This window comes from Stutzerimonas stutzeri, from assembly GCF_013522825.1.
Lineage (GTDB): Bacteria > Pseudomonadota > Gammaproteobacteria > Pseudomonadales > Pseudomonadaceae > Stutzerimonas > Stutzerimonas stutzeri_AK.
This window is the reverse complement of sequence record NZ_JAAMQZ010000020.1, coordinates 1-57,671: the sequence shown is the minus strand read 5'-3', so window position 1 is coordinate 57,671 and position 57,671 is coordinate 1. Positions and strand designations below refer to the sequence as shown.

The following is a 57,671-nucleotide window of genomic DNA, read 5'->3' as shown; positions in this document are numbered from 1 at the left end:
GGCTTCATTGCGTGTCCCGTTGTAGACCGGCTGTTTGTGTGCGCCACGCAGCACGCCCGCGTCGCTGCCCAGGTTGAGCTGACAGGGCGCGTCGTAACAGGCATGGCAGGCTACGCACTTGGCCGTGAAGATCGGCTGTACGTCGCGCTGATAGGACAGCGGCTCGGCACGGGCAAAACCACAGGCAACCAGCAACAGCCCGGCAAAAATGGCGCGACGCTTCATGGACAGCTCCTTGATGACAGGCGGCATGGTAGCCAAACCTGTCGCGTTCAGGCTAACGGCGCAAAGGCTTCATCGTAGGGCCGAACTTGTTCGGCCACGGGCCAGCAAGATGGCCGAACACGTTCGGCCCTACGAAGCGAATTCGCCCGCGAGCTTTTTAGCTTGGTCAATATGAATTCTGCTCATGCTAAATCGCGAGCGATCAAAAAACATGCAGCCTTGCTATCATTCGCACCCCTTCGTATTCCGCTTTTTCAGGTAGTCCCATGTCCAATCGCAACGACCGTCTCCAGGCCCTCCAGCAAGCGCTCAGGGAGCGCATCCTGATTCTCGACGGCGGCATGGGCACCATGATCCAGAGCTACAGGCTGCAGGAAGCCGATTATCGCGGCGAGCGCTTCGCCGACTGGCCGCAGGATGTGAAGGGCAACAACGACCTGCTGATCCTCAGCCGCCCGGACGTCATTGGCAATATCGAGAAGGCTTACCTGGATGCCGGCGCGGACATTCTCGAAACCAACACCTTCAACGCCACTCGTATTTCCCAAGCCGACTACGGCATGGAAGCGCTGGCCTACGAGCTGAACGTCGAGGGCGCGCGCCTGGCCCGCCAGGTCTGCGACGCCAAGACCGCCGAGACCCCGGACCGACCGCGCTTCGTCGCCGGCGTGCTCGGCCCGACCAGCCGGACCTGCTCGCTGTCGCCGGACGTCAACGATCCGGGCTTTCGCAACGTTACCTTCGACGAACTGGTGGACAACTACAGCGAAGCCACACGCGGCCTGATCGAGGGCGGCGCCGACCTGATCCTGATCGAGACCATCTTCGATACCCTCAATGCCAAGGCGGCGATCTTCGCCGTGCAGGGCGTGTTCGAGGAAACCGGCATCGAATTGCCGATCATGATCTCCGGCACCATCACCGACGCCTCGGGCCGCACCCTGTCGGGCCAGACCACCGAAGCCTTCTGGAACTCGGTACGCCACGCCAAACCCATCTCGGTCGGTTTGAACTGCGCGCTGGGCGCCAAGGAGCTGCGGCCTTATCTGGAAGAACTGTCCGCCAAGGCCGAGACTCACGTTTCCGCCCACCCCAATGCCGGCTTGCCGAATGCCTTCGGTGAATACGATGAAAGCCCGGCAGAAATGGCAGTCGTGGTCGAAGAATTCGCCGCCAGCGGTTTCCTCAACATCATCGGCGGTTGCTGCGGCACCACCCCGGCGCATATCCAGGCCATCGCCGAAGCTGTGGCCAAGTACCCGCCGCGTACTATCCCGGACATCCCCAAGGCCTGCCGGCTGTCGGGCCTGGAGCCCTTCACCATCGACCGCAGCTCGCTGTTCGTCAACGTCGGCGAGCGCACCAATATCACCGGCTCGGCGCGCTTCGCCCGGCTGATCCGTGAGGAAAACTACACTGAGGCGCTGGAAGTCGCCCTGCAGCAGGTAGAAGCCGGCGCACAGGTGATCGACATCAACATGGACGAGGGCATGCTCGACTCCAAGGCGGCGATGGTGCGCTTCCTCAACCTGATCGCCGGCGAGCCGGACATCTCCCGCGTACCGATCATGATCGACTCCTCCAAGTGGGAGGTGATCGAAGCCGGCCTGAAATGCATCCAGGGCAAGGGCATCGTCAACTCCATCTCCATGAAGGAAGGCGTCGAGCAGTTCAAGCAGCAGGCCCGCCTGTGCAAGCGCTACGGCGCCGCCGTGGTGGTGATGGCCTTCGATGAAGCCGGCCAGGCCGACACCGCCGCGCGCAAGAAGGAAATCTGCCAGCGCAGCTACGACATTCTGGTCAATGAAGTGGGCTTCCCGCCGGAAGACATCATCTTCGACCCGAACATCTTCGCCATCGCCACCGGCATCGAGGAACACAACAACTACGCGGTGGACTTCATCGAGGCCTGCGCCTATATCCGCGACGAGCTGCCCCATGCGCTTACGTCCGGCGGCGTGTCCAACGTGTCCTTCTCGTTTCGCGGCAACAACCCGGTGCGCGAGGCGATCCACTCGGTGTTCCTGCTCCACGCGATCCGCAACGGCCTGAGCATGGGCATCGTCAACGCCGGCCAGCTGGAAATCTACGACGAGATTCCCAAGGAGCTGCGCGAGGCGGTCGAGGACGTGGTGCTCAACCGCAACGCCAATGGCACCGAAGCCCTGCTGGCCATCGCCGACAACTACCGCGGCGACGGCAGCGTCAAGGAGGCTGAAACCGAGGAATGGCGCAGCCTGGACGTGGTCGAACGGCTCAAGCATGCGCTGGTCAAGGGCATCACCTCGCACATCGTCGAAGACACCGAGGAATGCCGCCAGCAGTGCGCGCGCCCCATCGAGGTCATCGAAGGCCCGCTGATGGCCGGCATGAACGTGGTCGGCGACCTGTTCGGCTCGGGCAAGATGTTCCTGCCGCAAGTGGTCAAATCCGCGCGCGTGATGAAGCAGGCGGTGGCACACCTGATCCCCTTCATCGAGGCAGAAAAAGGCGACAAGCCGGAAGCCAAGGGCAAGATCCTCATGGCCACGGTCAAGGGCGACGTGCATGACATCGGCAAGAACATCGTCGGCGTGGTGCTCGGCTGCAACGGCTACGACATCGTCGATCTGGGCGTGATGGTGCCGGCGGACAAGATCCTCAAGACCGCCATCGAGGAGAAGTGCGACATCATCGGCCTCTCCGGCCTGATCACCCCGTCGCTGGATGAAATGGTCCACGTCGCCCGCGAAATGCAGCGCCAGGGTTTCAGCCTGCCGCTGATGATCGGCGGCGCCACCACCTCCAAGGCGCACACGGCGGTGAAGATCGACCCGCACTACAAGAACGACGCTGTGGTGTACGTCACCGACGCCTCGCGCGCCGTGGGCGTGGCCACCACCCTGCTGTCCAAGGAAATGAAGCCGGATTACGCGATCAAGACTCGCGAAGAGTACGCGATGATCCGCGAACGCACCGCCAACCGCGCCGCCCGCACCGAGCGCCTGAGCTACGAACAGGCCATCGCTGCCAAGCCGCAGTTCGACTGGTCCGAATATGCCCCGGTGAAACCGACCTTCACCGGCTGCAAGGTGCTGGAAGATATCGACCTGCGCACGCTGGTGGACTTCATCGACTGGACGCCGTTCTTCATCTCCTGGGACCTGGCAGGCAAGTATCCGCGCATCCTTCAGGACGAAGTGGTGGGCGAAGCCGCTACCTCGCTGTTTAGCGACGCCCAGGCGATCCTGAACAAGCTGATCGATGAAAAACTGATCAGGGCGCGCGCCGTGTTCGGCTTCTGGCCCGCCAACCAGGTGGCCCATGACGATCTGGAAGTCTATGGCGACAACGGCGAACAGCTCGCCACCCTGCATCACCTGCGCCAGCAGACGGTGAAGACCGACGGCAAGCCGAATTTCAGCCTGGCCGATTTTGTTGCACCCAAGGACAGCGGCATCACTGACTATGTGGGCGGCTTTATCTGTACCGCCGGCATCGGTGCCGAGGAAGTGGCCAAGTCCTATCAGGACGCCGGCGACGACTACAACTCGATCATGGTCAAGGCCCTGGCCGACCGCCTGGCCGAAGCCTGCGCCGAGTGGCTGCACCAGCGTGTGCGCACCGAATACTGGGGCTACGACAAGGATGAGCAACTGAGCAACGAGGACCTGATCCGCGAGCAGTACAAGGGCATCCGGCCTGCGCCCGGCTATCCGGCCTGCCCGGATCACACCGAGAAGGCCACCCTGTTCCGCCTGCTCGATCCGCAAGCGGAGTTCAACAAGGCCGGTCGGAGCGGCGTGTTCCTCACCGAGCACTTCGCCATGTTTCCCACCGCCGCCGTCAGCGGCTGGTATTTCGCCCATCCCAGGGCGCAATATTTTGCGGTCGGCAAGGTCGACAAGGACCAGATCGAAAGCTACTCGCAGCGCAAGGGCCAGGACGTCGAAACCAGCGAGCGCTGGCTGATGCCGTACCTGGGGTACGACGTATGAGCGAAGCCATGACGCCCTGCCTGCTCGACCAGCTCGAAGCCGCCGACATGCTGCTGATCGATGACCTGCACGTATTCGACTTCAGCCTCGACGACGCCCTGCTCGATCAGGCCGACGCCGTCGCTGAAGCAGGCGAGCCGTTTGCAAGCGAGGAAATCGTCGTGACGATAGAAGCGCTCGACGGGCGCCAGCGCAAGCGCTGGCAGTTCAGCTACAACAGCGTAATGGAAGCCGAATACCAGGCCGGGGACGACAGCTGGCAACTCGGCCCGCATCGCCTGAAATGCCTCGCCGCCACCCGTGCCAGCAGCGAAGACGAATAACCACCAACTTTCCACTTTTGCAGGGTCGAACTCGTTCGGCCATTTGCGAGGCTCGTTGGCCGAACAAGTTCGGCCCTACGGGCAAACCGTTGGATTCGAAGGTGTAATCCGACGATCCCGGCCACAAACCTCATCTCTCGCGCCGCAGCAGCAAACCGATGGCCAGCACGACCAGCAGGCTGCCCGGCATCCACTGCCAGCCCATGCGCCCGGGCTGGTCGAAGAACAGCAGCAACATCGAGACGAAGGGCACCAGATAGCTGTAGGCGGTGACGGCGCCCGGCGTGAGCACTGCCGTCGCGCGCTGTTGCAGGAAAAAGGTCATGGCACTGGAGAAGACACCCAGGTAAATCACCAGCAGCAGGTCGAGCAGGTTCATTCTCAGCAACGTTTGTGGTGCTTCCCACATCATTCCCATCAGGCCGATCAGGACAGCGCCGCAGACCAGGCTCCAGAAGGTGCGCAGCCCGGCTTGCCTGGGCAGCACACCGCGCGCCAGCCCCCATTTGCTGAGGACTGGATACAACGCCGAGGCCACGCAGCCTAGAAAAAACCCAAGCTCTCCCAACCCCAGCTGCATGCCGGCGAAACTTCCGCCATTCTCTGCCCAGGCCAGCCCCAGCGCACCGCTGGCCCCAAGCGCAAGAATGGCCAGCAGCAGCCCTGCCGGCTGCTCGACGCCCAGCCCTCTTCCAAGGCAGTAGGCCAATAGCGGCACGCTGACGAACAGGGTCGCCATCGACAATGCACTGACCCGGTGGGCAGCCCAGAACATGGTGCCGAAGAAGCCCGCCAGGCACAGCCCCATCAGCGCATAGAGCAGCAAGGTCGCCAGCCCCGGCCTGCCTTCACTCTGCCGCCAGGCCAGCGGCGCCAGCACCAGCGCCGCGATGCCAAAGCGCATGGCCGTCAGCAGCAGCGGCGGCAGGCCTTCACTGAGCAAGCCAACCGCCGGAAACGACAGGCCGACGAACAGCGCCCACAGCAGCATGCCGAGGTGGGCCAGCGTGGTGCGCGATTTCTGCTCAGGCATTGTCCTGCTCGGAGGTTGGGCGTAGGGCTATTTCAATTGCGAGGGTGAGTTGCGCACGATCCTGATGCTATGGGTGAGCGCAGGCTTGCGGGTCACGCTGATCGCCCGGCGCGTCACGGTGTCGATGGTGATGTTCCAGAAGCCGGTGCTGGGGACTTTGATCTTCGCCGGGAACTTGTCGAATGCCCCGCCGTGGTAGGCGTGACGTCCGCCATTTCTGAAGCTGCGAAAATTCTTGTCGTTCATCAGGCGGATATTGCAGGGCTGCGAGCACTCGATGATCACGAAGTCATCTTCGTTGAGGTGTTCGCGTTGGTGAATGAACTTCATGTACCGCTCCGGGCCGCATTGCTGGTCAAGGCGGAAGGTTAACATGCGCCGGGGATGGCTCGGCGGCTTGCCATTCTGTGACCCGTGATGAAACGGCGGGTTGCATCGGTTCTTTGCGATAATGCCCCCCGCTCACTTCTTCGAGGTCACCCATGCCTGCGGCACCCTGCTCCGTCGATGCGGCATCGCCTGTAGCCCGCCGCGCCGCCCGTGCCGGCTTTTTCATGGCCGGTTTCGGGCTGTCCATATGGGCGCCGCTGGTGCCTTATGTGCGTGGGCGCATCGAAATGAGTGATGCCCTCTTCGGCTCGCTGTTGCTGTGCATCGGCGTCGGTTCGCTGACTTGGATGCCGCTCTCCGGCATGCTGGTGAATCGTCGCGGGATACGCCCTGTGGTGCTCGCCAGCGTACTGCTGCTGGCGCTGGCACTCGCAGGGGTGGCACTGACGGATTCGCTCTGGGTCCTGGCCCTGGCGCTGTTCTGTTTCGGCGGCAGCCTGGGCGTCATCGACGTGGTGCTCAATATCCAGGGCGTGCTGATCGAGCGCGAGACCGGCAGGCGTCACATGTCGAATTTTCACGGCATGTTCAGCCTCGGTTCGATCTGTGGCGCACTGGCGCTGACCCTCGCCCTGACACTGGGGCTGGCACCAGAGACCGCAACGCTGCTGATGATTACCCTGATCGTGCTGGCGAACCTGCTGGTCGCTCCCGGTTTTCTGCGCGACCGGGGGCCGGCGGGTGGCATGGCCTTCGTCCGCCCCACGGGCATGGTGCTGCTGGTCGGCATCATGTGTTTCGTGGTCTATCTGGCCGAAGGTGCAGTGCTGGACTGGAGCGCGCTTTACCTCACCGAGCGCAAGGCGCTGGATACGACGATGGGCGGCCTGGGCTACGCAAGCTTTGCGCTGATGGTGACCATTGGTCGTTTCGCCGGTGCTCCGCTGGTCAATGCCCTGGGCACGGCGCGTGTGATCGGCTTCGGCGGCTTGCTGGCAGCCCTCGGCATCGCCATCGGCCTTGTCACCGAGCACTGGGTATTTGCGCTGCTGGGTTATGGCCTGTGCGGGCTGGGCTGCGCCAATGTCTCGCCGGTACTGATTTCCTCACTGAGCCGGCAACAGGTCGTACCGGTGCATCAGGCCGTGACCGCCGCAACCACCATCGGTTTTGCCGGTGTGCTGGCCGGCCCGGCACTGATGGGGGTGATCGCTCATTACGCATCGCTGACCTTTGCCTTCGGCCTGGTCGCTTTGATGTTAGCCGGGCTGGTACTGGGCAGCCGTCGCTTCTAGTCATGATCTATGGCGGCGCGCCTGTTGCCCGCATAAAATGCGCGCCCTATGCGTATTTCAGATGTTCAACAGCAGCTTGCCGACATCGGCGCCAAGCCCGTGCACATCGGTCGGATGACCCGGGCCTGGCTCAAGGGCCAGCCGCTGGATGCCGGTATTCGCCATCAGAAAAGTGAAGATTTTCTGCCTCTGGCGGTACGCAACGGTCTGCCTGCCATCAACAAGATCGTCGAGAATCTGGCCAGCCTGAGCGCCGAGCACCCGGCAGCCGATGGTTCCGCCCGTCTGCTGGTGGCGCTGGCCGATGGTCAACTGGTGGAGAGCGTGCTGCTCCCTCGCGGAGGCCTGTGCGTTTCCAGCCAGATTGGCTGTGCGGTGGGCTGTGTGTTCTGCATGACCGGCAAGAGCGGCCTGCTGCGCCAGCTCGGCAGCGCCGAAATCGTGGCCCAGGTCGCCCTCGCCCGGCGCTTTCGCCCGGTGAAGAAAGTGGTGTTCATGGGCATGGGCGAGCCGGCGCACAACCTCGATAACGTGCTCGAAGCCATCGACCTGCTGGGCACCGAGGGTGGTATCGCTCACAAGAATCTGGTGTTCTCCAGCGTCGGCGATCCGAGGATTTTCGCGCGCCTGCCGCAGCAGAAGGTCAAACCTGCTCTGGCACTTTCGCTGCATAGCACCGATGCGGCGCTGCGGCAGGCATTGTTGCCTCGTGCGCCGCAGTTCGATCCCGCCGAGCTGGTCGAGCTGGGTGAAACCTATGCACGATTGGTGGACTATCCGATCCAGTACCAGTGGACGCTGCTCGAAGGCATCAACGACAGCCAGGCGGAGATGGACGGCATCATTCGTCTGCTCAAGGGCAAGTTCGCCATCATGAACGTCATTCCCTACAACAGCCTGGACGATGACGCCTTCCGCCGCCCCGCCGCCGAGCGCATCCACCAGATCATGCGTTACCTGCACGAAAACGGCGTGCTGACCAAGGTGCGCAATTCCGCCGGCCAGGACATCGACGGCGGTTGCGGCCAGCTGCGTGCTCGCGCCGAGCGCGCACTCAAGGCACCGAGAAAAATCGCTGTTGGCTAAGAACCTGTTCAAAGTCTCGCGAGCTAAGCAATGCAAGGCAAAACAGGTTCTAAGGCACGACCTGCGCAGTTGCAGGTCATAGAACGCGCAGCAAACAGCGGCAGGACCAGGACAGATATGCATACATTGGAGCGCCTCAGACGCGGCGAACTGGCAGGCATCACCCGGCTCGATCTTTCGGAAGACCTGACGGAGTTCCCGCAGGAAATCTTCACCCTGGCCGACAGCCTGGAAGTGCTCAACCTCTCCGGTAATCGGCTCTCCGGCCTGCCGGACGACCTGCCACGGTTGCGCAAGCTGCGCATCCTGTTCTGCTCGGACAATGCTTTTACTGAAGTGCCAGCCGTTCTGGGCCAGTGCCCGGTGCTGGAAATGGTGGGTTTCAAGGCCAATCGCATCCGCCGCCTGCCCGCCGCAGCCCTGCCGCCGAAACTGCGCTGGCTGATCCTCACCGACAACCAACTCGAAGAATTGCCTGCAGAAATCGGTCGTTGCGAGCAGTTGCAGAAGCTGATGCTGGCCGGCAACCGTCTGCAATCATTGCCCGTATCGCTCGCCAACTGTCATCGGCTGGAATTACTGCGCATTGCCGCCAACCAGTTGCCCGATCTGCCTGCCTGGCTGCTGACAATGCCGCGCCTGAGCTGGCTAGCCTTTGCCGGCAACCCGTTCAGCGATGCCATCGAGGCCGAAGTGCTGACGCAACATCCGTTGCCGCCGATCACGCGCGAGCACCTGGTTCTGGGTGAAGTCCTCGGCCAGGGTGCTTCCGGTGTCATCCATCGTGTCGACTGGCAGCCACCGGCACAAATTGCCAGGCCCATGGCCGTCAAGCTGTTCAAGGGCAGCCTGACCAGCGATGGCCTGCCGCACAGCGAAATGGCCGCATGCATCGCAGCGGGTGAGCATCCGAATCTTATTCGTGTTGCCGGGCCGCTGGTCGATCATGTCAACGCCCTGCCAGGCTTGCTGATGGAGCTGATCGATCCGTCCTTCAAGGTATTGGCGAGCCCGCCATCGCTCGCCAGCTGCACACGCGACTGTTACCCAGCGCAGCAACGCTTTTGCGCCGAACAGGTGCTGCGTATCGCCGCAAGCGTGGCCAGCGCCATCGGGCATCTGCACGAGCGCGGCATTCTTCATGGCGACCTCTACGGCCACAACCTGCTGGTCGACCCAGCCGGTAAAAGCCTGCTGAGCGACTTCGGCGCGGCCTCCTTCCATGATCCGCTCAGTGATGAGGGCCGAATGCTGCAACGGCTCGAAGCCAGGGCGTTCGGCTATCTGCTGGAAGAGTTGCTGGAGCGTTGTGATGACAGCGCACACGACCCGCGCCTGCAGCAAATGGCCAGCCTCAAGCGGCAATGCCTGGACAGCCCGCAGCAACGCCCCGATTTCACGACCCTGGTCCAAGAGCTGCCGGCTATTGACTAGGTTCTGTACGAAAAGTGTCTGCGCTCGGTGATGCTTCGTTAAAAATCGGTTCGGAATGCTCATTTACAGCTCGTAAACTCCGCTTCCTCACCGATTTTTGCCTCGCCTGACCTTCGCTCGACGACTTTTCGTACAGAACCTAGCATTCAAGGTGGCTGGAAGGGCCGATCACGAGCCCGGAGCCTCCACCTGGCAGTCTCATCTCAGCAGGCTGGCTGACCTGCCGTGTATTTGTCCGCAGGATCGATCGCGGCGCCCAGATCGCGAATGGTTTTAGCGCCAATCAGAAGTGGATAGCTGAAATGCCTGCGATCAGTAAGGTTCACCTCGGCCTCGTGTAGCTCGCTGCCGATACACAGTTGCATGCCGATGACCGGGCGCTCGACCCGTGGCGGCTCGTCATCGAGGTCAATTTCATCCACCTCTTCGGCGCGCGACTTGATCTGGCTGATACCGACCAGAGGCCTCTCATAAAGAGTGTCGTCGGCGCCTTTGACGGCCAGACGGAAGCGAATCCAGTCTTCACCGTCGCGCTGGAACCGTTCGATATCGCGCGCTGACAGCGATGCGGTCATGGCACCGGTGTCCATCTTGGCGGGCAGAATCTTGCCGATTTCTTCGATCTTGATATGTTCGTAACGACCATAGAGGACGGGGTCGGTCGCAAACGCTGGAAGCGCCAACAGCCCCGTAAGGAAAAGAACGCGAGACAAAACAAGCTCCTGTGTTTTGATAGTGGAAAACTATCGATGGCCTCCCAGCCACAGCGTTCCATCCGGCCCCTTTACAAAACGTTTCGCCCATTGGGTGCACAGCACGTGATTTATGACGTAACGGGGCCAAACACATGGCATGCACGGCTATCATTCATCCATTCTTCACCACCGGCCCCACCATGCCCGCATCCGATTCGACTCACAGCGCCACGCCTCTGGAACATGACCCCTTCGTCATCGGGTTGAAGCAGCGGCTCCCCGAAGAGTTGCGTGAAAGCTTCTCCGATGAACAATTGCAAGGCTTGCGCAGCGCACTCGCCACTCGCTCATGGGCGCGCCACAAGCTGGATCTGCGCGGGACCTTCAACATCTGGCGCACCCAGTACTATTTCGTGATCGTCGCAGGGCGCAACAAACGTGGTCTGTCACGCGCGCAGCAGAAGCTGTCGCTGGCGGCCAAGGCCGGTGCGATCACCTTGTTCCTGTTCTTCTCGGCGCTGCTGGGGCTCGTCATGCTCTATGTGCTGAAGTCCGCGCTCGGCATCGACCTGCTGCCCAATTACTCCCTTGGATTATGGGATTGGTTCAAGGGCAACCGTTGAGCGGAGCCATCAGCCTGCTCCAAGCCTCAGCAGTGTGTGGCCCAGGCCGATATCGTCGACCTGCTCGTCAATGACGAAACCCGCTTCCTCGACAATGGCCAGGAAGTCATCACTGCAATAGAAGCGGCTGTTGCCATTGGCCAGGCAGGTGAAATACAGCGAAGTGGCGTTGAGGCTGTAGGCCGCCGCCTCGAACTGCTGGCGATCCCAGAACAGCTCCAGAATGTAGACGCTGGCATCCGGCTGCATGGCGGCGCGAACCCGGCGCTGGATGTGCAGGATCTCCATGGGCGAGAAGCAGTCCAGGAACTGGCTCATCCACCAGACATCCGCCTGTTGGGGCAACGGCTGGCTTTCGTCGAGAATATTCATCGGATGCCCGTGAATCCTCTCGGCGAACCCGCGTTCGCGGGCGTTTTCCATCGCCAGGGCCAGCTGACGCGGCAGGTCGACGATGGTGACTTCAACCTCGCTATCGTGGGCGCAGCACTGCAGCGACCAGCGACCGGTATTGCCGCCGATATCGACGATCCGCCTCGGTCTGTGGGCGAACACGTGCTTGAGCAGCTCGGGAAAGGCCCGGTCGCTGTAATAATGATCGAAGGCGAACCAGCTTTGCCGCGCCGGCTCGGGCAGTTGCGCCAGGCCTTCGTAGATGGTGGGCCAGTCGCCCAGCTCTTTCAGCCCTTCGGGACGGCCATTGCGAATCGCCGCGCTCAGGTGCGACATGGCCCGATAGCAGACGTCCGCGGTGAAATCCATGTTGATGCGCGTCATCGCATCGTGCAGCAGGAAATGCCCGACGCGCGCGAGCCGGTAGGTGCCGGCCTGGAAAGTGACGATCAGCGCGCTCAGGCCCATGTCCAGCAGCACCTTGACGCCGTATTCGGACACCCCGCTCTGTTCGGCGATCTCCGTGACCCCGAGGCCGGCAGGCCCGGCCTCGTCCAGAATCGCCAGGATGCCCAGTTCCTGAAGGCTGCGTGCCGCCTGGAAGGCCACCGGTGCAAAGGCCAGTTTCTGCGCCTGCTCCTTGGCTTGCAGGGCTGTCAGGGGGTCCAGATCGTAATGACTCAAATCGCATCTCCTTGCCTGAATGAAAGCCTGCGCATAAGCGACCGCAGAACGCGCGCATGCCATGCCCGGCGGTTGCTGAAAAAAATGATCGCCGGCAGCCGCCGGGCATGATGCCGCATTCCACGACTAGACTTCCTGCAAACTGCACATAATGCTTGCGAGGTTGACCATGGCTGACAAGCAGGAACGCAAGACGCTCACCTTGAGGCAGATGCTGCAAAGCGTCCTGGCGGGTGCACTGGGCGTGCAGAGTGGCAAGAATCGCGCGCGCGACTTCGGCCAGGGCAAGCCCAGTCATTTCATTCTGCTGGGGGTGGGCTTTACCCTGCTTTTCATTCTGACGATTCTGGGCATCGTCAAACTGGTGCTGTATCTGGCTGGTCTATAAGCAGCTACTGCTGGCTGACCCAGAAAACCGCCGTCGCGACCGCCAGGATGATCAGCACGAGAATGGCGGTGGCATCCGCCCGGCTGTCGTTGCCATGATTGGAGTGTTCGCTCATATTCTTTTCCTTTTGTCGAAACTCACCTGCAAGGCAGTTAAGACCACCCAGGCGAGGCTCTCCACCCCCGGCGGTTCAAATACCTAAAAGCACTATTTCGTTCTAAACATATTCCCAAACATCACTTTTGCGCATAACCGCTAACTGGTATCTTGCCGCCCTTCCCTCAATGGGTGCGCGACCGTGCGCGCGACAAGCTGTAGACAGCCCTGAGAACAGGACACTCCATGTACGTTTATGACCAGTACGACCAACACATCATCGAAGATCGCGTACATCAGTTCCGCGACCAGATTCGCCGCTATCTAGCGGGCGAACTCACCGATGCCGAGCTCCTGCCACTGCGCCTGCAGAATGGCCTGTATATCCAGCGTTATGCGCCAATGCTGCGCATTGCCGTGCCCTACGGGCTGCTGTCCTCTACCCAGATTCGCAAGCTGGCGGAAATCACCCGCAACTACGACAAGGGTTATGCCCACATCAGCACCCGGACCAACGTGCAGCTCAACTGGCCCGAACTGGAAGACGTACCGGATATCCTCGCCGAGCTGGCCACCGTGCAGATGCACGCGATCCAGACCAGCGGCAACTGCATCCGCAACACCACTACCGACCAGTTCGCCGGTGTGGCCAAGGATGAGCTGGTCGATCCTCGCCCCTGGTGCGAGATCATCCGCCAGTGGTCGACCTTTCATCCGGAATTCGCCTTCCTGCCGCGCAAGTTCAAGATTGCCATCAACGGCGCCGTGAGTGATCGGGCTGCCATCGAAGTCCACGACATCGGCCTCGAAGCGGTGCAGAACGACGCCGGCGAACTGGGCTTCCGTGTATCGGTCGGCGGTGGCCTGGGTCGTACGCCCATCGTGGGCAGCTTCATCAATGAGTTCCTGCCCTGGCAACACCTGCTCACCTATCTCGACGCCATCCTGCGGGTGTACAACCGCTATGGCCGCCGCGACAACAAGTTCAAGGCGCGCATCAAGATCCTGGTCAAGGCGCTCACACCTGAAGTTTTCGCCGAACGCGTCCAGGCCGAGTGGGAATACCTCAAGGACGGCCCCAATACGCTGACCGACGCGGAAGTCGAGCGTGTCGGCAAGTTCTTCGTCGATCCGGCCTACAAGGCGCTGGAAGACCAGAGTGCCGCCCTCGCCCGGCTCGATGCCGAGCATCCTGGCTTCGCCCGCTGGCGCCAGCGCAACGTGGTGGCGCACAAGAAGCCCGGCTATGCCGCCGTCACCCTGTCGCTGAAAAGCACCGGCGTCGCGCCCGGCGATGTCACCGACAAGCAGCTGGACACCATCGCCGATCTGGCCGATCGCTACAGCTTCGGTGAAGTGCGCAACTCCCACGAGCAGAACATGATCCTCGCCGACGTCGAGCAGGCGCGTCTGTTCGAGTTGTGGAACGAACTGCGCGAGCTGGGCGTGGCCACCCCGAACATCGGTCTGCTGACCGACATCATCTGCTGCCCCGGCGGTGATTTCTGCTCGCTGGCCAACGCCAAATCGATCCCCATCGCCGAGGCCATCCAGCGCCGCTTCGAGGATCTGGATTACCTGTTCGACATCGGTGATCTGGACCTGAACATTTCCGGCTGCATGAATGCCTGCGGCCACCACCACGTGGGCCATATCGGCATCCTCGGGGTGGACAAGAAAGGCGCCGAGTTCTACCAGGTTTCCCTCGGTGGCAGCTCGGGCCGCAACGCAAGCCTGGGACAGATCCTCGGCCCATCCTTTGCCCAGGATGCGATGCCCGACGTGATCGAAAAGCTCATCGGTGTCTATGTGGAGCAACGTACCGAAGATGAACAGTTTCTCGACACCTACCGCCGTATCGGCATCGACCCCTTCAAGGAGCGTGTCTATGCAGCGAATCATTAAGGGCGATCAGGTCATCGATGAAAGCTGGCACCTGCTGCCCAGCAACGTGACCCTGGCCGAGCTGAGCAATTGCGACGATCTGATCGTGCCCCTCCAGCTATGGCTCGAACATGCTCACGCACTGAAAGCCCGCGATGGCGGGCTCGGTATCTGGCTGGATGCCGATCAGGCCGTGGAAGAGATTGCCGATGATCTGCAGCATTTCCAGGTCATCGCGCTCAACTTCCCGGTATTTACCGATGGTCGCCACTACTCCAGCGCGCGCCTGCTACGCGAGCGCTATGGCTACGAGGGCGAGATTCGGGCAATTGGCGACGTGCTGCGCGACCAGCTGTTCTACATGCGCCGTTGCGGCTTCGATGCCTTTGCCGTGCGCCCGGACCGCGATCCCTACGACGCGCTGGAAAGTCTGAAGGACTTCTCGGTGACCTACCAGTCGGCTGTCGATGAACCGCTGCCGCTGTTTCGCCGCCGCCAGGGCTGATTGCCGTCCGCACAAAAGAAAAAACCCGCAGCGTGCGGGTTTTTTCTTATTGATACATCCAGAAGTTCGGATGCTCGTTCGGCGTCATGTCGTCTGAATGCTTGCGGGCGAAGGTTTCCCTGATTTTTCTGGCCAGTGCTTTCATGATCGATTCCTGCTGTTGCGTTCAAGAGTTGCTTAGCTTCCCTCAATCGAACGCGCCAGCGAAATCGATTCTGCCTATGTGACTGATAGACCGTAGCCTGGATTAGCCGAAGGCGTAATCCGGGGTCGAAGGCATAATCCATCGCCATGCCCACGCCAAGCTCTTGCGCCAACCCAATGCTGGAAGTGCCTGCGGCGATTCCATCCTGCGAAGCTGACTATGTGGCTGATAGCACTCAGTCCAGACGAACCAGCATACGCCCTACCTGCTGGCCGGCAAGAATGCGTTCGATGGCTTCTGGCAGTTCCTCCAGCGCAATCTCCTGCACCAGGCTGTCCAGATTCGGCAGCTTCCATTGCAGGGACAGTTTGTCCCACATGGAAGCCTTGACCACCAGCGGGATTTCCACCGAGTCGACACCCAGCAGGTTGACGCCACGCAGGATGAACGGCAGAACGCTGGCCTGGAAGCCGACACCGGCGGTCAGCCCACAACAGGCGACACTACCGCCACGCTGCAACGACTTGACCGCGTTGAACAGGATATCGCCACCGACCGTATCCACCGCGCCCGCCCACTGCTCCTTGAGCAGCGGTTTCTCCACACCGCTCTGCAACGCCCCACGCTCGACGACCTGAGTGGCACCAAGGCCTTGCAGAAACTCAACCTGATCGGCCTTGCCAGTCACCGCCGCGACCTTATAACCGAGGCTGGCCAGCAGCATCACCGCGATGCTGCCGACACCGCCGGTAGCGCCCGTCACCAGCACGGGCGCCTCGCCGGGTTCGAGCCCTGCCTGCTCCAGCTTGTCGACGCACAGCGCGGCGGTCAGGCCTGCCGTGCCCAGAACCATCGCCTCGCGTAGCGAAAGACCGCTGGGGCGCTTGATCACCCAGGCGGCGGGGACGCGGATGTACTGGCCGAAACCGCCGGCGGTATTCATGCCCAGGTCGTAGCCGGTGACGATCACCTCATCACCCGGCGCGAACTCCGAGACGCTGGATTCGGCCACAGTGCCGGCGGCATCGATACCTGGCGTGTGCGGATAGTTGCGGGTCACGCCACGGTTGCCGCTGGCCGAGAGCGCATCCTTGTAGTTGAGCGAGGAATAGCTGACGCGAATCAACACCTCGCCTTCCGGCAGGTCCGCCGTGCTGCGCTCGACCAGCTGTGTGTGGAAGCGACCCTCAGCGTTCTCGCTGGCCTGCAGTGCTTTGAAAGCTGTCATGTGATATCCCCTTATTGCCAGAATCGTTGTTCGTTCAGCCGGCTCCAGCCCTTGAGCAAACCGTGCTCCATCACTGAGCCCACCGCCATGCCGAATCGCTCGGGCAGGCTTTTTTTCTCTGCGTAATGCAATTGGAACAGGTCCGCCTCGTGCGAGCGTGCGGCCAGGTATTCATCGCTGGTCTTGAGTTCGTCGACCAGATTCTTGCCGAGGGCGGCGATACCCAGCCAGACCTCGCCGGTGGCCACCTCGTCGATGGACAACTGCTGACGGTAGCGCGAGACAAAGTTCTTGAACAGTTCATGGGTGGTTTCCAGATCTTCCTGGAACTTCTCCCGGCCCTGGTCGGTATTCTCACCGAATACCGTCAGGGTCCGCTTGTACTCACCCGCGGTCAGCATCTCATAGTCGATGTCATGCTTCTTCAGCAGACGATGGAGGTTGGGCAACTGCGCCACCACGCCGATGGAGCCGAGTATGGCGAAGGGTGCGCTGAGAATCTTCTGCCCGATGCAGGCCATCATGTAGCCGCCGCTTGCCGCCACCTTGTCCACGCAGACCGTCAGCGGCACCCCGGCATCGCGAATGCGCACCAGTTGCGAGGCCGCCAGGCCGTAGCCATGCACCATGCCGCCACCGCTCTCCAGGCGCAGCACCACTTCGTCCCGTGGCGTTGCCAGGCTCAGCAATGCGGTGATTTCGTGGCGCATGTTTTCCACGGCGGACGCTTTGATGTCGCCGTCGAAATCCAGCACGAACACGCGCGGTCGGTCCTGCGGGTTTTTTCTGGCCAGCTTCGCAGCTTTTGCTTCGCCTTTGCGCTGCTGCTTGAGCTGATCCTTGTCGATCAGCGACTGTTCCAGCCGCTCGCGCATCGCCTTGTAGAAATCGTTGAGCTTGTGCACCTCCAGATGCCCACCCGACGGCCTGCCCCGTCCGCGCCGCAGCGAAGTCAGTGCGATCAGCACCACCACAATGGCGACCACCAGCGTCACGGTCTTCGCCAGAAAGCTTGCATAGTCAGCAAGAAACTCCACAGATCCTCCTCGGATTATCGACAGTCGCCAGCGGAACGCCGGCATGGCTCAAACCGGCCAAGCATACCGACCGTCAGGCCGATGGAGCCAGTGTCGAACAATTCAAACAAACGTATGATTTTTCGTTGACACTCCCTGTGGTTCTCCCTACCCTCGCGAAAATCGGGGTTCGGAGCAGAGCATGGGTAGTATCTACCTGATCAGACACGGTCAGGCGTCTTTTGGCGCGAAAAACTATGACGTCCTGTCACCGCTCGGCTTTCGCCAGTCAGCTGCCCTGGGCGATTATTTCGATCAACTGGAGCTGCGCTTCGACCGCTGTATCAGCGGTGAATTGCAGCGTCAGCAGGATACGGCACAGGCCACGCTCGAACGGCTGGCAAGTCGCAGCGGCACCCGTCAGCCGGAAGTCGAAATCGATCCGGCGTTCAATGAGTTCCTTGCCGATGAGGTGATTCGGGCACACATGGACGACCTGTTGAGCATCGAACCCGACGCCGTGCAAATCCTGCGCAACGCGGCCAATCATCGAGTCGAATTCCAGCGTCTGTTCAATCACGTGATCCAGCGATGGGTCTCGGGCGAGCATGAAAAGGAAGGTCTGGAAAGCTGGCAGAGTTTTATCGACCGCGTCCAGGGTGGCCTGAGCCGTCTGCTCGAGCAGGCTGGCCAGAAAGACCGTATCGCGATCTTCACCTCGGGCGGGACCATCACCGCGTTGCTTCAACTGATCATCGGGGTACAACCGATCAAGGCATTCGAGTTGAACTGGCAGATCGTCAACACTTCTCTCAGTCAGCTGAAGTTTCGCCAGCGGGAGGTTTCCCTGGCGTCCTTCAACAGTCACGCACACCTGGAACTGTTAAAGAATCCGGAGCTCATCACCTGGCGATAGGCTCCATTTCAAACGCGATCAGAGATCGCATGTTTTTCACGATAAAAGGACATACCCATGAGCACCGTCGACGAAACCATTCAGGGCATGAAAGCCAAGTTCAACGCCAGCGCCGCCACCGGTCTGGATCTGGTTTTCCAGTTCAACATCACCGATGCGGAAAACTATTACCTCATCGTCAAGGACGGCGCCTGCGACTTCCACAAGGGCGAATCGGCTGATGCCAACGTCACCCTGATCATGGACAGCGAAACCATGCAGGGCGTGATCAGCGGCGAAACCGACGGCATGCAGGCCTTCATGGCAGGCAAGCTGCGCGCCGAAGGCGACATGATGCTGGCGCTGAAGCTGAGCGAGCTGTTCCCGGCCTGATCGCCAGAGCGGATGTGACGAAAACCGAAATCGAGAGATTTCGGTTTTTTATTTCCGCATACCCCGCTCCAACTGAACCGTAGGGCCGAACTTGTTCGGCCTTTGCAGGCAAATTCCTGGCTGAATGAATTCGGCCCTACGGCTGCGGGTCAGGGCTGTGATTCCCACCTGGAATGCGCCATACGGACCTTCACAATCAGACGCCAGCTTCGCGGCGGAGCAGTTCACGCTTGCGCTCCACGCCCCAGCGATAGCCGGAAATATCACCGTCGCGGCGCACGACACGGTGACAGGGAATGGCGACGGCGATGTGGTTGGCAGCGCAGGCTTGCGCGACGGCGCGTACAGCTTTGGGCACCCCGATACGCTCGGCAATCTCGGTGTAACTTGCCGTGCCGCCTGGCGGAATTTCACGCAATGCCTGCCAGACACGTTCCTGGAAGGCGGTGCCGCGTACATCCAGCGGCAGATTCAGGCCAAGGGATGGCGTTTCGATGAAGCCGACACGCCTGCAGCGCCAGATTCGCACGCCCGGCAGCCGCGCTGCTCTGGTCGCCCTGGACGCGTCGGCTCGGTCGGTAACCCGCGGCTTCGGCTGCCTCGGCATTATCGAAGAACTCGACGTTCTCGCGCCTGGGCAGACGCGCGGACGAACTGGGACGGCAGTAGACACCTGTCGAACTGGCCGTCGGCGGCGCAGTCGCGTGTCCGGACGGCCTGCCTGCGGGCCTCATCCGCTGCGTACCCGGCAAGGGAAGGAACACTCGTGTTCATGGGCAATGTCCTGCCTGTTCAAGTGATGCCGGCAATCTGAGCCAGAATCCCAGTCGCAAGCACTCCGAATCTTGCGGTTGAATTGTCATCCGCTTGACCTGCACGCCTCTGGCGACTGAAAAACCATGCCCCCTGCTAACCAGCCTTGCGGAAGGTGAAGTTGATGCGCTTGCTGCCAAGCAGTGGATGAGGCGCGTCCTTGAGAGGCATCACCGCATGATATCGCAGGCGATCCTCAGCTCCCCAAACCACGACGTCACCGTGTTGGAGCGCCACCTTTACGGTCTTGTCCGTTCGCTTGTGCCCACCGAATAGAAAAGTCGCCGTCATGCCCAGTGATACCGAAACGATGGGCGCCTGGAAATCCCGCTCGTTCTTGTCCTGGTGGAGGGACAATCGCGAGCCGGGAAGATACTGGTTGATCAGGCAAGCATCGGGCTCGAACTCCGCGAAACCTGCCGCCAAGGCGGCCTTGTGCGCCAACCGTGCAAAGACTGGCGGCATGGCTGGCCAGGGGCGCTGGTTGTCGGGGTCTGTACGCGTATAGCGATAACCCCGTCGATCACTCACCCAGCCCAGCTCACCACAATTGGTGAGCGCGACCGACATCGTGAAGCCACCCGGGGTGAGCATGTTGCGAAACGGCGATTGCGCTTCGATATTGGCAATTTCAGGTAGCAAATCGTCGACATACGGCAGCGCAAACCCTCGAAGAATGAAAGCCGAAGGTCCGAGGGATTCACGCTGCCCGATGAGGCAGTCAGCGAAAAGATCGAGGGTTGTCATGGCGGCTGGACTCCCTGGCGACAGCTGTCAGCAAATACCTGGCATCAGGCCCCTTGATTGCTTGGCAACACCTTTGCCAATAACGAGCCGCTTCACTTGGTGAAGTCAGGGCACAGCCTTTAGATTAGCGCTTCACTCGCAGGCATCGTCGCCGCATCGATCATAAAAAGGGACACGCATGGCGCTTACAGACCAGACCAGCCGAATCCGCGAGGGCGAGGAACTGCCCGCCGAGATCATCGCTCCGTATCTGAAGGCCCATATTCCAGGCCTTGAAGGCACGCCGCGCATTACGCAGTTTCCCGGTGGCGCATCCAATCTGACCTACCTGCTGGAGTATCCCGACCGGGAGCTGGTGCTGCGCCGCCCGCCGTTCGGCCAGAAGGCCAGATCGGCACACGACATGGGCCGCGAATACCGCATCCTCAATCAGCTCAACGCCGGCTTTCCATATTGCCCGAGGGCTTATGTCCACTGCACCGACGAAAGCCTTATCGGTGCCGAGTTCTATGTCATGGAGCGCGTCAGAGGCATCATCCTGCGCGAAGACATGCCGCCCGAACTAGGTTTCACGCCGGAGCAGACCCGTGCCCTGTGCAAGAGCTTCATCGACAAATTCGTCGATCTGCACAACGTCGATTACCAAGCGTGCGGTCTGGGTGACCTGGGCAAGCCCGAGGGTTACGTCCAGCGCCAGATCAGCGGCTGGATCGAGCGCTACGAGCGCGCCATCACCCCCGATGCACCGACCTGGGAGCCGGTCAAGGCCTGGCTGCGCGACAAGATGCCGGCTGATCACCCCAAGCCCGGAATCATCCACAACGATTACCGCTTCGATAACGTCATTCTCGACCCGGACAACCCGATGCAGATCATCGGCGTGCTCGACTGGGAAATGACCACCCTCGGCGACCCTCTGATGGACCTGGGCAACACCCTGGCCTACTGGATCGAGGCCGACGACCCGCCTCCCGTGCAACTGATGCGCAAGCAGCCGAGCAACGCGCCGGGCATGCTCACGCGCCAGCAGTTCGTTGACTACTACGCCGAACGCGCCGGCATCCGCATCGACAACTTCGATTACTACTACACCTATGGTCTGTTCCGCCTGGCCGGCATCATCCAGCAGATCTACTACCGCTATTTCCACGGTCAGACCCAGGACAAGCGATTCGCCCGGTTCGTGCAACTCAACGCCCTGCTTGAACAGATGTGCCTGCAGGTCATCCACAAATCGAAGCTGTAGAACAGCCCGCCCTTACAGGAAATCTCATCATGAGCAAAACCACCCTTTTCGACCTGGATGGCAAGATCGCCTTCGTCTCCGGCGCCAGCCGTGGCATTGGCGAGGCCATTGCCCGCCTGCTCGCCCGGCAAGGCGCCCATGTCATCGTGTCCAGCCGCAGGATCGAGGGCTGCCAGACGGTGGCCGACGCCATCAATGCCGAGGGCGGCAAGGCGACGGCGATGGCCTGCCACATTGGCGAACTGGAGCAGATCCAGGCTGTTTTCGCCCATATTCGCGAACAGTTCGGGCACCTCGACATCCTGGTCAACAACGCAGCGACCAACCCGCAGTTCTGCCACATCCTCGACACCGACGTCTCGGCCTTTCAGAAAACCGTGGACGTGAACATTCGCGGCTACTTCTTCATGTCCGTCGAAGCCGGCAAGCTGATGCGCGAGCACGGTGGCGGCAGCATCATCAATGTCGCCTCGATCAATGGCGTTACACCGGGGCATTTCCAGGGTATCTATTCAGTCACCAAGGCCGCCGTGATCAACATGACCAAGGCCTTCGCCAAGGAATGCGCGCCGCTGGGCATCCGCTGCAACGCCTTGCTGCCGGGTTTGACCGACACCCGGTTCGCCTCCGCACTGGTCAGCAACGATGCCATCCGTGAAGAAGCGCTGCGCCATATTCCCCTGCATCGCGTGGCCAATCCCGAGGAAATGGCCGGCGCTGTGCTCTACCTGGCCAGTGATGCCTCCAGCTACACCACGGGCCTGTCGCTCAATGTGGATGGTGGCTATCTGGCCTGATCACAAAAGGAAGGGAGCCATTCAGGCTCCCCATACGTACCGCTCCTGTACGTTACCAATCCTTCATCGCCTGCTCGGCGGCGGCATTCGCTGGCTGTGCCAGCGGCCCTGTCGGTGTCATCTCGATGGCGTACTCGGCTCCGTCCGCGATGGGCAGGAAACTGACTCGGTGCTGCTGCGCCTCGACCAGTAGCGAGCCACACTGACAACGCTGCAGCCAGGCCCAGAAATCCAGCCCCAGCCGGCTCTGCTCCAGCACGACCCGTACATTGCGTGCCTGCTCCTGCTGTTCTACCGCCAGGTAGCGGCCTGAAAGCCTTTGCAGTCGAAAGCCGCTTTCAAGGCCGATCAATGACGCCAGGCCTTTCCACTGCAGCACGCGCAGATCGAGCTGCCAGAGGTCGCCCTCCAGGGTGACGAAACGGGTCTGCCCATGCTGCTCAAGCCTTGCCTGATAGCGCTGCGGCCCTTCGGCCTGGAAGGCCAGCCGGGCCAGGGGCTTGTCCTGTGGCAGCGGGCGATAGGTCGTGACGTCCCAGGCGATCAATGCGATCACGCCGCCCAGCGCGAGCAATAGCAGGCCGAAGGTGCCGCGCAACCATCCCAGCAGCCAATTGCCGCCCAGCAGCACACGCAACGCGAGCAGTGCGGTTACCAGTGCAAGGAAGCCGACCCCTACTGCAAGTCCCAGATATTGCATCACATGCCTTCCTGAAAAATCGGTGAAGCATTATCGGTGGCACCCTGCAGGGCATCCAGCATCAGCTTGGAACACTGATTACGAGTCGACATTATGTCGCTGCTTCCGGTTGCCAGGCCGTTGGCTTGGCGTGATGCAAGCGGCATCATGCGCCATTCTTCTCCGCCCTCTCCCTTTAGCAAGTGTCCCATGCCCTTTCTCGAATTAACCCTGGATCTACCCGTACTGGCAGCCTTGCTGGTCGTTGCCTTTCTCGCCGGCTTTATCGATGCCATTGCCGGTGGCGGCGGCCTGCTGACCCTGCCTGCTCTGCTCACTGCCGGCCTGCCGCCGCATCTGGTGCTGGGTACGAACAAGCTGTGCGCGACCTTCGGCTCGGCCACGGCCAGCTTCACCTTTTATCGGCGCAAGCTTTTCGACCCCCGGCAGTGGGGACGTGCGCTGGTCGCCACGGCCATCGGTGCGGCGCTTGGCGCCGGACTGGCGCACCTGATTCCTGCGCAATGGCTCAATCAGCTGCTGCCGCTGGTGGTTTTCGTCTGTGGGCTGTATCTGCTGTTCAACCCCGTTCCGGTGACACCCAGGGAAAACACCGCGCCGATTGGCAAGCACCGCCAATGGCCACAGGGACTGGGGCTCGGCTTCTATGACGGCATTGCCGGGCCGGGTACAGGCGCCTTCTGGACAGTCAGCAGTCTGCTGCTGTATCCGCTGGACTTGCTCAGGGCAAGCGGCGTGGCGCGCAGCATGAACTTCGTCAGCAACGGTACGGCGCTGGCTGTTTTCATCATCAGCGGTCAGGTTGCCTGGGTGCTGGGCCTCGGCATGGGGCTGGCGCTGATGGCCGGCGCCTACCTTGGCGCACGAACGGCAATTCGTGGCGGCTCGAAATTCATCCGGCCAATCTTCATTTTCGTGGTGTTGCTGTTGAGCCTGCGCCTAGCCTGGCAGCACTGGTTCGGCGTGGCCTGAACACCGGGCCAGATAGAGTTCGATCAGGTAACGGGCGATGGATTTCGGCGCCGGCAAGGCCGGTAGCCGGTCGATATGAAACCAGCCGGCGTCCTCGATTTCCTCCGGTTGCATGACGATTTCCCCTGCCGCGTACTCGGCATGAAAGCCCAGCATCAACGAGTGCGGAAAGGGCCAGCCCTGGCTGCAGATGTACTGCGGCCTGTGGATCGCCACCCCGACCTCTTCATGTACTTCACGTATCACGCACTGCTCCACCGACTCACCCGGCTCGACGAACCCGGCCAGGGTGCTGTAGACCCCAGGGGCGAAACGCGGCGAGCGTGCGAGCAGCAACTCGTCGCCACGGGTCACCAGCACGATCATGCTCGGCGAGATGCGTGGATAGTGATGGATGCCGCATGCGGCGCACTGCATCGCACGCTCTGATGGATGCTGGCGCATCGGCTGGCCACAGCGACCGCAGAAGCGATGCTGGTTGGCCCAGGTACCGATCTGCGCGGCAAAACCGAGCATGCGAAACCGGTCGACATCCTCATCCTGCATCATGAACTGGCGCAGGCCCTGCCAGGATGCGCCAGGCACTTCGGCCTGATGGGCCAGTTCGAACAGGAATACCGGATCACCCTCGAAATAGCCGAGGCCCTGCTCGCTGATCAGCGGCAGGGCCAGACGCTTGAGCCAATCTCGGGGAAACAGCACACCACTGTCGTCATGGAGAAAGCCCTGCTGGCAATGCACGAGCGCCCATCCGCTCTCACCGCTCGGGTCGAGTCGTGCGGGTTGCCAGCGCAGGCTCACTCAGGCGGCTACCGGCAGGCCCAGCGCGCGGACGCTGTCGGCGGCAAGATCCAGAACACTGATGCGCGAATCGTCACGCCGCAGGATCGCGCCACCTTCGAGGTAGTACTCCAGGCTGGTCAGGGCATCGGCAAGGGTTTCGAGCATCTGCTCCGAGGGCATCTGTACACCTTCGAGCATCTGCTTCTGAATGAAGTCTGCGCACGCGCCGATCAGCTCGGCAGCGCGATCCTGTTCGAGAAAGCGCAGCCCGCCGCGAACCGCCATCAGGCTGAACGGAACATTGGCCAGATGCAGTTTCTCGCCATTGGATTCCAGATAGGCGGTGATGGCCCGCTTGGCCAGGGCCAGTCCCGCCGTCGCCTCGCCGATCACCACGATACAGGCCTCGGTGAGCTGGTGGTTGGCGAAGGCTTGCGCCTCATGGCCGGATTGAATGGTCTGCGGGCGCGTATCACGCCGCTCACCCCGTTCGAGGCTGGCCACCATGCTTTCGACATAGAGCACCGCATCGGCCAGTTTGAGCAGTGCTTCAGAGGCCGGAGGGTTTTCGGCAGTCCAGCCCGAGGCCTGACTCAACTGTGCATGCAGGGCGCTGGAGGCAGACGACAAGCCTACCATGCCAAGGGTCTTGGCCAGCTTGCCGAGCAGGCTGTGCAGATTGGCATAGGATTCCGCTGCCGCGGTCTGACGCTCGATCAGGTCCAGCAGGTCCTTGAGGCTTGCAAGCTCCTCGCGGATCGCCGCGGACAGCGAACGCATCACGGCCTGACCGGGGCCGGCCAGGCGCTGGGATTCATCTTCGAGAAGATGATCGGTGAAGGGCAACGGGCCCAAGGAAAATATTTCCCGAACCTGACTTGCGATCGGCCCGCCACTTTCAGCCAGCGCAACCAGATACAGCAACTCCTTGAGCAGGCTGCGCGGCGGCTCATGGCCACTGTTGACGATCAGTTGCCGAAGCTCCCGGTCGACTCTGGAAAACAGCCGTTTGCGTGACTGGCGTGGCAGCAGCTGACCATCGAGCTGCGCTTCCAGCGCGGCGCTGCCCAGCCAGCACAGGCGCCCAGCTGGCGTATTGGCGTAGAGCATGTCCAACCGGCTGAGCGCCCGGCCCATGAGTTTGAGGCTGGCCGCCGCATTGGGTTCACGGATGAAGCCGAGCAGACCAAGCTGATACATCTGCCGCAGTCGACGCGCCTCGGCAGTGCGCGCAGCGGGCTCACGCACCGGCGCTGTTAGTGCTGGACGCGCATGGTCGAGACGGACGCTGAAGAAAAAGCTTTCCGGCAGCGGTGGCTGTGCACCGGCCAGACGCAACGCATTGATCGGGGGCAAAAGCAGTTCGGGCATTTCCTGGCGACTGGCATCGACACTTTCCAGATAGCGCGCAAGCACGTACAGCGCATTGCTCAGCGCCGTCAGTTGCGTGTCGCGATCTTCTCCTGCACCAACGGGAATATCCGTGGCCAGTTGCAGAATTTCCTGCGCCAGCAGTTCGGCACCGGTCAGCTCGATAAGGCTGAGGGTGCCGCGAACCTGCTTGAGGTTCTCGACCGCCTGCTGCAGCAAGCCACCGTTATTGCGGTCGATGATGAAATGTTCGAGGCTCTGCTCGGCCTCTTCCATGGTGGCGAACAGTTCATCGCGAACCAGGCTGAGTGAAGTCGCTCCGGTTACCATGCCTGGCGCACCCCCCGCGCAATGTTTGGCTGATGCATCAATCGGCGAAGTCCGGCTTCTGTTTGCTCATGTGCGCGGTCATGGCCACCCTGAGGTCTGCCGACTGGAGCATGGCCGCATTCCAGGTCGCGACATATTCGAGGCCGTCATCGACGCGGTGATCACGCATGTAGCGAATCATTTCCTTGGTACCACGGATGGCCACGGGCGATTTGTCGGCGATCTGTGCCGCCAGCTCGAGCACCGCCGCCATCATGGTCGGCTGGTCCGGGTAGGTCCGGTTGACGAGGCCGATCGCCTGCGCTTCCTGCCCATCGACCGCGCGCCCGGTATAAGCCAGCTCACGCATGATACCGTCGCCGATGATGCGCGGCAGACGCTGCAGGGTGCCGACATCGGCGGCCATCCCCATGTCGATTTCCTTGATGGAGAATTGTGCGTCGAGGGTGCTGTAACGCATGTCACAGGCCGAGACCAGGTCGATGGCGCCACCGATGCAATGCCCCTGGATGGCGGCGATTACCGGCTTGCGGCAGTTGTCCACGGCGTTGAAGGAGGCCTGCAGCTTGAGTATCTGCCGGCGCAGACGGTCGGCATTGCGCCCGATGTCGCTGCCCATGCCACTCGCGGCCTGAGCCAGCAATTGCAGATCGATGCCCGCCGAGAAGTGCTTGCCCTCGCCGGTCAGCACCACCACCCGCACCTCGTCGGTATCGTCGACCCACTGGAAGATGTCGACGATCTCGCTCCAGAAGGCAGCATTCATGGCATTGACCTTTTCGGGCCGGTTGATCGCCACATGGGCGATCCTGTCCTTCAGCTCCACACGAAAGGATTGGTATTCAGTCACGCTATCTTCCTCGGCTGGGCAGATTGTCAGGCCTTCTCGGGGACCTGTTTCAAGCCGCACAACTATAACAACAGCCGGCTGAAAGTCGATGCGAGAGCGTGTGATGCAGCCCACGCCCTGGCACATCATAAGCCCGTATTGCCGGTTCAACCCTGCATGATGCAGTCCACCGTATAACGATGGCCCTCGGGATGATCCTCGCGCTGCAGCCCATGCACATCGGCATCGAAGCCGGGAAAGCGCAGGGCAAAGCGCTGGGCGAAATCGAGGTAGTCGAGAATCGAGCGCGTCTCGGCGGTAAAGCGTTCGCCTGGCATGATCAGCGGTATACCCGGCGGGTACGGCACCAGCATCACGGCTGCGATGCGCCCTTCCAGGGCATCGATCGGTACGGCCTCGACCTCGCCGCGCACCAGCTTGTCGTAGGCGTCAGCCGGCTTCAGTACCTGCTCCGGCAACGCGGTATACATGCGTCGCATGGCTTTTGCGGTGGCATTTTCCCGATAGCAGCCATGCAGTGCATCGCACAGATCGCGCAAGCCCATGCCGGCATAGAGGCTGCCACCGACGAGGGCCACGCTGGGCAGCGCATCGCAGAGCGGAACGTTGTCGTCGTAGTGCCGCTTGAATTCCAGCAACTCGGTCAGCAGCGTGCTCCATTTACCCTTGGTGATGCCCATGGTGAACAGGACCAGCATCGAGTAGAGCCCGGTCTTCTCTACCACCAGGCCACGCTCCCAGAGAAACCGGCTGACCACCGCCGCCGGAATACCGCGTTCACTGAGTTTGCCATGGGCGGTCAGGCCGGGCGTGGTCAGGGTCACCTTGATCGGGTCAAGCAGTACGTAATCGGCAGCGACATCACCGAAGCCGTGCCAGTCCGCCTCCGGCTGCAGCAGCCAGTCGGCAGTGGCCAGGGTCTCCGCGCCATCCGCGGTTTCCGGTTGCCAGATGCTGAACCACCAGTCATCCGCCGCCAGATGGCTGCGCAGATTGGCCAGCGCGCGGCGGAAGCTCAGCGCCTCATCGAAGGTTTCCTGGATCAGCGAGCGTCCCGCCGGACCTTCCATCATCGCCGAGGCCACATCCAGCGAGGCGAGGATGCCGTACTGCGGCGAGGTGGAGGTATGCATCATGAAGGCTTCGTTGAAGCGGTCGAGGTCCAGCTGGCGCTGCTGGCTGTCGAGCACATGGATCATCGAGGCCTGACTGAAGGCCGCCAGTACCTTGTGCGGCGAGTGGGTGGTGAATACCAGCGGCCCCTGCTCACGGGTATCCATGCCGTAGCGGCCATCGTAGAACTCGTGAAAGGCCGCGTAGGCGTACCAGGCCTCGTCGAAATGCAGCACGTCGACGCTGTTGCCCAGGGTGCGCTTGATCAGGTTGGCGTTGTAACAGAGGCCGTCGTAGGTCGAATTGGTCACTACTGCCAGCTTTACCCGTGGCGGTCGCCCACGCGCCAGCGGGTTGGCATCGATCTTGGCCTGAATGGAAGCCGGCGTGAACTCTTCCAGCGGAATCGGCCCGATGATGCCCAGCTCATTGCGCGACGGCGTGAGGTAGAGCGGAATCGCGCCGGTCATGATGATCGAATGCAGGATGGACTTGTGACAGTTGCGATCCACCAGCACCAGATCATCCCGCGCCACCATCGAATGCCAGACGATCTTGTTGGCGGTCGAGGTGCCATTGATCACGAAAAACGTATGATCGGCGCCGAAGTTGCGCGCCGCGCGTGCCTCGGCAGCAGCCAGCGGCCCGGTGTGATCGAGCAGCGAACCCAGTTCCGGCACGGATACCGAAAGATCCGACCGCAGGGTGTTCTCGCCGAAGAACTGGTGGAAGGCCTGCCCCACCGGGCTCTTGCGGTAGGCCACGCCACCGCCGTGGCCCGGTGTGTGCCAGGAGTAGTTGGAGTCCCCGGTATGCTGCACCAGCGCGCGGAAGAACGGCGGCAGCAACCCGTCCAGGTAGTTGCGCGCGGCCCGTGCCACCTGCCGGGCCAGAAAAGGCACCGTATCCTCGAACAAGTAGAGCAACCCGCGTAGTTCGTTGAGATCGGCCATCGCTTCGGCGGGGGCGTTCTCGATGGTGATCTGCTCGCCGAGGGCGAAGATCGGCAGCTTTGGCGCCCGCCGTCGCGCCACGCGGATCAGGCCGACCACGTCCTGCAGCAACCGCTGGTTTTCCCCGGCACCTTCCGCCGCCACCAGGATGCAGGCCAGACCATGATGGGTGGACGCCACGATGCGTCCTTCGGCGGCGCTGCCGGTGGGCAGGATATGGAATCCGTCCTGCTCCAGTTCGGCAGCAATTTCGCGGACCCGTTCACCGGCTACCGTATCGGCCTTGATGTCTCGGTGAACGATGAGAATGGGAAATTTCAGGTCTTTGTGCATGAGGGTTTCCTGAAGGAGCGTTCCTTCAGGGTAGAAGCTTCGCCCCTCAAGCACCAAGCCTGAATAATGCGTGCTGGCTCAAGTCTGCCTCTCGCCTGCCTGTTCCAACTGCAACCACAGGGGTTGAGCCCCTGCCGCCTTCTCGATGGCCTGCATGCGTGCCGAGTGTGCGGCGATTTCCTCGGCATTGGCGCGCAGCACCTGAGTCAGCGGGCGCCCCGCTGGCAGGCGGCGAATCGGCGTGGCCTGCCGCCTGCCCCCGTTGTCACCCTCCGCCCCGTCTCCGGCCAGGGACAGGTTGGTCTGCCCGCCGGTCATGGTCAGCCAGACGTCGGCGAGGATCTCGGCATCGAGCAAGGCGCCGTGCAGCTCGCGACCGGAGTTGTCCACGCCATAACGTTTGCACAGGGCGTCGAGGCTGTTGCGCTGGCCGGGATGGCGCTCACGGGCCATCAGCAGGGTATCGAGAATGCTGCAGTGATCGCTCAGCTCGGCACGCTCGCGCTGGCCGAGCAGGGCGAATTCGTTGTTGATGAAGCCAACGTCGAACGCCGCATTGTGGATGATCAGCTGTGCGCCCTTGATGAACTCGAAGAACTCATCGGCGACATCCCTGAAGCGCGGTTTATCGACCAGAAACTCATTGTTGATGCCGTGCACCGCGATGGCGCCCTCGTCCACTTCCCGGTCCGGCTGCAGATAGACATGGTAATGCCGGCCCGTCAGGCGTCGACCGATGACCTCGACGCAGCCGATCTCGATGATGCGGTGGCCGTCGGTCACCGGCATGCCGGTGGTTTCTGTATCCAGCACTACGCTACGCATGTTCCCTTCTCTCAGGCAGTTTGTCGTTTGGCTTGTACCACGCCGCGATTGGCCAGCAGGTCGGCCTGTTCATTTCCGGGATGGCCGGTATGCCCGCGCACCCATTGCCAGGTCACCTGATGGCGGTTGACCTGCTCGTCGAGCAGCATCCAGAGATCGGCATTCTTTACCGGCTGTTTGGCAGCGGTTTTCCAGCCGCGCTTCTTCCAGTTGGGCATCCAGTCGTTGATACCCTGCATGACGTACTGGGAATCGGTGACCAGGCGCACCTGGCAGGGTCTTTTCAGCTCTTCCAGCGCACGAATGGCTGCCATCAGCTCCATACGGTTGTTGGTGGTCTGCGCCTCGCCGCCCCAGAGCTCGCGCCTCACGCCCTTGTAGATCAGCAACGCGCCCCAGCCGCCGGGGCCAGGATTGCCCTTGCAGGCACCATCGGTATAGATCTCGACCGCGTCATCACTCATGAAGATTACAGACCCTAGTGTTCGGCATCGCGCCGACTGACCTTCGCCACGGGCATCGGCAACAGCTGGCCCATGCGCTCGCGACGGCTTTCCCGCAGGGGTCGCAGGCCCACCATCAGCTTGCGCGCCACCAGCAGATAGAAACCGCCCGTGGGCGCCTGCAACCGCTGGCCGATGGTTTCCAGTGCGGACAGTCGCGCCTGCCATTGGCTCGAAGAAAGCGGCGGACAATAGCATCCGAACCGGCGTTTCTCCAGTGCGAAGCCAAGCAGGTTCAGCCAGTCGCCGACCCGCGTCGGACGGATGCAGCGCGCCTGACGAAAAGCCTTGCGTGACAACAGGTGCGAGGCCCCCCAGGGGCTCCAGGGGTTGACGCCGATTATCAGCAGATGACCGCCCGGCCTGACGCTGCGTGCCGCTTCACGCAACAAGGCGTGTGGTGACAGGCTGAAATCGAGACCATGCTGCACCACCACGACATCAGCTGCATGTTCGCCAATTGGCCAGGATTGCTCCTCGCAGACGATTTCGACTCCAGGCAGCGGCGGCCCCAGTCGTACACTGCGCTTGAGCTTCTGCGGTTCGATGGGGGTATTGGCGAAAGGCCCGTAATGCACCAGGTAACTGCCGAAAAAGCGTCCGAGCTCCTGAGCCAGCACACGCTGTTCATGTTCCAGCAGCTGTCGGCCTGCGGGACCGTCAAACCAGGCGCTGGTCTCGCTCATCAGCGCCAGCCAGGGGCTATCGGCCCCGGCGCACGGCTCATCACTCATGGCTCGGCTCCATTGATCGCTTCGGTCGTCAGGGCCGCAACTTGCGGTCGGTTCCACTTTCGAATCTGGCTGTTAGGATGCGCTTTTGCGATTGACTTGGCGACCCGCACTCATGTTGAAAATAGATGCTCTGCCCGCTTTCACCGATAACTACATCTGGCTGCTGCAGGATACGCAACGACAACGCTGTGCCGTGGTGGACCCCGGCGATGCCACTCCCGTTCAGCTCTGGCTGGATGCCCATCCAGGCTGGCAACTGACGGATATCCTCGTTACCCACCATCACCATGACCATGTCGGTGGTGTGCAGCAGCTCAAGGCGCAGTACGGCGCCAAGGTTTACGGTCCCGCCGCCGAGAAGATCCCCGCACTGGATCAGGGGCTCGCTGACGGCCAGCGCATCCGCATTCTGGAGCACGACCTGGAGGTGATCGAAGTTCCGGGGCATACCCTGGGCCATATCGCCTACTTCCATGACGATACCGATACACCCTGGCTGCTGAGCGGCGACACCCTGTTCGCCGCCGGTTGCGGACGCCTGTTCGAGGGGACTGCGGCACAGATGTTCGCATCGTTGCAGCGGCTGACGGCACTGCCTGCACGCACCCTGGTGTACTGCACCCATGAATACACCCTGAGCAACCTGCGCTTCGCCCAGGCCGTGGAACCCGACAATCGGGACATCGCCAGGCGCTTCGAGCAGGTCACCCTGCTGCGCGAAGCCGGCCAGATCTCGCTGCCCTCTGACCTGCTGACCGAACGGGCGACCAATCCCTTCCTGCGCTGCAGCGAGCCGACCGTGGTCACTGCCTGCCAGAGCCAGGGCCGTCGAACCGAAACCCCCGAGGCCGTATTCGCTGCGCTGAGAGTCTGGAAAGACAACTTCTGAGAAAAGCAGGGATCTGCTGCGCTTCGCAGCAGATCCCGGGCGATCGCGCTATGGCGTCATTCTGCGATGGTGGTTCGATAAAAACGCTGAAAAAACGCCATTTGCGCTCGAACCTGGACCGCTTGTCGTTCAGCCTCCAGCTTTCCAGCGCTGTTTTCGGCTCTTTGAGCGCATGGCGCGATCACCCTGGCAGCAGATCCTGCACCAGTCCGCAAAACCGCAGCCTTTACTTGACCCACCGGAACGGCATTTCTACACTCCCCCGAATTTTGCGCCAGGGGAAGCCTTCAGCCAATGTCGTCCGACTCTTCGAATCGCCCATCTCCGGACGCCTTGGCAACCTCTGGTCGGGTCCTGGCGCTGGCCATCTGTCTCGCCATAACCGGTTGCCAGAGCACCACTGTTTCGCGAGCACCGGCAATCAGTGCCGAGCCCCTCCCGGCCCCATCGCTGGCACAGAAAACCCTGTGGCTGGAGCCACAGCCTGCCGAGCTCCAGTACCCGGACATCTGGGGTCGTATCAGGGACGGCTTCAAGCTCCAGGAACATCTGGGCAGCAATCCACGCATCGAGCAACAGCGCCTGCTGTTTGCCGCTCGTCCCCAGTCCATCGAGATCGCCGGCGAGCGCGGCAGCCTTTATATCCATTACATCGTCGAGCAGCTGGAAGAGCGCAACATGCCGCTCGAACTGGCCTTGTTGCCCATCATCGAGAGCGCCTACAACCCGTTCGCCTATTCGCCGGCCCAGGCGATGGGCCTGTGGCAGTTCATTCCCTCGACGGGCCGCCACTTCAATCTGCAGCAGACCAACTGGTACGACGGCAGACGCGACATCACGGCTTCGACCGCTGCCGCGCTGCGCTACCTGTCCTATCTGCACGGGCTGTTCAACGATGACTGGCTTCTTGCACTGGCGGCTTATAACGCCGGCGAGGGAACGGTCAGCCGCGCCATCGAGCGCAATCAGAAACTCGATTTGCCAACCGACTACTGGAATCTGCCGCTGCCCAAGGAAACCCGTGATTACGTGCCCAAGCTGCTGGCGCTCTCGCAGATGGTCCAGAGCCCCGAAGCCTACGGACTCAATCTGAGCCCTATCGCCAATGAGCCCTACTTCGAAGTGGTCGCCCTGAAGCAGCGGATGAATCTGGCCACCGTCGCGCAAATGGTGGACCTCGATGAAGATGAACTCTACCAGCTGAATCCGGCCTTCACCCGCCGCATCACCCTGGACGGCCCGCAGCATCTGCTGGTGCCAAGTGCAAAGGCAGAAATGCTGGCTGCCAACCTGGCACTGATGAAGCCACAGGATGCCGTCGATTGGCAGCAGTACAGGGTAAAGCCCGGCGATACCCTCGGAGCGATCGCCAACCGCCATCATCTGTCCGTCAACATCATCCGCGATATCAATCACCTCAAGAATGATCGTCTGCGCATCGGCCAGGTGCTCAGCCTTCCGCAACCCCGTGACGCGCGCCCACGCGAGCTACTGCACGCCGTTGCCCGAAGCCAGCCGGCATCTGGAAGCTACCAGGTCCGCAAGGGCGACAATCTCTGGGAAATTGCCAAGGCACAGAAGGTTTCGGTTCGCGATCTGCAACGCTGGAACAAGCTTTCCGGCAGCAGCCTCAAGGTGGGCCAGGTCCTGGCCATCCAGGCCGTTGAAGAAAGCCGTGGCAGTAACTCCGAACCGACCTACTACAAGGTCAGAAAAGGCGATTCGCTTTATGAAATCGCCAAACGCTTCAACGTGCGGCTCAATCATCTGAAGAGCTGGAATCCCGAGGACAGCACCCTGCTCAAGCCCGGCCAGACACTGACGCTGTATCTTGCGCCCTGAATGGCGCTGCAGCGGTGGCTGGCGGCTGTCATCTATTGACGCAAAGAGTGATGGATAGCGAGCTTTTTCCAGCGGATACAAGCTGTTACTGTAGCCGACCGAAAAGCCCGCAAGTGCCATGGATCGGATTTTCCGTTTGATGCGCCTCACCCTGCTGCTATTGATCTGCCTGGGATTGAGCTTCCCATCTTTCGCCGCCATCAGCGAAAGTCATGGTTATGCCCAGTTCGGCACACTCAAGTATCCCGAGAACTTTACCCACTTCGACTGGGCGAATCCCGATGCGCCCAAAGGTGGGCGGCTACGGTTGATGGCCGCAGGCAGCTTCGACACGCTCAACCCCTACACCTTCAAGGGCACCAGCCCTATCGCCACACCGGGCTTCTTTCAATACGGCATCAGCGAGCTGAACGAGACACTGATGGTGGGATCGGGCCTCTATGATCCTTCGGGCGACGAGCCAGCCTCGGTATACGGGCTGATCGCCGAAACCATCGAATACAGCGACGACCAGAGCTGGGTCGTGTTCAATCTGCGCGATTCAGCGCGCTTTCATGATGGTCATCCCATCACTACCTACGATGTCGCCTTTTCCTATCGCCTGCTGCTCAGGGACGGCCATCCCCGCTATCGCACCGACTTGCAAGGCGTCAGGCGGGTCGACATCCTCAACCGCCACAAGATTCGCTTCGTGTTCGACAAGCCCGACAATACGCAGCTGATCATGCGGCTTGGCGAGCTGCCGGTACTGCCCCAGCATTACTGGAAGGACCGCGATTTTCGCGCCACGACGTTCGAGCCCCCGCTGGGTAGCGGCCCTTACCGCATCAGCAACGTCCAGCCCGGACGTCGCATCCAGTTCGAGCGGGTAAAGAACTGGTGGGGCGCGGAGCTCGCAGTCAATCGCGGCAAGTACAATTTCGACCGGGTCGAGGTCGAGTTCTACCGCGACAGCACCGTGGCCTTCGAGGCGTTCAAGGTGGGCGAGTTCGACTTCTATATCGAACACCAGGCGAAAAACTGGGCCAACGGCTATCAGTTTCCGGCACTGTCCAGAGGCGAGGTGGTGCGCGCCGAGATCCCGCATCAGATCCCAACCCAGACCCAGGCCCTGTTCATGAATGGTCGCAGACCATTGTTTGCCGATATCAGGGTTCGCCAGGCACTGGGCATGCTGTTCGATTTCGAGTGGACCAACCGAGCCCTGTTCTACAGCGCCTACCAACGCAGCGAAAGTTACTATCCCAATAGCGATTTTGCCGCGACAGGCCGCCCGGAAGGCGGTGAATGGCTGTTGCTTTCACCGTTTCGCGAGCAGCTCCCTGCCGCGCTCTTTACCGAACCCTTCGAACTGCCAAGGACGGAGGGGCGCGGCATCCCACGCGATACCTTGCGCCAGGCCCTGGCACTGCTCAAGGACGCCGGCTGGAAACTGAAGCCCGAAGGCCTGCGCGATAAGAATGGCCGCCCGCTGCAATTCGAGATCCTGCTGGTCAACCCGCGTCTTGAGCGTATTCTTCAGCCTTATACCGGCAATCTCGCCCGCATCGGCATCCAGGCGCGCCTGCGCACCGTCGATGCCGCCCAGTACAAGCAGCGGCTGGATCAGTACGACTACGATATGATCCTGGCCACCCTGGGCCAGAGCCTCAGCCCCGGCCTGGAACAGTGGCTCTACTTTCATTCGAGCCAGGTGAATATCAAGGGAGGCCGCAACTATGCGGGGATCGCCAATCCGGTTATCGATCAGTTGCTCGACAGGCTGATCGCCGCAAAAACGCGCGAGGAGCAAGTTGCCGCTGCCCGCGCCATCGATCGTGTGCTGTTGTGGAACCACTACAGCATCCCCAACTGGTTCATCAGCAATCACCGTCTGGCGTACCGCAACCGGTTCGCCCATCTCACCACACCGCCCTACACCCTCGGGTTGCGCGCGTGGTGGTTGAAGGATTTGGAGAAGGCTCAATGACAAACAGCTTACGTTGGCCATCCCTGCAAGCAGGCATTCTTAGCCTCTGCTGCCTGGCCAGCTTCGCCACGGCAGCGCCACAGCACGCACTGACCCTGTATGGCGAAAAACCGAAATATGCCGCTGACTTCAGCCATTTCGAGTACACCAATCCCGATGCACCCAAAGGCGGCGTGCTGCGCCAGGCAGGTTTCGGCAGTTTCGATTCGCTCAATCCCTTCATCAACAAGGGCGTTGCCGCCGACGACATCGGGCTGATCTACGATACCCTGGCCACCAGCAGCCTCGACGAACCCTTCACCGTCTATGGCCTGCTGGCGGAAAAGATCGAAAAAGGCCCCAACAACCAGTGGGTACGCTTTCACCTGCGCCCCGAAGCGCGTTTCCATGACGGTGAGCCGGTCAAGGCCGAAGACGTCGTATTCACCTTCGAAACCCTGATCAGCCAGGGTGCGCCACATTATCGCGGCTACTATGCCGACGTCGAAAAAGTGGTCGCCGAGACGCCACGCCGGGTTCGCTTCGATTTCAAGCACGCCGGCAACCGTGAACTGCCGTTGATTCTCGGGCAGTTGCCGGTCCTGCCGAAACACTGGTGGGCCGAGCGCGATTTCGCCGCCACCAGCCTGGAGCCACCGCTGGGCAGCGGCCCCTACCGCGTGGAGCGGGTGCAGGCGGGGCGTTCGATCCGCTATGCCCGCGTCGAGGACTACTGGGGCAAGGACCTGCCGGTCAACCGCGGTTTCTACAACTTCGATCGGATAAGCCTGGACTACTACCGCGACAATACCGTGGCGTTGCAGGCCTTCAAGGCCGGGCATTTCGACTTCTGGGAAGAGCGCACCGCGAAGAACTGGGCGACCGCCTACAACATCGAGGCGGTGCGCAGCGGGCGCATCGTCAGGGACGAGATCGCCAATCACAACCCGCAGGGCATGCAGGGCTTCATCTTCAACATCCGCCGGGAACGCCTGCAGGACGTTCGGGTTCGGGAAGCCATCGCCCTGCTGTTCGATTTCGAATGGACCAACCGCCAGTTGTTCAACGGCGCTTATAACCGCACCCGGAGCTATTTCGACAACTCCGAACTGGCCTCCTCGGGACTGCCGGACGAGAAGGAACTGGCCTTGCTCGAACCCCTGCGAAATCAGATACCTGCAGAACTCTTCGAAAGACCTTTCGAGCTGCCGCGTTCCAGCGCCGATGGCGTGATTCGCGAACAGCAGCGCAAAGCCTACAAGCTGCTGACCGACGCAGGCTGGAAGATTCAGGATGACCGGATGGTCGACAACCTCGGCAAACCGGTCAAGCTTGAGTTTCTGCTGGTGCAGGCTGAATTCGAACGCGTGCTGCTGCCCTACAAGCGCAACCTGGCCGATCTGGGCATCGATCTGGAAATCCGCCGTGTGGATGTCTCGCAATACATCAACCGCTTGCGCTCACGCGACTACGACATGATCGTCAGTGGCTTCGGCCAGTCCAGCTCGCCGGGCAACGAGCAGCGTGAATATTGGCATTCGGCCAGTGCCGACAACCCCGGCAGCCGCAACTTCATCGGCCTGAAGGACCCGGCAATCGACACCCTGGTGGAAAAGCTGATCGCCGCCGACTCGCGCGAAGAGCTGATCACCCGCACCCGCGCGCTGGATCGCCTGCTGCTCTGGGGCCACTATGTCGTGCCCAACTGGCACATCAAGACCTGGCGGGTCGCCTACTGGAGTCATCTGGCGCATCCGGCAATCACCCCCCGCAGCGATATCGGCCTGATGACCTGGTGGCACAAGCCCGATAGCGCGGCACCCGATCCGAACGCCAGCGACGAGCAGCCGCTCACTGAAGCGCAGGCCAGCAATCCTGCCCAACCAGACGCGGAGCGCTAGGAATGCTCGCCTATATCTTTCGCCGGCTGCTGCTGGTCATCCCGACCCTGTTCGGCATTCTGCTGATCAATTTCCTCATCATCCAGGCCGCACCCGGCGGCCCGGTCGAACAGGCCATCGCCAAGCTGGAAGGCTTCGAAGGCGCCACCAGCCGCATCGCCGGCGGCGGCTCGGAAGTGGCCGCCGCCGGCAACAACTATCGCGGTGCCCAGGGCCTCGACCCCGACCTGATCGCGGAGATCGAGCGCCTCTACGGCTTCGACAAACCGCCTGCGGAACGCTTCTGGATCATGCTCAGCAACTACCTGCGGCTGGATTTCGGCGAAAGTTTCTTTCGCGATGCCAAGGTGACCGACCTGATCATCGAAAAAATGCCGGTGTCGATCTCCCTGGGTCTGTGGAGCACCCTGATCATGTACCTGGCCTCGATCCCCCTGGGCATCGCCAAGGCCACGCGCCACGGCAGCCCGTTCGACGTCTGGACCAGCTCGGCGATCATTATCGGCTATGCCATCCCGGCCTTCCTGTTCGCCATCCTGCTGATCGTGCTGTTCGCCGGTGGCAGCTACTGGAACTGGTTTCCACTCCGGGGGCTGACCTCGGGCAACTTCGACGAGCTGACGCTGGGCGGCAAGATCCTCGACTACTTCTGGCACCTGGCGCTGCCCGTCACCGCCCTGGTCATCGGTAACTTCGCGACCCTGACGCTGCTGACCAAGAACAGCTTTCTCGACGAGATCAACAAGCAGTACGTCATCACCGCCCGCGCCAAGGGCCTGAGCAAGAACCGGGTGCTCTACGGGCACGTGTTCCGCAATGCGATGCTGATCATCATCGCCGGCTTTCCGGCAGCCTTTATCGGCATGTTCTTCACTGGCTCGCTGCTGATCGAGGTGATCTTCTCCCTCGATGGCCTGGGACTGCTCAGCTTCGAGGCGGCGATCAACCGTGACTACCCGGTGGTGTTCGGCACCCTCTTTCTTTTTACCCTGCTGGGACTGGTGGTGAAGCTGATCGGTGACCTGACCTACACCCTGGTCGATCCACGCATCGATTTCGAAAGCAGGGAGGCCTGATGACACTGTCCCCCCTCAATCAGCGCCGTTTTGCCCTGTTCAAATCGCATAAGCGCGGCTGGTGGTCACTGTGGCTGTTTCTCGCATTGTTCATTCTCAGTCTCGGTGCTGAACTGGTCGCCAATGACAAGCCCATCGTAGTGCGCTACGACGGCGAATGGTTTTTCCCGGTGTTCAAGCGCTACCCGGAAACCCGCTTCGGTGGCGAGTTTCCCATGCAGGCCAACTACAAGAGCCCATACATACAGGAACTGATCGAGGAGAAGGATGGCTGGATGATCTGGCCGCCGATTCCGTTCAGCTATTCCAGCATCAACTATGATCTGCAGGTGCCCGCGCCCGGCCCGCCCTCGACAACCAACTGGCTGGGCACCGACGACCAGGGCCGCGACGTGCTCGCCCGCATCATCTACGGCTTTCGCATCTCGGTGCTGTTTGCGCTGACCCTGACCCTGATCAGTTCGGTCATCGGCGTGATCGCTGGCGCCCTGCAGGGCTTCTACGGCGGCTGGGTCGATCTGCTCGGCCAGCGGGTGCTGGAAATCTGGTCCGGGTTGCCGGTGCTTTATCTGCTGATCATCCTCGCCAGCTTCGTGCAGCCGAACTTCTGGTGGCTGCTGGGCATCATGCTGCTGTTCTCCTGGATGAGCCTGGTCGATGTGGTGCGCGCCGAGTTCCTGCGCGGACGCAATCTCGAATACGTGCGTGCCGCGCGGGCACTGGGCATGGGCAATGGCGCCATCATGTTCCGCCATATCCTGCCCAACGCCATGGTCTCGACCATGACCTTCATGCCCTTCATCCTCACCGGTGCCATCGGCACGCTGACGGCCCTGGACTTTCTCGGCTTCGGCCTGCCGCCCGGAGCACCCTCGCTCGGTGAGCTGGTGGCCCAGGGCAAGTCGAACCTGCAGGCGCCCTGGCTGGGCATCAGTGCCTTCATGGTCCTGGCGATCATGCTGAGCCTGCTGGTATTCATCGGCGAGGCCGCTCGCGATGCCTTCGACCCCAGGAAATAGCATGACTGAGAATCTGATAGAAGTGCGCGACCTGGCCGTCGAGTTCGTCAACGTGGACAGAGCGCAACGCGTCGTCGAAGGCGTCAGTTTCGACATTCGCAAGGGCGAAACCCTGGCGCTGGTGGGTGAAAGCGGCTCGGGCAAATCCGTCACGGCCCATTCGATACTGCGACTGCTGCCCTACCCGCTTGCCAGGCACCCAGCCGGAGAAATCCGTTATGCGGGCGAGGACCTGCTCAAGGCGGACGAGAAACGCATGCGGCAGATACGCGGCAATCGCATCGCCATGGTGTTTCAGGAGCCCATGACTTCGCTGAATCCGCTGCACACGGTCGGTACCCAGATCAACGAGGTGCTGCAGCTGCACAAGGGGCTGAGGGGCAAGGCGGCCAGCGCCCGCACCCTGGAACTGCTGGAACTGGTGGGCATACCGGAACCGAAAAAACGCATTCGCGCCTATCCACACGAGCTTTCCGGCGGTCAGCGCCAGCGCGTTGTAATCGCCATGGCGCTGGCCAACGAACCCGAACTGCTGATCGCCGACGAACCCACCACGGCGCTGGATGTCACGGTACAGCTGAAAATCCTTGAGCTGCTCAAGGAATTGCAGGCACGCCTGGGCATGTCCTTGCTGCTGATCAGCCATGATCTCAATCTGGTTCGGCGCATTGCACATCGCGTATGTGTCATGCAGAGCGGTCGCATCGTCGAACAGGCGTCGTGCGAGGAGTTGTTTCACAAACCGCAGCATCCCTATACCCAGGAATTGCTCGCAGCCGAGCCCAGCGGCGACCCGGCACCAGCCGAGCCTGCGCCACCCCTGCTGGAAGTGCAGGACCTGCGGGTCTGGTTCCCGATCAGGAAGGGCTTGCTGCGGCGCACGGTGGACCATATCAAGGCTGTCGATGGCGTCACCTTCAGCCTGCCCAGAGGGCAGACACTGGGAATTGTTGGCGAAAGCGGCTCCGGCAAGTCAACATTGGGGCTCGCGATACTGCGTTTGCTGTCCAGTCGCGGCGAGATACGTTTTCAGGGCCAGGCGCTGGAGAAGATGTCCCAGCGCGCGGTACGCCCCCTGCGGCGGCAGATGCAGGTGGTGTTCCAAGACCCTTTCGGCAGCCTCAGCCCGCGAATGTCCGTCGGCCAGATCGTCGGCGAAGGTCTCGACATTCATGGAATGGGCAACGCCGAGGAACAGGCGCAGGCGATCATCGATGCGCTGGTCGAGGTAGGGCTCGACCCGGAGAGCCGCCACCGCTATCCCCACGAATTTTCCGGGGGCCAGCGACAGCGTATCGCCATTGCCAGGGCTCTGGTGCTCAAGCCCGAGCTGATTCTGCTCGACGAGCCGACCTCTGCCCTGGACAGAACCGTACAACGGCAGGTCGTGGAGCTATTACGCTCGCTGCAGGCCAAGTACAACCTGACCTACCTGTTCATCAGCCATGACCTGGCGGTGGTACGGGCGCTGAGCCACCAGATGATGGTGGTCAAGCAAGGCAAGGTAGTTGAACAGGGCGCGGCCAGGACCATCTTCGCCGCGCCCCAACATCCATATACACAGCAGTTGCTGGAATCCGCCTTCATGGCGCCAGCGGCTGAACAACCAGAAGAGGGACAAGCACATGGGTTTTCTTAGCGGCAAGCGCGTACTGATCGTTGGCGTTGCCAGCAAACTTTCGATTGCCTCGGGCATCGCGGCGGCCATGCACCGCGAAGGCGCCGAGCTGGCGTTCACCTATCAGAACGAGAAGCTCAAGGGCCGTGTCGAAGAGTTCGCCGCGAGCTGGGGCTCGGGTCCGGAACTGTGCTTCCCCTGCGATGTGGCCAACGACGATGAAATCGCCCAGGTCTTTAGCGAACTGGGCAAGAAGTGGGATGGCCTGGACGGCATCGTCCATTCCGTGGGCTTCGCGCCGGGCGACCAGCTCGATGGCGACTTCACCGACGTCACCACCCGTGACGGCTTCAAGATCGCCCACGACATCAGCGCCTACAGCCTGGTGGCCCTGGCCAAGGCCGGGCGTCCGATGATGAAGGGCCGCAACGGCTCCATCCTCACCCTGTCCTACCTCGGTGCCGAGCGCACCATGCCCAACTACAACGTCATGGGCATGGCCAAGGCCAGTCTTGAAGCCGGCGTCCGCTACCTGGCCGGCAGCCTTGGCCCGGAAGGCACCCGCGTCAATGCGGTTTCCGCCGGCCCGATCCGCACGCTCGCAGCATCCGGCATCAAGAGCTTCCGCAAGATGCTCGCCGCCAACGAGAAGCAGACTCCGCTGCGCCGCAACGTGACCATCGAGGAAGTCGGCAACGCTGGCGCCTTCCTCTGCTCGGATCTCGCTTCCGGCATCAGCGGTGAAATCCTCTATGTCGATGGCGGCTTCAACACCACCGCCATGGGTGCCATCGAAGACTGATTCTGCACGCCGGAAAAAGTCGTAAAAAAACCGCACCCTGGTGCGGTTTTTTTGTTTGTGCAATCCAAGCGCTTACGAACTTGTAAGCGCCCGGCCAGCCGATACGGATCAGAAGGTCTCGATCTTGGCCTCGGCATGCTGCATTTCACGGTAGGCCGCGAAATCCTGCTGGCCGCTGCGTGAGGCCAGGAAGCGGCGATAGCTCTGCTTGTCCTGCTCGGAAAGCTCGGCATTCGGTTCGCTGACGCCCTCCAGGCGAATGACGACGAAATCACCGTTACCGAGACGAACGCTGCCATAGCTTGGCTTGTCGCTCGCTTCCGGGCGTGGCATACGGAACGCTTGCTGCAGCACGGCAGGTTCAACGCCTTCCTGACTGCGTGAGGCGGCCTCTGTCGCCTGCCACTGCCCTTCAACCTGCTCGCCGTCACGCAGTGCGTTCAGCAGGCGCTGGCCTTCCTCGCTGGCTTTCTGGGCTGCCTCGCTCTGCTGCAACTGGGCAATGATGCCCTCCTTCACCGCATCGAACGCCATAACTTCAGGCTGCAGATGCTGCTTGACCCGTACGACGACGGCGGTATCCGGGTCCAGTTCGATAACGCCGCTGTTGGCACCATCAACCAGAATTTCATCGCTGAATGCCGTCTGAATAACCTGACGATTGGCGGCGATGCCGTTGCCCCCTTCGCGACCGAAGGCCTCGGTGGTCTGCACGGTCAGCGCCAACTCCTGCGCTGGCTGGGCCAGATCGGAAGACTCGAAGGCATAGTCTTCCAGTTGCTTGCTGACTTCCACGAAGCGCTGTTCGACCTGTTGCGCCTTGAGCTCACGCACCAGTTCGGGCCTCAGGCTTTCCAGTGCCGGTACTTCGGGCGACTGAATGCCCAGCAGCTTGATCAGATGCCAGCCGAACTCCGAACGTACGGGCTCCGACACCTGATCCTGTGCCAGCGCATAGAGCGCATCCTCGAAGTCAGGATCGTAAACGCCAGGACCGGCAAAGCCCAGATCCCCACCCTCGCCAGCGGAGCCGGGGTCCTCGGAGACTTCCTTGGCCAGCGCCGCGAAATCTTCACCAGCAGCCAGGCGCTGGGCGATTTCATCGATTTTCGCCTTTGCCTCGGTGTCGCCCGAACCATCCGACTCGATCAGGATATGTGCCGCGCGGCGCTGCTCCGCCAGGTTCGCGATACGCTGCTGATACAGGCTTTGCACCTGCTCATCGGTGACATCGACCTGATCGAAGAAAGACTCCTTGTTCAGCGCGATGTAGTCCAGCACAACCTGTTCGGGTGAACGGAAACGGTCCGTATTCTGCTCGTAGTATTCACGTGCCTGCTCCTCGCTCACCTCGACCGCAGTGTTATCTGCAGGCACTGTAACGATTGCGAAGTCACGGGTTTGCTGCTCAAGGCGTGCGAAGTGCTGGATCTGCTCATCGGTAACGAAACCGGAAGCGCCGATACCCGCCTGGAGCTGGCCTACCAGCATTTCCTGGCGGAGCAGATCGCGGAACTGAAGCCTTGTGTAGCCCAGTTGCTGAATGAACTGGTCGAAGCGGCCAGCGTTGAACACGCCATCGACGGCAAATTCGGGCGTTTGCAGAATCAACTGGTCGAGTGCTGTATCGGAGAAGGCGAAATCAGCCTTGCGTGCGCCCTGCAGCAACAGGGCCTGGTCGATCAACCCGCGCAGGGAGGATTCACGAACCAGTCGATCATCCAGCAGCGAAGGATCGAAATCGCCACCCAGCTGCTGGACCAGCTGCCGGCGCTGCATATTCATCGCCTGATTGAGATCGTCCAGCGAGATTTCCTCGCCATTCACCTCAGCGGCATTACGGCTGCTGCCCGATGTGTTGAAAATGGCTTCGAAGCCCGTCAGCGCCAGTAGCATGACGATGATGCCGATGATGGTCTTGGCAATCCAGCCTTGTGAATTGTCCCTGATATTCTGAAGCATGCATCCCCCAGGAGTCAGCTGCGCAAAGTCACTGCAGCACGGGTGGAATCCGGATAAAAAGAAAGGCGCATCCGGGGATGCGCCTTCTCGGAGCTTTTGGAGCGGTTGGACTTGGTTTCAAGCCCGACTGCAACAGGCATGGCCTACAGGTAACCGCTCCATGGCAGGGTCAGAACGAGCTGACAACCGACCGGATCGAAAGCGCTTAGTTGACCGCGTCTTTCAGAGCCTTGCCAGCCTTGAAGCCCGGAATCTTGGCGGCGGCAATGTTGATCGGCTTGCCAGTCTGAGGGTTGCGGCCAGTGCGTGCGGCGCGCTCCTTGACAGCGAAAGTACCGAAACCAACCAGCACCACGGAATCACCAGCCTTCAGAGCGCCAGTGACGGATTCAATCACTGCATCCAGCGCGCGGCCAGCAACAGCTTTCGGGATATCAGCAGATGCAGCGATGGCATCGATCAGTTCCGACTTGTTCACTCTAAGTCCCCTTATTTCTGTTGAGTCGTATCTTTAATTTTGGGTGTAGGCAAAACGGTGCTGAAACGCCAGCGACACGAAGGGCCGGTTTATATCAAGGGCGCCGAAAATATGTCAACAAAGCCTTTCAGGCTAATGCGTGCTGATTCGCTCCTTGGAATCAGACTCGCGCTTGTCTTCCTTCGCAACGATATCGGGAGCCGCGTCAGGCAAGGGCTCCGGCGCGTATTGCAGCGCAATTTGGAGGACTTCGTCAATCCACTTCACAGGTTTAATCTGCAGGTCCTGCTTAATATTCTCGGGAATCTCTTTCAGATCACGCTGATTCTCTTCAGGGATGATCACCGTTCTGATGCCGCCCCGGTGTGCAGCCAGCAGTTTCTCTTTCAGCCCGCCGATGGCCAGCACCTGTCCGCGCAGAGTGATTTCGCCGGTCATGGCGACCTCCGCGCGTACCGGAATTTGTGTCAGGGCCGACACCAGCGCCGTACACATGCCAATACCGGCGCTTGGGCCGTCCTTCGGCGTTGCCCCTTCCGGAACATGAATATGGATATCCTGTTTTTCATGGAAATCCGGCGCAATGCCCATACTGGCGGCACGGCTGCGGACCACGGTCAGCGCTGCGGTAATGGATTCGCCCATCACGTCCCCCAGAGAGCCGGTCTTGGTCAGCCGGCCCTTGCCAGGCACCACCGCCGCTTCGATCGTGAGCAGTTCCCCCCCGACCTGGGTCCAGGCCAACCCGGTTACCTGGCCGACCTGATCCTCCAGTTCGGCGAGGCCATAACGGAACTTGCGCACGCCCAGAAAGTGCTCAAGCGTCTCGCAGGTGACCGTTACCGCGAAGCTCTTCTGGGCAGCATGTTCCTTGACCACCTTGCGGCAGACCTTCGCCACCTGGCGCTCCAGGCCACGAACGCCGGCCTCGCGGGTGTAGTAGCGGATGATGTCGCGAATCGCGTCTTCGTCGAACTGCAGTTCGGACTTCTTCAGTCCGTTGGCCTGGACCTGCTTGGGCACCAGATAACGGATGGCGATGTTGATCTTTTCGTCCTCGGTGTAGCCGGGAAGACGAATCACCTCCATGCGGTCGAGCAAGGCCGGAGGGATGTTCATCGAGTTGGCGGTACAGAGGAACATCACATCCGACAGGTCGTAATCGACCTCAAGGTAGTGGTCATTGAAATTATGGTTCTGTTCCGGGTCCAGCACCTCAAGCAGCGCCGAGGCCGGATCGCCACGCATGTCGTTGCCCATCTTGTCGATTTCATCGAGCAGGAACAGCGGGTTGCGCACGCCTACCTTGGTCATCTTCTGGATCAGGCGCCCTGGCATCGAACCGATATAGGTACGCCGATGACCGCGAATTTCCGCCTCGTCACGCACCCCGCCCAGCGCCATCCGGACGAACTTGCGGTTGGTTGAACGGGCAATGGACTCGGCCAGAGAGGTTTTACCGACACCAGGCGGCCCGACCAGGCAGAGCACCGGGCCCTTGAGCTTCTTCACGCGCTTCTGCACGGCCAGGTATTCGAGGATGCGGTCCTTGACCTCCTCCAGCCCGTAGTGATCGGCATCGAGCACTTCCTCGGCTTTGGCCAGATCCAGGCGCACCTTGCTGGCGGCCTTCCACGGCACATTGACCAGCCAGTCGATGTAGGTCCGCACCACCGTGGCCTCGGCTGACATCGGCGACATCTGCTTGAGCTTGTTCAGCTCGGTCGTCGCCTTGGCATGGGCGTCCTTGCTCAGGCCTGCATTCTCGATGCGCTTTTTCAGGTCATCGATTTCGTTGTGTCCTTCGTCGATATCGCCCAGCTCTTTCTGAATGGCCTTCATCTGCTCATTCAGATAGTACTCGCGCTGGCTACGCTCCATCTGTTTCTTGACGCGACCGCGAATACGCTTTTCGACCTGCAGCAGGTCGATCTCGGCATCCAGCAGCGCCATGACATGCTCGACCCGGGCCGGCAGATCGGTCACTTCCAGAATGGCCTGCTTCTGCTCGATCCTGAGTGCCATATGGGCGGCCATGGTATCGACCAGGCGCGCCGGCTCGACAATGCTCGCCAGAGACGACAGCACCTCGGAAGGCACCTTCTTGCCGAGCTGAACGTACTGCTCGAACTGACTCAGCAGGCTGCGAGTAAAGACTTCCGCTTCGCGCGCTTCGATGTCCGCCTCATCGATCAGCGATACATCGGCACGGCAGTGATCTTCGAGCTCGATAAAACGCTCCATGGCGCCACGCTGCTCGCCTTCAACCAGCACCTTGACGGTCCCATCCGGCAGCTTGAGCAGCTGCAGTACGGTTGCCACCGTACCTACACGGTAGAGACCTTCCTCAGTTGGATCATCGTCCGCCGGGTTCTTCTGAGCCACCAGCAGGATCTGCTTGTCGCCTGCCATCGCCGATTCGAGCGCTTCGATGGATTTTTCACGGCCAACGAACAGCGGTATCACCATGTGCGGGTAGACCACGACATCGCGCAGCGGCAAAAGGGGCAATTCGATGGTTGTCTTCATAAAATTCAGCTCTACGACGGCCATACGGCGGTAAACGGGAAACACCATGCCGGCTAAGATGAGGGCACGCTGGGCAAAAAACAAGGATGGGACAGAAAAGCAAAGGGGCCGAAAAGGCCCCTTTGTTCGTTACGCGTCCGGCGCAGCCTTGGCGGGTGGCTCGTTGTTTTCGTAAATCAGCAACGGCTGCGAGGTCCCCTCGATGACACTCTCATCGATCACTACCTTGCCGACATCCTTCTGCGAAGGAATCTCGTACATGGTGTCGAGTAGAATGCCTTCGAGAATCGAACGCAGACCGCGTGCTCCGGTCTTGCGCTCCAGTGCGCGCGTAGCCACTGCCTTGAGGGCGTCCGGACGGAACTCAAGCTCCACACCTTCAAGCTCGAACAGCTTGGCGTACTGTTTGGTCAGTGCGTTCTTCGGCTCGGTGAGAATCTGCACCAGTGCCGCCTCATCCAGCTCATCGAGCGTCGCGATAACCGGCAGGCGGCCCACGAATTCCGGAATCAGGCCGAACTTGACCAGATCATCCGGCTCGACCACGCGCAGCGATTCACCGATCTTCTTGCCGACATCCTTGCTGCGCACTTCGGCATTGAAACCGATGCCGCCCTGGGTCGAACGCGCCTGGATAACCTTTTCCAGACCGGCGAAGGCGCCGCCACAGATGAACAGGATGTTGCGCGTATCGACCTGCAGGAATTCCTGCTGCGGATGCTTGCGACCGCCCTGAGGCGGAACAGAGGCAACCGTGCCCTCGATCAGTTTGAGCAATGCCTGCTGCACACCCTCGCCCGACACGTCGCGGGTGATGGAGGGGTTGTCGGATTTACGCGAAATCTTGTCGATTTCATCGATATAGACGATGCCCATCTGGGCCTTTTCCACATCGTAATCGCACTTCTGCAGCAGTTTCTGGATGATGTTTTCGACATCTTCTCCGACATAACCGGCTTCGGTCAGAGTGGTCGCATCGGCGATGGTGAAAGGTACGTTGAGCAAGCGCGCCAGTGTTTCGGCCAGCAGTGTCTTGCCGGAACCGGTAGGGCCGATCAGCAGGATGTTGCTCTTGCCCAGTTCGATCTCTTCCTTCTTGTCGCGCTGGTTCAAACGCTTGTAATGGTTGTACACAGCCACTGCGAGGATTTTCTTCGCGCGCTCCTGACCAATGACGTACTGGTCGAGAATGCCGCTGATTTCCTTGGGCGCAGGCAGTTTTTGCGCGCTGCTTTCGGCCTGGGCTTCCTGCACCTCCTCACGGATGATGTCGTTGCACAGGTCGACGCACTCGTCGCAGATAAAGACCGAGGGGCCGGCAATCAATTTGCGCACTTCATGCTGGCTTTTGCCGCAGAAAGAGCAATAGAGCAGCTTGCCGGAATCCTCGCCGTTACGGGTATCAGTCATTCGATCGATCCAATCGGGGAAGGCTTGAAACACAAGATGAAGGCAATCGTGGGCTTTTTCAAGCCCACGCATTAGCCGGATATCGCCAGATCAGAAGTTCAGACTGCCAGCTGGCGCTGGCTCAGAACCTGGTCGATCAGCCCGTACTTGACGGCTTCCTCGCCGCTCATGAAATTGTCGCGGTCGGTGTCGCGTGCGATCACTTCCATGGGCTGACCGGTATGGTCGGCCATGACCTTGTTCAGACGCTCGCGGATGGTGAGGATCTCGCGCGCGTGAATCTCGATGTCCGAGGCCTGGCCCTGGAAGCCGCCCAGCGGCTGGTGAATCATCATCCGCGAGTGCGGCAGGCAGTAACGCTTGCCTGCCGCGCCGCCGGTCAGCAGCAGCGCGCCCATGCTGCAGGCCTGGCCGATGCAGATGGTCGAGACATCCGGCTTGATGAACTGCATGGTGTCGTAGATCGACATGCCGGCAGTCACCGAACCACCCGGAGAGTTGATGTACAGGTGAATGTCCTTCTCGGGATTTTCCGCCTCGAGAAACAGCATCTGTGCGACGATCAGGTTGGCCATGTAGTCTTCGACCTGACCGACCATGAAAATCACCCGCTCCTTGAGCAGACGGGAATAGATGTCATAGGCGCGCTCGCCGCGTGCCGACTGCTCGATGACCATCGGCACCAGACCGCCAGCGGCCTGGATATCCGGAGCTTGCATAAATGAATTACGGGACATGTCCAGCGATACTCCCTATGTCATGCCTCAAATACATAAGCCAGCACGAGGCTGGCTTATGAGTGTTGTGCTTGATCGGTTGAAGAAGATCAGGCCGCTTGCGGTGCCTCCGCTGGCTTGACCGCTTCCTCGTAAGAGACCGATTTATCGGTCACCTTGGCCTGTTGCAGAACAGTATCTACAACTTGTTCTTCGAGCACAACCGAACGCACTTCGTTCAGTTGTTCGGCGTTCTTGTAGTACCAGGACACAACCTGCTCGGGCTCCTGATAGGCCGAAGCCATCTCCTCGATCAGCTCGCGAACGCGCGCATCATCAGGCTTGAGCTCGTACTGCTTGACCACTTCGGCAACGATCAGACCGAGAACCACACGGCGCTTGGCCTGCTCCTGGAACATCTCGGCTGGCAGTTGCTCGGGCTTGATGTTGCCACCGAACTGCTGAACGGCCTGGACGCGCAGACGATCCACTTCGTTGTCGATCAGGGCCTTGGGCACTTCGATCGGGTTGCTGGCGACCAGCCCTTCCATCACCTGGTTCTTGACCTTGGCCTTGATGGCTTGGCGCAGCTCGCGCTCCATGTTCTTCTTCACTTCGGCGCGGAAGCCTTCGAGGCCACCTTCCTGAACGCCGAACTGAGTGAAGAATTCGTCGTTCAGCTCCGGCAGCTGCGGGGCCGCGACGCTGTTGACGGTAACCGTGAACTCGGCGGCCTTGCCGGCCAGATCGAGATTCTGATAGTCCTCCGGGAAGGTTGGCGTGATCACGCGCTCTTCGCCGGCCTTGGCGCCCAGCAGTGCATCCTCGAAGCCCGGAATCATGCGGCCCGAACCCAATACCAGTTGGGTTCCCTTGGCCGAACCGCCGGCGAAGATTTCACCATCGATCTTGCCGACGAAGTCGATCGTCAACTGATCACCGTCCTCGGCAGCACGCTCGACGCTTTCGTAACGGGTGTTCTGCTTGCGCAGGATATCCAGCATGTTGTCGACATCAGCATCGCCTACTTCAGCCTGCTGGCGCTCGATTTCGATAGCCTCGAAACCTTCAACCTTGAACTCGGGGAAGACTTCGAAAGTCGCTACGTATTCCAGATCCTTGCCCTTCTCGAACACTTTCGGCTCGACAGCGGGTGCGCCAGCCGGATTCAGCTTCTCGGCCACCACGGCCTCATAAAAGGTCGACTGAATCAGGTCGCCCAGCGCTTCCTGGCGAGCCGCGGCTTCGTAGCGCTGACGGATCACGCTCATCGGCACCTTGCCGGGGCGGAAACCTGGGATCTTGGCACGGCTGGCGGTCTGTTGCAGACGCTTGTTGACTTCGGTCTCGATGCGCTCGACCGGCACGCCAATGGTCATGCGGCGCTCAAGAGCGGAGGTGCTTTCAACAGAAACTTGCATGGATTTTCCTCGTTGCACAGACATAAGCCGGGCGTTCCGGCCCCAGAATGGGCAAGCATTCTAGTGGCTCGAATGACAGAAGTCACCCTGCTCTGACGATGCGTGCGTATAAAGTGGGCATACGGTGCGTGGTCGACTGCAGCATGCGAGAAACTGCTCACTGCCTATATATAAGGAGATAGGCGCAGCGCGACATCAAGCCCGTTCGCGCAGCGAAGAGCAATCCGGGTTTCGCGCATGACGAAATGAAAGGAGGTTCCGGAAATCGAGTTTATGCGCTGGACATAGGCAGGGAGTATTCAAGAAAAGACAGCCACAAAAAAACCGACTCAAGGGCCGGCTTTCTAGCGTTCCGACTCATGCATGGGCATGGGGAACCATTCGGATGGTGCGGACGGAGAGACTCGAACTCTCACACCTTGCGGCGCCAGAACCTAAATCTGGTGTGTCTACCAATTTCACCACGTCCGCGAGTGCTTCAAACAAAAACGCCAGGCAGTGCCTGGCGCTTCGGAATATGGGGTGGACGATGGGGTTCGAACCCACGACCGCAGGAGCCACAATCCTGTGCTCTACCAACTGAGCTACGCCCACCATATTGCTTTGCTTGTGCCAGAGACCAAATGAATGGCGCACCCGGCAGGATTCGAACCTGCGACCATCCGCTTAGAAGGCGGATGCTCTATCCAACTGAGCTACGGGCGCTTTTATCTGCATTCGATTCGGAGCGCAGACTTCAAGCTCCGGCTATTGAAGTCACCCTCAAAAGCCGTCTTACCCAGCAGCAGGCTGTGCTCGACAAGCGGGGCGAATCTTAAGGCTCTGCCGGCAGGCCGTCAACAGCAAAATGAAAAAAAGTTCAGCGGGGTAAAGGAGTTACGCGAACTCATTGACGCAGCGTCTTTGCCGGGCCGTGTCGTCGTGCGAGAATGCGCGTCCTTTTTCAGTCCTCTCCGATGGTTAATCAAGCGTCATGACCGCAAAACTGATCGACGGTAAAACGATCGCTGCCAACATCCGCCAGCAGATTTCCGGCAAAGTTGCCGAGCGCACCAGGCAAGGCCTCAGGGTTCCGGGGCTGGCCGTGATTCTCGTGGGCACGGACCCGGCCTCTCAAGTCTACGTTGCGCACAAGCGCAAGGACTGCGAGGAAGTCGGTTTCAAATCCACCGCTCATGACCTGCCTGCCGAGACCGGTCAGGACGAGCTGTTGAAGCTTATCGATCAGCTCAACGATGACCCGCTTGTTGACGGCATCCTCGTGCAGCTTCCGCTGCCCCGGCATCTGGATGCTTCGCAGTTGCTCGAGCGCATTCGTCCGGACAAGGACGTGGATGGCTTCCATCCCTACAACATTGGCCGGCTTGCCCAGCGCATGCCTCTGCTGCGCCCCTGCACACCGAAAGGCATCATGGCGCTGCTGGAAAGCACCGGCGTCGATCTGCACGGGCTCAATGCCGTCGTTGTCGGCGCATCCAACATCGTCGGTCGCCCGATGGCTCTGGAGCTGCTGCTGGCCGGCTGCACCACGACCGTTACCCATCGCTTCACCCACGACCTCAGCGAGCATGTCAAGCGTGCCGATCTGATCGTGGTGGCCACGGGTATTACCGGCCTGGTCAAGGGCGAGTGGATCAAGGAAGGCGCCATCGTCATCGATGTCGGGATTAATCGACAGGCCGATGGCAAGCTGCTCGGAGACGTCGAATTCGATGTTGCCGTACAGCGCGCCGGCTGGATTACACCCGTGCCCGGCGGCGTTGGCCCGATGACGCGTGCCTGCCTGCTGGAAAACACCCTGCATGCGGCGGAACACCTGCACGATTGACCCACGGCACTCAAAACAAGAACGGCACCTCGCGGGTGCCGTTTTTTGTTTCAGCCCAGGTTATTCACTCAGACGCCAGGTGGTGCCACCTTTGCCGTCTTCCAGCACCACGCCCATCGCGGTGAGCTGATCGCGAATGCGGTCGGACTCCGCCCAGTTCTTTTCGGCGCGAGCCTGCAGGCGCGCTGCGATCAAGGTTTCGACCTCGGCAGCATCGACCTTGCCTTCGGCACCGGCCTGCAGGAAGACATCCGGGTTCATCTGCAGCACGCCGAGTACGTTACCCAACTCCCTCAGGCGAGCGGCCAGCGCCGCGGCCGCCTGTGGGTCGGCATCGCGCAGGCGGTTGATTTCGCGCGCCATGTCGAACAGCACCGCGCAGGCTTCCGGCGAGTTGAAATCATCGTCCATCGCCGCACCGAAGCGCTCGACGAAGCTTTCGCCACCGGCTGCGGCCACCTCGGGCAAGCCCCGGAGCGCGGTGTAGAAACGCTCCAGCGCGCCCTTGGCTTCCTTGAGACTGTCTTCGGAATAGTTGATCGGGCTGCGGTAATGGCTGGACACCAGCAGATAGCGCACCACTTCGGGCTGATACTTTTCCAGCACCTCACGAATGGTGAAGAAGTTGCCCAGGGACTTGGACATCTTCTCGCCGTCCACACGCACCGCACCGGCGTGCATCCAGGCATTGGCGTACTGCTTGCCGGTGGCCGCCTCGCTCTGGGCGATCTCGTTCTCGTGGTGGGGGAACACCAGATCCGGGCCGCCGCCATGGATATCGAAGGTCTCGCCCAGGCAGCAGGTGGACATCACCGAGCACTCGATGTGCCAGCCCGGCCGCCCGGCGCCCCAGGGCGACTGCCAGCTGGGCTCGCCCGGCTTGGCGGCCTTCCACAGGACGAAGTCCAGCGGGTCTTCCTTGGCTTCATCGACCTCGATGCGTGCGCCGATCTTCATGTCTTCGATCCTGCGCCGCGAAAGCTTGCCGTAGCCGACGAACTTGCCGACGCGGTAGTAGACGTCGCCGTTACCCGGCGCATAGGCGTAGCCCTTGTCGATCAGGGTCTGGATCATCGCGAACATGCCGTCGATATGCTGGGTGGCGCGCGGCTCGACATCCGGGCGCAGTACGTTGAGGCGCGCCTCGTCCTCGTGCATCGCGGCGATCATGCGCTCCACCAGCGCCTCGAACGGCTCGCCGTTTTCATTGGCACGGCGGATGATCTTGTCGTCGATATCGGTGATGTTGCGCACGTAAGTGACCTCGTAGCCACACTGGCGCAGCCAGCGGGTGACCACGTCGAAGGCCACCATCACTCGTGCATGGCCGATGTGGCAGAAGTCATAGACGGTCATGCCGCACACGTACATGCGCACCTGGTTGCCTTCCAGCGGCTGGAAGGCTTCCTTGGTCTTGCTCAGGGTGTTGTAGATCGACAACGCCATGTATCAGGCTCCCCAGGAATCGCGCAGGGTAACGGTACGGTTGAACACCGGCTTGCCGGGCTGCGAATCCTTCAGGTCGGCGACGAAGTAGCCTTCGCGCTCGAACTGGAAGCGTTCTTCTGGGGCGACATTGGCCAGCGCCGGCTCGACGCGGCAACCGGTGAGCACCACCAGCGATCCGGGGTTGATGTTGTCGAGGAAGCTGCCGCCCTGCTCTTCATCTTCAACGGACGCCTTCTCCGGATTGGCGGAGCGGAACAGGCGGTCGTACAGGCGCACCTCGCACTCGACGCTTTCGGCAGCCGGCACCCAGTGGATCACGCCCTTGACCTTGCGGCCCTCGGGGTTCTTGCCCAGGGTGTTCTCGTCATAGGAGCAACGCAGTTCGACGATATTGCCTTGTTCATCCTTCACCGCCTCGTCGGCGCGGATCACGTAGCTGCCGCGCAGGCGCACTTCGCCACCGGGAATCAGGCGCTTGAAGCCGGCCGGCGGGACTTCTTCGAAGTCGCTGGCGTCGATATAGATTTCGCGGCTGAACGGCAGGACGCGCACACCCATGTCCTGCTTGGGATGGCGCGGCAATTCGAGGTTTTCGACCTGGCCTTCCGGGTAGTTGGTGATCACCACCTTCAGCGGCTTGAGTACGCACATGGCCCGCGCCGCGTTAGCATCCAGATCCTCGCGGATGGCGAATTCCAGCATGCCGATATCCACCACGCCGCCAGCGCGGTTCACGCCGATCATGTCGCAGAAGTTGCGGATCGACGCCGGCGTATAGCCGCGGCGACGGAAGCCCGACAGCGTCGACATGCGTGGATCGTCCCAGCCACTCACGTGCTTCTCGTCGACCAGTTGCTTGAGCTTGCGCTTGCTGGTGATGGTGTAGTTCAGGTTGAGACGGGCGAATTCGTATTGGCGCGGTTTGGCCGGCACCGGCAGGTTGTCCAGGAACCATTCGTAGAGCGGACGATGATCCTCGAACTCCAGGGTGCAGATCGAGTGGGTGATGCCCTCGATGGCGTCCGACTGGCCATGGGTGAAGTCATAGCTGGGGTAGATGCACCACTTGTCGCCGGTCTGGTGATGATGGGCGTGACGGATGCGGTACAGGATCGGGTCGCGCAGGTTCATGTTCGGCGAAGCCATGTCGATCTTCGCCCGCAGCGCACGAGCGCCGTCGGGGAATTCGCCGGCCTTCATGCGTGCGAACAGATCCAGGTTCTCGGAGACCGAACGCTCGCGGAACGGGCTGTTCTGGCCCGGTTCGGTCAGGCTGCCGCGGTATTCACGCGCCTGCTCGGGCGTCAGGTCGCAGACGTAGGCCTTGCCCGCCTCGATCAGGTGGATGGCCCATGCATGCAACTGGTCGAAATAATCGGAGGCATAGTGCTCTTCACCTGCCCACTGGAAGCCCAGCCACTGCACGTCGCTCTTGATCGCGTCGATGTATTCCTGATCTTCCTTGGCCGGGTTGGTGTCGTCGAAACGCAGGTTGCATACGCCGCCGAACTCCTTGGCCAGGCCGAAGTTCAGACAGATCGACTTGGCATGGCCGATGTGCAGGTAGCCGTTGGGCTCGGGCGGAAAGCGCGTGACGATGCTGGCATGCTTGCCCGAATCCAGGTCGGCCTGGACGATCGGGCGGAGAAAATTGGTGGCGACGGTAGTCTCAGGCTTGCTCATGGTGTCCTTAACGATCAGCGAGTGCGGCTCAGGGTAGGCCGGCCAAATGTCGGGTAGGGACAGGCCATTACTGGCCCGTCCCCCCCTAAGAACCGTACGTGCGGCTTTCACCGCATACGGCTCAAGTTTACGAAAAGTCAGCTACTGGCTGACCGGCAACAATGACGCGTGATCTTAGCATTCCAGACCACCGTATCGCAGAGTTACCTTTTCACGCCGGCTATGCACTAGCGCATGGCAGTTGGGATGAAGCAGCACGCGGTTCCTCAAAGTATCCGGCCCGCCGTCCACACGCTTGATGACGTGATGGTCGTGCCAACCGGTTTCCTTGCTGATCGCATGCCCGCACAGGGCACAAAGCCCCTTCTGTCTGCTAAAGATACTGAGTATTTGTCCCCGATAACGCAGCTTGTGCTGCATCCGTTGAACCCTCAGAACCTCCCACTTCAGCTCATGCGCCACGTCGTAGGGCTGATACTCACCCGGTAGACGTTTGTGACGCACGATTGCGGTTTCCGCCAGCTTGTACAGCCGTCGGTACTGCTTTTCTCCTTTGCCATTTTTGTAGGGATACGCAAACACCCAGTTCTGTCCGCCTATGGATCGGAAGTATTTATTCCTGATCCAGTCAGCCGATTTCCTTGGATGCCTGCGCTTCGCCCACCTCCAGAGTCGCCAGAACACCAAGTGATCAAGCTTGCTGAAGGTTTGTTTTGCCACGACCGGGGAGTGGTATTGCGCCCACCCCTTCAGTACCGGGTTCAGCTGGCCGATCAACGCATCCTGCGTCAATGCTCCACTGCTTTTGATGATCTCACGTACTTTCCGATAGAACGCCGAGGCGTTCTTCTTCGAGGGTTTGATCAGCAGCTTGGCCTTCCTATACGGCGATTTCGGCACGTACTTCCTGAAATTCCACCCCAGAAAATCGAAGCCTTGGTGGATATGCGTGATCTGCGTTTTCTCCCGTGACAGCGCAACCCCTCGTACCGACAGAAATTGCTCTACCCAGGGTTTGACCTCCTCTTCCAACAGCTCTTTCGAGGCTGCCGTGATGACGAAATCGTCCGCATAACGAACACATTGCACCTTGGCCGTCTTGGCTTTTTTAACCCCCAGCTTTTGTGCCAGATGGCGCTTTAGCTGAGTCTCCAAGCCATTCAGGGTGGCGTTTGCCAGACAGGGCGAGATGATCCCTCCCTGCGGCGTCCCGGCCTCCGTAGCCATGAGTTGTCGCCGGTCGATAACCCCGGCTTTCAACCATTTGCGCAGCACCTTCCTGTCCATCGGAACATTCCGGCACAGCCACTCGTGGTTGATATTGTCGAAGAACCCCTTGATGTCACCTTCCAGAATCCAGACCGGCGCCTTTTGTGACGACA

At 60.9% G+C, this 57,671-nt stretch carries 49 protein-coding genes, 3 tRNA genes and 1 pseudogene (1 of these 53 running past the window's edge); 23 read left to right on the top strand and 30 right to left on the bottom strand.

What is annotated here, in order from left to right; translation table 11 throughout:
- On the bottom strand, positions 1–225 hold the 5' end (the start) of the coding sequence (locus G7020_RS13905) for a fatty acid cis/trans isomerase (protein WP_181085387.1). The gene continues 2,052 nt to the left of window position 1, outside the view; 225 of the gene's 2,277 nt are visible here — the first part of the coding sequence; its start codon is at positions 223–225; its stop codon lies beyond the left edge, outside the window.
- 266 nt (positions 226–491) lie between these two features.
- On the opposite strand from G7020_RS13905, the gene metH reads away from it, so the two are divergent.
- Both metH and G7020_RS13895 read left to right on the top strand, forming a co-directional pair.
- Positions 492–4,202: a methionine synthase gene (gene metH / locus G7020_RS13900; protein ID WP_181085385.1), complete on the top strand. Its 3,711-nt coding sequence runs from the start codon at positions 492–494 to the stop codon at positions 4,200–4,202.
- Positions 4,199–4,525: a DUF5629 family protein gene (locus G7020_RS13895; RefSeq protein WP_181085375.1), complete on the top strand. Its 327-nt coding sequence runs from the start codon at positions 4,199–4,201 to the stop codon at positions 4,523–4,525. The genes metH and G7020_RS13895 overlap by 4 nt, the downstream gene beginning before the upstream one ends.
- A gap of 130 nt (positions 4,526–4,655) precedes the next feature.
- On the opposite strand, the gene G7020_RS13890 is transcribed toward G7020_RS13895, so the two are convergent.
- Together G7020_RS13890 and G7020_RS13885 are read right to left on the bottom strand one after the other, a co-directional pair.
- Positions 4,656–5,558, bottom strand: coding sequence for a DMT family transporter (locus G7020_RS13890; RefSeq protein WP_181085372.1), 903 nt, complete (start codon positions 5,556–5,558; stop codon positions 4,656–4,658).
- Positions 5,559–5,585: 27 nt separating this feature from the next.
- Positions 5,586–5,933, bottom strand: a complete 348-nt coding sequence (locus G7020_RS13885) for a DUF1883 domain-containing protein (protein ID WP_423835660.1) — start codon at positions 5,931–5,933, stop codon at positions 5,586–5,588.
- Positions 5,934–6,040: 107 nt separating this feature from the next.
- On the opposite strand from G7020_RS13885, the gene G7020_RS13880 reads away from it, so the two are divergent.
- The 3 genes from G7020_RS13880 to G7020_RS13870 all read left to right on the top strand — a co-directional run bounded on the left by G7020_RS13880 (position 6,041) and on the right by G7020_RS13870 (position 9,703).
- A complete protein-coding gene (locus G7020_RS13880) occupies positions 6,041–7,183 on the top strand; it encodes an MFS transporter (protein ID WP_181085368.1) in 1,143 nt (380 codons plus the stop codon).
- A 48-nt stretch (positions 7,184–7,231) separates the two neighbouring features.
- Positions 7,232–8,269: an RNA methyltransferase gene (locus G7020_RS13875; protein ID WP_181085366.1), complete on the top strand. Its 1,038-nt coding sequence runs from the start codon at positions 7,232–7,234 to the stop codon at positions 8,267–8,269.
- A gap of 117 nt (positions 8,270–8,386) precedes the next feature.
- Positions 8,387–9,703, top strand: a complete 1,317-nt coding sequence (locus tag G7020_RS13870; protein WP_181085364.1) for a leucine-rich repeat-containing protein kinase family protein — start codon at positions 8,387–8,389, stop codon at positions 9,701–9,703.
- Between the two features lie 203 nt (positions 9,704–9,906).
- Here G7020_RS13870 and G7020_RS13865 read toward each other — a convergent pair whose 3' ends face one another.
- Positions 9,907–10,416: an ATP-dependent zinc protease gene (locus G7020_RS13865; RefSeq protein ID WP_181085362.1), complete on the bottom strand. Its 510-nt coding sequence runs from the start codon at positions 10,414–10,416 to the stop codon at positions 9,907–9,909.
- 182 nt (positions 10,417–10,598) lie between these two features.
- Here G7020_RS13865 and G7020_RS13860 point away from each other — a divergent pair, with 182 nt between their 5' ends.
- Positions 10,599–11,021, top strand: coding sequence for a 3-phosphoshikimate 1-carboxyvinyltransferase (locus G7020_RS13860; RefSeq protein WP_181085435.1), 423 nt, complete (start codon positions 10,599–10,601; stop codon positions 11,019–11,021).
- A 9-nt stretch (positions 11,022–11,030) separates the two neighbouring features.
- Here G7020_RS13860 and G7020_RS13855 read toward each other — a convergent pair whose 3' ends face one another.
- A complete protein-coding gene (locus tag G7020_RS13855; RefSeq protein ID WP_181085360.1) occupies positions 11,031–12,098 on the bottom strand; it encodes a class I SAM-dependent methyltransferase in 1,068 nt (355 codons plus the stop codon).
- Positions 12,099–12,267: 169 nt separating this feature from the next.
- On the opposite strand from G7020_RS13855, the gene G7020_RS13850 reads away from it, so the two are divergent.
- The 3 genes from G7020_RS13850 (at position 12,268) to G7020_RS13840 (ending at position 14,971) form a co-directional block, all read left to right on the top strand.
- Entirely contained in the window at positions 12,268–12,486 is a 219-nt protein-coding gene (locus G7020_RS13850; protein ID WP_181085358.1) for a DUF2970 domain-containing protein, read from the top strand.
- 342 nt (positions 12,487–12,828) lie between these two features.
- On the top strand, positions 12,829–14,487 hold the full coding sequence (locus G7020_RS13845; RefSeq protein WP_181085356.1) for a nitrite/sulfite reductase: 1,659 nt from the start codon (positions 12,829–12,831) through the stop codon (positions 14,485–14,487).
- Positions 14,471–14,971, top strand: a complete 501-nt coding sequence (locus G7020_RS13840; RefSeq protein WP_181085354.1) for a DUF934 domain-containing protein — start codon at positions 14,471–14,473, stop codon at positions 14,969–14,971. The genes G7020_RS13845 and G7020_RS13840 overlap by 17 nt, the downstream gene beginning before the upstream one ends.
- A 380-nt stretch (positions 14,972–15,351) precedes the next feature.
- Here G7020_RS13840 and G7020_RS13835 read toward each other — a convergent pair whose 3' ends face one another.
- Positions 15,352–16,344, bottom strand: coding sequence for a YhdH/YhfP family quinone oxidoreductase (locus tag G7020_RS13835; RefSeq protein WP_181085352.1), 993 nt, complete (start codon positions 16,342–16,344; stop codon positions 15,352–15,354).
- Positions 16,345–16,355: 11 nt separating this feature from the next.
- A complete protein-coding gene (gene sohB / locus G7020_RS13830; RefSeq protein ID WP_181085351.1) occupies positions 16,356–17,381 on the bottom strand; it encodes a protease SohB in 1,026 nt (341 codons plus the stop codon).
- A 181-nt stretch (positions 17,382–17,562) separates the two neighbouring features.
- Between sohB and G7020_RS13825 the strand changes: the two genes are divergently transcribed.
- The gene (locus G7020_RS13825; protein WP_181085349.1) at positions 17,563–18,276 is read left to right on the top strand and encodes a histidine phosphatase family protein; all 714 of its coding nucleotides are present in this window, start codon (positions 17,563–17,565) and stop codon (positions 18,274–18,276) included.
- Between the two features lie 57 nt (positions 18,277–18,333).
- Positions 18,334–18,648, top strand: coding sequence for an SCP2 sterol-binding domain-containing protein (locus tag G7020_RS13820; protein WP_181085347.1), 315 nt, complete (start codon positions 18,334–18,336; stop codon positions 18,646–18,648).
- A gap of 196 nt (positions 18,649–18,844) precedes the next feature.
- Here G7020_RS13820 and G7020_RS13815 read toward each other — a convergent pair.
- Positions 18,845–19,422: pseudogene (locus G7020_RS13815) on the bottom strand (methylated-DNA--[protein]-cysteine S-methyltransferase).
- Positions 19,423–19,557: 135 nt separating this feature from the next.
- Complete coding sequence (gene alkB / locus G7020_RS13810) at positions 19,558–20,208, bottom strand: DNA oxidative demethylase AlkB (protein ID WP_181085345.1); 651 nt, start codon at positions 20,206–20,208, stop codon at positions 19,558–19,560.
- A gap of 178 nt (positions 20,209–20,386) precedes the next feature.
- Here alkB and G7020_RS13805 point away from each other — a divergent pair, with 178 nt between their 5' ends.
- Both G7020_RS13805 and G7020_RS13800 read left to right on the top strand, forming a co-directional pair.
- The gene (locus G7020_RS13805) at positions 20,387–21,454 is read left to right on the top strand and encodes a phosphotransferase family protein (protein WP_181085343.1); all 1,068 of its coding nucleotides are present in this window, start codon (positions 20,387–20,389) and stop codon (positions 21,452–21,454) included.
- Positions 21,455–21,483: 29 nt separating this feature from the next.
- On the top strand, positions 21,484–22,251 hold the full coding sequence (locus tag G7020_RS13800) for an SDR family oxidoreductase (RefSeq protein WP_181085341.1): 768 nt from the start codon (positions 21,484–21,486) through the stop codon (positions 22,249–22,251).
- Positions 22,252–22,303: 52 nt separating this feature from the next.
- Here the strand turns inward: G7020_RS13800 and G7020_RS13795 are convergent, their stop codons facing one another.
- Both G7020_RS13795 and G7020_RS13790 read right to left on the bottom strand, forming a co-directional pair.
- Complete coding sequence (locus G7020_RS13795; RefSeq protein WP_181085340.1) at positions 22,304–22,951, bottom strand: hypothetical protein; 648 nt, start codon at positions 22,949–22,951, stop codon at positions 22,304–22,306.
- Complete coding sequence (locus G7020_RS13790; protein ID WP_181085339.1) at positions 22,951–23,100, bottom strand: hypothetical protein; 150 nt, start codon at positions 23,098–23,100, stop codon at positions 22,951–22,953. The genes G7020_RS13795 and G7020_RS13790 overlap by 1 nt, the downstream gene beginning before the upstream one ends.
- Positions 23,101–23,140: 40 nt before the next feature.
- On the opposite strand from G7020_RS13790, the gene G7020_RS13785 reads away from it, so the two are divergent.
- A complete protein-coding gene (locus tag G7020_RS13785; RefSeq protein WP_181085337.1) occupies positions 23,141–23,923 on the top strand; it encodes a TSUP family transporter in 783 nt (260 codons plus the stop codon).
- Here the strand turns inward: G7020_RS13785 and nudC are convergent.
- The 7 genes from nudC to G7020_RS13750 form a co-directional block, all read right to left on the bottom strand.
- Positions 23,891–24,724: an NAD(+) diphosphatase gene (nudC, locus tag G7020_RS13780; RefSeq protein ID WP_181085335.1), complete on the bottom strand. Its 834-nt coding sequence runs from the start codon at positions 24,722–24,724 to the stop codon at positions 23,891–23,893. The two genes, G7020_RS13785 and nudC, sit on opposite strands and share 33 nt — an antisense overlap.
- Positions 24,725–26,407, bottom strand: a complete 1,683-nt coding sequence (locus tag G7020_RS13775) for a ferrous iron transporter B (RefSeq protein ID WP_181085334.1) — start codon at positions 26,405–26,407, stop codon at positions 24,725–24,727.
- A gap of 37 nt (positions 26,408–26,444) precedes the next feature.
- Positions 26,445–27,257, bottom strand: coding sequence for a crotonase/enoyl-CoA hydratase family protein (locus G7020_RS13770; RefSeq protein WP_181085332.1), 813 nt, complete (start codon positions 27,255–27,257; stop codon positions 26,445–26,447).
- Positions 27,258–27,403: 146 nt separating this feature from the next.
- Complete coding sequence (locus G7020_RS13765) at positions 27,404–29,656, bottom strand: Orn/Lys/Arg decarboxylase N-terminal domain-containing protein (protein ID WP_181085330.1); 2,253 nt, start codon at positions 29,654–29,656, stop codon at positions 27,404–27,406.
- Between the two features lie 78 nt (positions 29,657–29,734).
- The gene (gene dnaQ, locus G7020_RS13760; protein ID WP_181085328.1) at positions 29,735–30,481 is read right to left on the bottom strand and encodes a DNA polymerase III subunit epsilon; all 747 of its coding nucleotides are present in this window, start codon (positions 30,479–30,481) and stop codon (positions 29,735–29,737) included.
- Positions 30,482–30,492: 11 nt separating this feature from the next.
- Complete coding sequence (rnhA, locus tag G7020_RS13755) at positions 30,493–30,945, bottom strand: ribonuclease HI (RefSeq protein WP_181085326.1); 453 nt, start codon at positions 30,943–30,945, stop codon at positions 30,493–30,495.
- 14 nt (positions 30,946–30,959) lie between these two features.
- Positions 30,960–31,718 (bottom strand): class I SAM-dependent methyltransferase, encoded by a 759-nt coding sequence (locus G7020_RS13750; RefSeq protein WP_181085324.1) that lies wholly within the window; start codon positions 31,716–31,718, stop codon positions 30,960–30,962.
- 112 nt (positions 31,719–31,830) lie between these two features.
- On the opposite strand from G7020_RS13750, the gene gloB reads away from it, so the two are divergent.
- The 8 genes from gloB to fabI all read left to right on the top strand — a co-directional run bounded on the left by gloB (position 31,831) and on the right by fabI (position 42,813).
- Positions 31,831–32,607 carry a hydroxyacylglutathione hydrolase gene (gene gloB / locus G7020_RS13745; RefSeq protein WP_181085322.1) on the top strand — a complete coding sequence of 259 codons (777 nt, stop codon included), beginning with the start codon at positions 31,831–31,833 and terminating at the stop codon, positions 32,605–32,607.
- Positions 32,608–32,901: 294 nt separating this feature from the next.
- The gene (locus G7020_RS13740; protein WP_181085320.1) at positions 32,902–34,449 is read left to right on the top strand and encodes a lytic transglycosylase domain-containing protein; all 1,548 of its coding nucleotides are present in this window, start codon (positions 32,902–32,904) and stop codon (positions 34,447–34,449) included.
- 139 nt (positions 34,450–34,588) lie between these two features.
- Positions 34,589–36,418: an extracellular solute-binding protein gene (locus G7020_RS13735; protein WP_181085433.1), complete on the top strand. Its 1,830-nt coding sequence runs from the start codon at positions 34,589–34,591 to the stop codon at positions 36,416–36,418.
- A complete protein-coding gene (locus tag G7020_RS13730) occupies positions 36,415–38,298 on the top strand; it encodes an extracellular solute-binding protein (RefSeq protein ID WP_181085318.1) in 1,884 nt (627 codons plus the stop codon). The genes G7020_RS13735 and G7020_RS13730 overlap by 4 nt, the downstream gene beginning before the upstream one ends.
- A 2-nt stretch (positions 38,299–38,300) precedes the next feature.
- Positions 38,301–39,374 (top strand): microcin C ABC transporter permease YejB, encoded by a 1,074-nt coding sequence (locus G7020_RS13725; RefSeq protein WP_181085316.1) that lies wholly within the window; start codon positions 38,301–38,303, stop codon positions 39,372–39,374.
- Positions 39,374–40,393: an ABC transporter permease gene (locus tag G7020_RS13720; protein WP_181085314.1), complete on the top strand. Its 1,020-nt coding sequence runs from the start codon at positions 39,374–39,376 to the stop codon at positions 40,391–40,393. The genes G7020_RS13725 and G7020_RS13720 overlap by 1 nt, the downstream gene beginning before the upstream one ends.
- A 1-nt stretch (position 40,394) precedes the next feature.
- Complete coding sequence (locus G7020_RS13715) at positions 40,395–42,032, top strand: ABC transporter ATP-binding protein (protein WP_181085312.1); 1,638 nt, start codon at positions 40,395–40,397, stop codon at positions 42,030–42,032.
- Positions 42,019–42,813, top strand: coding sequence for an enoyl-ACP reductase FabI (fabI, locus tag G7020_RS13710; RefSeq protein WP_181085310.1), 795 nt, complete (start codon positions 42,019–42,021; stop codon positions 42,811–42,813). The genes G7020_RS13715 and fabI overlap by 14 nt, the downstream gene beginning before the upstream one ends.
- Before the next feature lie 108 nt (positions 42,814–42,921).
- Here fabI and G7020_RS13705 read toward each other — a convergent pair whose 3' ends face one another.
- From G7020_RS13705 to G7020_RS13665, 9 genes are all read right to left on the bottom strand, one after another.
- A complete protein-coding gene (locus G7020_RS13705) occupies positions 42,922–44,775 on the bottom strand; it encodes a SurA N-terminal domain-containing protein (protein ID WP_181085308.1) in 1,854 nt (617 codons plus the stop codon).
- 205 nt (positions 44,776–44,980) lie between these two features.
- Positions 44,981–45,253 carry a nucleoid-associated protein HU-beta gene (gene hupB, locus G7020_RS13700; protein WP_003282502.1) on the bottom strand — a complete coding sequence of 91 codons (273 nt, stop codon included), beginning with the start codon at positions 45,251–45,253 and terminating at the stop codon, positions 44,981–44,983.
- A 132-nt stretch (positions 45,254–45,385) separates the two neighbouring features.
- Positions 45,386–47,782, bottom strand: a complete 2,397-nt coding sequence (gene lon / locus G7020_RS13695) for an endopeptidase La (RefSeq protein ID WP_181085306.1) — start codon at positions 47,780–47,782, stop codon at positions 45,386–45,388.
- 129 nt (positions 47,783–47,911) lie between these two features.
- Complete coding sequence (gene clpX, locus G7020_RS13690; RefSeq protein ID WP_181085305.1) at positions 47,912–49,192, bottom strand: ATP-dependent Clp protease ATP-binding subunit ClpX; 1,281 nt, start codon at positions 49,190–49,192, stop codon at positions 47,912–47,914.
- A gap of 98 nt (positions 49,193–49,290) precedes the next feature.
- Positions 49,291–49,929 carry an ATP-dependent Clp endopeptidase proteolytic subunit ClpP gene (clpP, locus tag G7020_RS13685; RefSeq protein WP_181085303.1) on the bottom strand — a complete coding sequence of 213 codons (639 nt, stop codon included), beginning with the start codon at positions 49,927–49,929 and terminating at the stop codon, positions 49,291–49,293.
- Between the two features lie 89 nt (positions 49,930–50,018).
- Positions 50,019–51,329, bottom strand: coding sequence for a trigger factor (gene tig, locus G7020_RS13680; RefSeq protein ID WP_181085301.1), 1,311 nt, complete (start codon positions 51,327–51,329; stop codon positions 50,019–50,021).
- A 386-nt stretch (positions 51,330–51,715) separates the two neighbouring features.
- Positions 51,716–51,800 (bottom strand) — tRNA-Leu (locus G7020_RS13675).
- Between the two features lie 47 nt (positions 51,801–51,847).
- Positions 51,848–51,923: transfer RNA gene (locus tag G7020_RS13670), tRNA-His, on the bottom strand.
- Positions 51,924–51,957: 34 nt separating this feature from the next.
- Positions 51,958–52,034 (bottom strand) — tRNA-Arg (locus G7020_RS13665).
- Between the two features lie 268 nt (positions 52,035–52,302).
- On the opposite strand from G7020_RS13665, the gene folD reads away from it, so the two are divergent.
- Positions 52,303–53,157, top strand: coding sequence for a bifunctional methylenetetrahydrofolate dehydrogenase/methenyltetrahydrofolate cyclohydrolase FolD (gene folD / locus G7020_RS13660; RefSeq protein WP_181085299.1), 855 nt, complete (start codon positions 52,303–52,305; stop codon positions 53,155–53,157).
- 60 nt (positions 53,158–53,217) lie between these two features.
- On the opposite strand, the gene cysS is transcribed toward folD, so the two are convergent.
- The 3 genes from cysS to G7020_RS13645 form a co-directional block, all read right to left on the bottom strand.
- Positions 53,218–54,603 (bottom strand): cysteine--tRNA ligase, encoded by a 1,386-nt coding sequence (gene cysS / locus G7020_RS13655; RefSeq protein ID WP_181085297.1) that lies wholly within the window; start codon positions 54,601–54,603, stop codon positions 53,218–53,220.
- Between the two features lie 3 nt (positions 54,604–54,606).
- A complete protein-coding gene (locus G7020_RS13650; protein WP_181085295.1) occupies positions 54,607–56,289 on the bottom strand; it encodes a glutamine--tRNA ligase/YqeY domain fusion protein in 1,683 nt (560 codons plus the stop codon).
- A 174-nt stretch (positions 56,290–56,463) separates the two neighbouring features.
- A partial coding sequence (locus G7020_RS13645; protein WP_181085292.1) for a group II intron reverse transcriptase occupies positions 56,464–57,671 on the bottom strand: 1,208 nt, incomplete at its 5' end.

Bases quoted from the DNA above. Each gene is read 5' to 3' on its own strand.
- metH (WP_181085385.1), top strand. From the start codon at position 492: ATGTCCAATCGCAACGACCGTCTCCAGGCCCTCCAGCAAGCGCTCAGG.
- G7020_RS13895 (WP_181085375.1), top strand. From the start codon at position 4,199: ATGAGCGAAGCCATGACGCCCTGCCTGCTCGACCAGCTCGAAGCCGCC.
- G7020_RS13890 (WP_181085372.1), bottom strand. From the start codon at position 5,558: ATGCCTGAGCAGAAATCGCGCACCACGCTGGCCCACCTCGGCATGCTG.
- G7020_RS13885 (WP_423835660.1), bottom strand. From the start codon at position 5,933: ATGTTAACCTTCCGCCTTGACCAGCAATGCGGCCCGGAGCGGTACATG.
- G7020_RS13880 (WP_181085368.1), top strand. From the start codon at position 6,041: ATGCCTGCGGCACCCTGCTCCGTCGATGCGGCATCGCCTGTAGCCCGC.
- G7020_RS13875 (WP_181085366.1), top strand. From the start codon at position 7,232: ATGCGTATTTCAGATGTTCAACAGCAGCTTGCCGACATCGGCGCCAAG.
- G7020_RS13870 (WP_181085364.1), top strand. From the start codon at position 8,387: ATGCATACATTGGAGCGCCTCAGACGCGGCGAACTGGCAGGCATCACC.
- G7020_RS13860 (WP_181085435.1), top strand. From the start codon at position 10,599: ATGCCCGCATCCGATTCGACTCACAGCGCCACGCCTCTGGAACATGAC.
- G7020_RS13850 (WP_181085358.1), top strand. From the start codon at position 12,268: ATGGCTGACAAGCAGGAACGCAAGACGCTCACCTTGAGGCAGATGCTG.
- G7020_RS13845 (WP_181085356.1), top strand. From the start codon at position 12,829: ATGTACGTTTATGACCAGTACGACCAACACATCATCGAAGATCGCGTA.
- G7020_RS13840 (WP_181085354.1), top strand. From the start codon at position 14,471: ATGCAGCGAATCATTAAGGGCGATCAGGTCATCGATGAAAGCTGGCAC.
- G7020_RS13835 (WP_181085352.1), bottom strand. From the start codon at position 16,344: ATGACAGCTTTCAAAGCACTGCAGGCCAGCGAGAACGCTGAGGGTCGC.
- G7020_RS13825 (WP_181085349.1), top strand. From the start codon at position 17,563: ATGGGTAGTATCTACCTGATCAGACACGGTCAGGCGTCTTTTGGCGCG.
- G7020_RS13820 (WP_181085347.1), top strand. From the start codon at position 18,334: ATGAGCACCGTCGACGAAACCATTCAGGGCATGAAAGCCAAGTTCAAC.
- alkB (WP_181085345.1), bottom strand. From the start codon at position 20,208: ATGACAACCCTCGATCTTTTCGCTGACTGCCTCATCGGGCAGCGTGAA.
- G7020_RS13805 (WP_181085343.1), top strand. From the start codon at position 20,387: ATGGCGCTTACAGACCAGACCAGCCGAATCCGCGAGGGCGAGGAACTG.
- G7020_RS13800 (WP_181085341.1), top strand. From the start codon at position 21,484: ATGAGCAAAACCACCCTTTTCGACCTGGATGGCAAGATCGCCTTCGTC.
- G7020_RS13795 (WP_181085340.1), bottom strand. From the start codon at position 22,951: ATGCAATATCTGGGACTTGCAGTAGGGGTCGGCTTCCTTGCACTGGTA.
- G7020_RS13790 (WP_181085339.1), bottom strand. From the start codon at position 23,100: ATGATGCCGCTTGCATCACGCCAAGCCAACGGCCTGGCAACCGGAAGC.
- G7020_RS13785 (WP_181085337.1), top strand. From the start codon at position 23,141: ATGCCCTTTCTCGAATTAACCCTGGATCTACCCGTACTGGCAGCCTTG.
- G7020_RS13775 (WP_181085334.1), bottom strand. From the start codon at position 26,407: ATGGTAACCGGAGCGACTTCACTCAGCCTGGTTCGCGATGAACTGTTC.
- G7020_RS13765 (WP_181085330.1), bottom strand. From the start codon at position 29,656: ATGCACAAAGACCTGAAATTTCCCATTCTCATCGTTCACCGAGACATC.
- dnaQ (WP_181085328.1), bottom strand. From the start codon at position 30,481: ATGCGTAGCGTAGTGCTGGATACAGAAACCACCGGCATGCCGGTGACC.
- rnhA (WP_181085326.1), bottom strand. From the start codon at position 30,945: ATGAGTGATGACGCGGTCGAGATCTATACCGATGGTGCCTGCAAGGGC.
- G7020_RS13750 (WP_181085324.1), bottom strand. From the start codon at position 31,718: ATGAGTGATGAGCCGTGCGCCGGGGCCGATAGCCCCTGGCTGGCGCTG.
- gloB (WP_181085322.1), top strand. From the start codon at position 31,831: ATGTTGAAAATAGATGCTCTGCCCGCTTTCACCGATAACTACATCTGG.
- G7020_RS13740 (WP_181085320.1), top strand. From the start codon at position 32,902: ATGTCGTCCGACTCTTCGAATCGCCCATCTCCGGACGCCTTGGCAACC.
- G7020_RS13735 (WP_181085433.1), top strand. From the start codon at position 34,589: ATGCGCCTCACCCTGCTGCTATTGATCTGCCTGGGATTGAGCTTCCCA.
- G7020_RS13730 (WP_181085318.1), top strand. From the start codon at position 36,415: ATGACAAACAGCTTACGTTGGCCATCCCTGCAAGCAGGCATTCTTAGC.
- G7020_RS13725 (WP_181085316.1), top strand. From the start codon at position 38,301: ATGCTCGCCTATATCTTTCGCCGGCTGCTGCTGGTCATCCCGACCCTG.
- G7020_RS13720 (WP_181085314.1), top strand. From the start codon at position 39,374: ATGACACTGTCCCCCCTCAATCAGCGCCGTTTTGCCCTGTTCAAATCG.
- G7020_RS13715 (WP_181085312.1), top strand. From the start codon at position 40,395: ATGACTGAGAATCTGATAGAAGTGCGCGACCTGGCCGTCGAGTTCGTC.
- fabI (WP_181085310.1), top strand. From the start codon at position 42,019: ATGGGTTTTCTTAGCGGCAAGCGCGTACTGATCGTTGGCGTTGCCAGC.
- G7020_RS13705 (WP_181085308.1), bottom strand. From the start codon at position 44,775: ATGCTTCAGAATATCAGGGACAATTCACAAGGCTGGATTGCCAAGACC.
- lon (WP_181085306.1), bottom strand. From the start codon at position 47,782: ATGAAGACAACCATCGAATTGCCCCTTTTGCCGCTGCGCGATGTCGTG.
- clpX (WP_181085305.1), bottom strand. From the start codon at position 49,192: ATGACTGATACCCGTAACGGCGAGGATTCCGGCAAGCTGCTCTATTGC.
- clpP (WP_181085303.1), bottom strand. From the start codon at position 49,929: ATGTCCCGTAATTCATTTATGCAAGCTCCGGATATCCAGGCCGCTGGC.
- tig (WP_181085301.1), bottom strand. From the start codon at position 51,329: ATGCAAGTTTCTGTTGAAAGCACCTCCGCTCTTGAGCGCCGCATGACC.
- folD (WP_181085299.1), top strand. From the start codon at position 52,303: ATGACCGCAAAACTGATCGACGGTAAAACGATCGCTGCCAACATCCGC.
- cysS (WP_181085297.1), bottom strand. From the start codon at position 54,603: ATGGCGTTGTCGATCTACAACACCCTGAGCAAGACCAAGGAAGCCTTC.
- G7020_RS13650 (WP_181085295.1), bottom strand. From the start codon at position 56,289: ATGAGCAAGCCTGAGACTACCGTCGCCACCAATTTTCTCCGCCCGATC.